We start from the raw sequence: 57,671 nt of genomic DNA, 5'->3' as shown, positions 1-57,671 counted from the left end.
TCATAGAGGCTCTTCTTGTCTCTTAAGTGTACATTAGAGATATCAGTGGCCGCTTGTTTATCTACTTTTTTAGTTGTCACACCGTTTTTTGTCTGTTCCTTGGTTCCACATGCTGTAAAACCAAATACCGTACAGAGCAACAAAACCGCTGCTAAACTCTTTTTCCTATTCATTTCCCCCACCTCTTTTGTATGTTTTCTAAACGCTCAGTCCATTTTTCAAAATAGCCCACGTCTTTCTTAGATACCATGGTTTGGCTTCCTAAGAAATGATACTGAAGATCACTTGTGTATTTATCGATTTCCTGACCACTTTCGATGAAAAGAACTAAAGAAGAAATCAGGAAGGCATAGCCTAGGAAGGCTGAGTCCAAGAACTGAGAACCAAAACTCAAAACTACTGTCAGAATGGCAAAGTGTTTGGCAAGCTTCTTGGCACCCTTATAATCTGCAAAATACATCAAAAGCAAGATATTCACATTGCCTACAGCATAGAGACCATAAGCTAGACATAGCGTTAAGAAGTAACCATGCATTTGATTGTTAAAACCAATTGGTAAGTAAGTCAAAACCACGCTTCCGAAGAACATGATGAAAATTGTCGCTAGCAATTGTTTCCAAAAAACATATTTGAGCTCATTACTCATGACATCCAACATTTGAGTTTCAGCTTCCTGAATATCCGAAAGACTTCCCTCTTCATTGTAGAGCTTAAAATAACGTCGGAAATGCGGATAGAAGGAAACCTCGACAGACATAACGAAATTAAGTGTTGATACTAAAGTCGTTAAGTAGGCTAACATGGCCGGCACATCGTAGACTGGAGCTGTACGGAAGAAGCCATCAAAACTCTTACTAATTGGTCCAAACCAGTTAATAACAATATGAGCAAAGAGGGCCACCAACATGTAAAGTCCAGTCTTGGCAAGATCAGAAAATTGATCAAACCATTTCAAAAACTCAAAGGACATTTTAAGATTAGATGGGAAATAGTCATGGATCAGACGAACCATCCAAAACATCATTCCACCATATCCCAAACAAACACTTAGGAATATACCATACTTTTGATGTAGGAAAATACTAAGTAATCCAGAGATAATCGTCACACCAATCGCTAAAAAGAAACCTTTGATAATTTCTTTATAGGATTTAATCGCTGTCAAATAGGTAATGACATTCCAAACGAGACAAAGCTCACCAAAGAGCAAAACTCCCATAGCCACTTCTGCTAAACTTCGACTAGCCAGGGCTAGATAGAGCGCATACAGTGGCGTTCCAATCATAAGCATCAAGGCACTCGACGCATAAAATGAAGGAATGATAGTCTCAAACTTCTTCTCGTAGAGCATGTCCGCAACAAAGCGGGTTACCACCAACGAGAAGAGACTGGTAATCACAAGTGAAAAAATGATAGCGTAGGTTAAGTTCGAAAGAATATAATCACGCTCATTTTCACTGATTCCCGCTACCATTGTCAGAACAACGACACCAGCTGTAAGTAAAATCCCCAAAAGCATAGGACCGGTATACACAATTCCAGCATAAGCGTAGGCCTTTTGTTTTGAAAAAAGGTTATCCTCGTTGTAAATTTTACGTAATTCAAATCCAATACCGGCCATTAAACAGCCACCTCCTCATATAAGCGTCGATACTGACCGATCATTTGCGGATATTGATATATCGCCTCAACACGCTTACGCGCAATTTCACCCATTTCAAGACGTCTAGCATCATTAATCGCCATCTTCTTCATAGCTTCTGCAAGAGGCCCTGTACAAGTAGGTGGCGCACAAAATCCTGCAATCCCTAGATTGTCATCCTCACGACCTTCTAGCAATTCTCGACAACATCCGACATCTGTCGTCACGCAAGGACGGCTAGCCGCCATTGATTCCAAAACAGAAAGTGGCAAACCTTCAGAAAGACTGGTCAAAAGCGTAAAATCAATTTTCTTCATATATTCTCGAATATTAACACGACCAGTGAATAGGAGACAATCTCCCAAGTCCATCTTATCGGCCAAGCTAAAACACTCATCCGCATATTCTTGGTCATCTATGCCACCCATGATATGCAAACGAACGTTTGGTACTTGCTGAGCTAGTTCGTAGAAAGAATACAACATGGTTTTGATGTCCTTAATTGGAGCCAAACGAACCACGGCTCCGATATCAATCCAACCATCCGGTTCTTTCAAAGGAATTTGAGAAAACGCATCGTAGTCAATCCCGTTTGAAATAACCTGACATTTCTCTGGATCACAACCCATCTCAATCTGAATTTCCTTGGCCTTAGTAAAGAGGCTGGTAATTTTTTGAGCATTTTGATAAATCGCATCAGACAACATATAGAAGAACCTTACCCACTGTTGGCGCATTGTAGGTAAAACCCACTTGGCACGAAGCAACTCTTCCTCACGTTCACGCGTATAAATCCCGTGTTCAGTTAAGAACAGAGGTTTGTCATAGGTTAAACTGCCCAAAGTTGCAAGAATACCACCATAACCTGTAGAGATTGAGTGGTAAACATCTGCTTCAGGAGGTGGACAAGATAAAATATTTAAAAGTGGAAACAGCATTGAACGAATCGTGTGAAAAACATCTGAAAAAGATAGTTGCGTGTATCGTTCACTACAGAGATCCTTCAAGACCTGAAAAAAGGCCTCACTACTCAAGAGATCGTTAGGAACGACCTTACCATCCTGTAAAAGTTTAAACAAGACTTTCCAATCAGGTTGTTGACAAAAAACCATATCTTTAAGCGCTTGTTTTTCCTCATCTGTAAACTGATGTGGCTCTATGTCTTCTTCTTTATCTAGCACAACATAGTCCAAAAAGACTTCGTGTACTTCTACGACATTTTCAGGAAGTTCATAAACAAACTTTCCCTTTTGCTCATGTGTTGCCCCCACAACCCAGAGAACAAATTCATGCTCTTTCATTTCTGTAATATATTGATGCATCCAAGTAGAGACACCACCGTGAACATACGGATAGGACCCTTCAAGAATTAAACATATCTTCATCGGCATTTTCCCCTATTTTGCCTTATTTTAATGTGATGGTGACTGACTTATTCGTAGCCTCCAATAGGTAAAGATCACCCGTTAAATGCGTAACCTTACCATTTTTTACCTTCTTAACCTCGTTTTGATTTAAACGAACCATAAGGTAAGCATGATCATGAAAATTCTCAAGATCAATTTTTAGGGCGTCTTTGGTATATTTTTGAGAAACTTTCAAAATACCGTAACGCTGAACAGCACCTGCTAATTCTGAACCTGTTAGATTCCTGAGCGAAGGTGACATATTGTGGACCCAACTAACTTCCTTGTCCAAGGCCTTATACATCTTTGCCCAACCCAATTCTGCACCACGATCGACATCAAGAACATCATCAGGGTGAAGGAAATGGTTATTGACATAGTGCATATTCATTTCAGAAAAGACCGTCATCTGTGAAAAATCATCCCAAACCGCACCAGAAACTGTACGTGGCTCTTCAATCATTCCATCAGGCGACACTTCAAACTCTTGCGAATAAGTGAAATCTCCTGGGAAATAGTTACTTGAGATAGCCTTGATTTCTGGGAAATCATTAACAATTACCTCTCGCCCTTCTTTTGAAAGGATATTTGATGGTGGAACGTAGACTGATTTTTGCGCTTTAGGAAAGAGTTGGTTGACAAAACGAATCAACTCAGACAGACTGGCCTTCATAGCAGCCTTATCCTTCCAAGTCTTGTAGCTGGCATACTTTTCACCATAATTAACAGATGAAGGACTCAAAGGTTGGTGGTTGTAACCATGATAACCAAGTTCACCGCCATTAGCCAAAAGCGAATTTCCAAAATACTTGAAACGATCTAAATCGTTTTGTTGAACAATTTTACCATCTGTCTGGGCCTCATAGTTTTCAATGACCACACCTGTATGAACGATACCATACTTTTCGTGCAGCTTAAGAAGGTCTGGCCACCAAACATTGGTATAAAATTCAGACACAGACATGTCGTAGTCACGTTTAACGAAACGACCATCTCCAGCTGGAACAGGTGATGGGAAATCATCTATATAATAGGTAGAACCATTGATTACTGGATAAACTGTCGCTTCAGTCAAAAGACTATAAGAAGCGGCATAAATACCACGGACATTACGCTCATAGATTCCAAGATTGTCAACGACAAACTTCCCTTTACCATATGATTTTTCCCAAATCAACGGTGTATGAGAATCATCTGTTGTTTTAGCATGTACCTTAACATCACTTTCAAGTGAGACTTTTCTAGCTGACTCAAAAGGTTCTTCAATTTTATAATTGCGTCCCCCACCAATCATGAAGTCAGGATCCACGTAGATTTCCTTGACCTCATCCATCTCAAAATTGGAATAACTTACGCCAAGATTATGATCAATGGCATCCAGATTACTTTCTTTCCCCATGGTTACTGCAAAAAGTGTTTGACCACCTTTTTCAGTCCAATCCATTAGTGGCTGAACCTGGTCCTCCATTCGAGAAAGGTCAGTGACAAGAAGGACTACTTTTTTATAATCTGAAAGTGAATAGGACTCGTGTTTAGCCACATCGACTAACTTAGCTCCCATACGCATATCTTTTAGAATTTGCTCAAACTGTTTCCAAGCCCTTTGACTCGTCTCGTTTTCACTATCATAAAGAACCAGTGTATCTTTATCTAAATCCTTGACAACTGAGGCCGTAGAAGGTACTTTTCCGGTAAGATAGGCTTCCTTACCTTGAGTTGGGTACCATTCCCCTTTCTTTTGAACAAAGAGTCCGATGGCCAAACACAAAATAAGTCCGACACCTAGCAAGGTTTCTTTGCGGATAACATTCTTTTTACCTAATTTCATGCCATCACCTCTTTTCCTTGCCAGAAGTTCAAGAGATCTTGTTTGTCCTTAGAAAGAACAACCTGTTTGCCTTGCATCTCACGAATCATGTTCTTAAATTCATTAAACTGACCAGTTTGATAGTAATATTCCAAATACAAATAATACACATCATCCGCATTTGATTTAATTGAAAGCTGCGTCAAATGCTTTTGAGCCAAATCATACAAACCAAGAGCTAGTTCATTATGGATAACTCTCACTAAGTCTTTAGCAGTCGTTCCGTGACTAAGTTTTTGCAAGAGACGTTCCTCGTACTCCTTACGAAGCAAACCTTCCATTTGTTTACTTAGAAGTTCTTTAGAGAGGTAATCTTCCATAAAATCACAATACTCGGTTAAGAGGTCAAAGTCTGCTTCACCCTTTTCAAAACGTTTCTCAAAGGCACTCAACTTCTCATCGTATTGACTTGAAATTTCAGAAATAAAGGTTGTCGCATAGTGAACAATTTCACTGTCCTCATTTAAGCGAGCCAAGTAGAGCAAATCCATAAAATGAGATGGATCATTATTAGCCAATTCCATCAATTGCTGACGAGCTTCCTTAGCCTTATTCAAATAGAGAGATTCTTCAAGAGGAACGATGTCTTCTTCAACCAATTTCTTAGGACGTTGAAAATCATCGATATTTCCAAAATCAATAGTCAAATCTTTAATTTTGCCACCAACTGCTGCTTCTTGACCACGACGGTGTCTACCAGGATTTGGCTTAGAAATCATATGAATCAGACCAGCACCAAAGAAAGGTAAAGCAATTGGGAAAATCAAGTAAAAAATGGTTAAATCTGATCTGCCACTAACAATGGCTTTATAGACAAGTGCTATAGATAGGAAGTAACAAACCGTTAAAATACTAGTAATTAGGACTGGAATCATTGTGCAACCCTCCCTTGATGACTAGCTTGTTCAAGAAGTTCTGCCTTTTCAATGAAAGAACGACTCATTTTTGAAAGAACCTCAAGCTCGTTTAACACTTTAGTAGACATAGCTTCAAAAGGAACAGCCTCTACCCAAATGATAAAGGTACCCTCTCCCTTGGTCTTAACTTCCATGGCATAAGCTGGACGATTCTCAAGCAATGATTTATTAGCCCAGACACGTCCATGACCGAAGGCATCTCCAACTTCTTTAAAATCTGTCAAAGATACTTGCTTCTTATCGTTATCTCCCAAAAGAAGTTCATATTGGAAAGGACCACCACCATAAAGTGAAACAGGAGCATTCAAAATCTCTGAAACCAAATCAATCGTCTGTCTGAGAACCTTCTCAACACTAGCATGATCTAAAGTCACAAAGTAAGAATAGGCTTTTCCAAGACCATCTTGACTTGCTAACAAGGCATTTTTCAGGTCTTTATTTTCATTAAGTAATGTATGGTAGGATTGATTAAGGATAAGATAGTCTTCCTTAACTGTTTCCAACTGTTTGTCTAGTTGTAGCTTGTCATCTTTTTTCTTCATTTCCACAAAACCACAAACAACAGCGATAAAGATATAGGCAATAAAGGCCACCCAACGGTCCGTATTATATAGAAGCAATTGCCAACTAGTCCCAGACAAAATTTGACTGATTGTCAAACCAATAATTGCAAGTACTGCTGAGAACAAGCCATACCCCATGCCCAAAACTGTACTAATCAAGACAACAAAGAGCAAACGTAGGTCGGTCAATTGGAACTGTAACTGACCTTGAGTCATATATCGAAAAGCTTCAAAGACTAAGAAAGTCGCGACAACAGCAGCAAGTTTCTTATTTCTCTTTTGCTTAACGATATTATCTACGATATTGCGGAACTTAGAAACACGTAAAGAACCTTTTCGCTGCTTTTGATAGTCTTCGTAAATATCTGGAAAGTCACGCACCAAGGCATAACGCATAAACCAAGCAAACCTATCACGCAAATCATGATGCTTTTCAGGATCATTATCATATTTCCTAATTCTTCTTTCCTCTAGGAAATGAACCTGCTTATTAGGGAAATATTTATCCAAAGCTTGCAAGAGCTCCCCAAAAGTCAGTTGGAAAGGATCCGGAATAATAATGCTTTCATAGGTGTCATTCCATCGCTCACATAATTTGTGAAGCAAATCTCCCAAGTCAGATAGACTGATAAAAGTCGCCTGACTTTGTGATGACTCCCTTAACTCCACCTGTTCATGGTCATCTAAACGCACAAACAGTTTATAAAGATAATCTTCTTTATTAATAACTGAATAAAGAAAGGGACTATGTAGAACTTTAAGGTTGACCCCAAATTCTCGACTCCAGGATAATAAGGTATCCTTTGTTGTCGTCTGTAAACTTCTTTTCCCATCCTCAAGGATAGGACCTGTGATATAAAGTAATCGTTTGTTTTTTCTATCTTTAAGACACTCTAACAATCTGATGAGATTTTCAATCTCCCCTGAACTTTCATGTCCGTAATTGAGATATTCCGAAAAATAGATGATTTGATCATAATCATGAAAATCAAAAACGTCTTCTAATTGGTTGTTCTCATAATGCTTGGTATAAACGGTGATTTTATTCTTACGAGAGTTCTTTACACCTGTATGACCAAAAATAAAAACCGCTTGATTAGGAAACGTTTTCAAAATGAAATCGTTTGTTAATCCAGCAGTATTACCAAGTATCAAAATATTCATAAACTTCTCCCCACTTTTAAGAGTGTCCCCTTAACTACACTCTCTACCCATTCTAATCATTAGTCTCAAGTATTTCCCAATACTCTCAAGACCACAATGTAATGCCTTTCTTAAGAAAGCTCTTTGAAAGCTATGTCTTCCTCCCCAATGAGTGATAACCTAACTCTCATCAGAATCTCTTTTGAAGATTCTTAAAGATTTCAAAAAATATAAGAAAGAACAAGATTATCCTAAATAAACATTAAGTAAAATTAATATTATTAAAGAATAGATTAAATTGACTAATTAAATATCTTGTTATGTTGATTAGCTTCCCCAAGAAATCACAAACTAACCAAATCACTTTAGATTATCTAACACCTGTTAGACCTTATTTAAAGGTATTTCTTCTTACTCTATCAATCTAAAATGACTCTAGTTTCATATTTACATCGTCACTCTTATTATAGCAATTTTTTCTTATTTTTCAACTCCTTTCAAAGTTTTTCACCTAAAGAATTTATTTTTAGCTAGTCGTTTTTACCCTTTAATTACTCAATCCTTTAGGTTTACATGTGTCTGAAGTCAGAAAATTCATATTATTCATTTTCAAAATAAAAAACAGAATTCAAAAAAATTAAATTCTGTTGTTTTGATATTATTAAATTGAAAGTTATATTAAATATTTTTAATCTTCTACAGCTGCTTTGAGGGCATCTACCTTATCCAATTTTTCCCATGGAAGATCGATGTCAGTACGTCCCATGTGACCATAGGCCGCTGTTTGACGGTAGATAGGACGTTTAAGATCAAGCATTTGAATGATACCTGCAGGACGCAAGTCAAAGAGATCACGGACAGCAGCTTCAAGTTTGCTTTCAGCAACTGTCGCCGTTCCGAAGGTATCAACACGGACAGACACAGGATTAGCAACACCAATAGCATAAGCCAATTGTACTTCTGCTTTCTTAGCAAGACCAGCAGCTACGATGTTTTTAGCAATATAGCGAGCGGCATATGAAGCTGAACGGTCAACCTTAGTGGCATCCTTACCTGAGAAGGCACCACCACCGTGTCTTGAGTAACCCCCATAAGTATCAACAATAATCTTACGACCAGTCAAACCAGAGTCCCCTTGAGGTCCTCCAATAACAAAACGACCTGTTGGGTTGATAAAGAATTTTGTCTCGTCATCCAAGTATTCGGCTGGAATAACTGCTTTAATGACTTTTTCAATGACGTCTTGACGAATTTGATCGTTAGTTGCTTCAGGATCGTGTTGCGTTGAGATAACGACTGTATCAACACGTACTGGTTGGTCATTCTCATCATACTCAACAGTAACCTGAGATTTAGCATCCGGACGAAGGTATGAAATCTCACCAGATTTACGCAAATCTGACAATTTTTTAACCAATTTATGTGAAAGGCTAACTGGAAGTGGCATAAACTCTGGAGTTTCATCAATAGCAAAACCAAACATCAAACCTTGGTCACCAGCTCCGATAAGATCAAGTGGGTCTTGGTCACCAGTTCCACGAACTTCAAGTGATTCATTGACACCTTGAGCAATATCTGGAGATTGTTCGATCAATGATGGGTGAACCCCAACAGATTCTGCTGCAAAGCCGTATTCTGCATTGTTATAACCAATTTCAGCGATAGTATCACGAACCACACGGTTAATGTCCACATAAGCTGTTGTAGAAACTTCACCGAAAACGTGGACAGAACCAGTGTAGACAGCTGTTTCTGCTGCAACGTGTGCATCTGGATCCTCTGCTAAAATCGCATCAAGAATGGCATCTGAAATTTGGTCTGCAATTTTATCTGGATGCCCCTCAGATACAGATTCAGACGTGAAAAGTTTACGTTCTGACATATAAAATGTCCCCCTTTTAATATGAAAAATAGTATTAGATAAAACAGATTTGACTGTCTCCTAATAGGTAAAACGCTATACTCCTAATAGAGCTAGACGCCGTTAAAAAGTTACAAAGAACCAACAGCCAACCCTAGGATGACTGTTGCCTTATCGGGACTTAATAACTACCTTCCATTATATCATGTTTTTTCAGTCTAGTCATATAGTTATTTATTATCAAGCCTTATCAATAATTTATAGTGAGCATTTTACCATCTTTTGTATTATACTTAGGATATGAAAACTTATGAACACGTTTATGACATCTTATCGAAGAGTCCTGACTTTGTGACGGGAGAAAGTTTGGCTAAAAGCCTTGGTGTCTCACGGACAGCTATTTGGAAGGCAATCCAAACACTACAAGAACAAGGAATTGACATTACAAGTGTACGGAAGAAAGGCTACTATTTAGAAAAGGGAGATATTCTTCTTCCTCAAGACATTTCTAAACAACTCAACATTCCAGTCTACTTTAATCCAGATTCTAACTCTACCCAACTTGATGCTAAACATGGCATGGAAAAGAATAATCCGACGCCCGCACTTTATCTGGCATCAAGTCAAAAAGCGGCCAAAGGACGATTTGATCGTCACTTCTTTGCCATTCCACAAGGTGGTATCTACATGAGTATCCACTTAAAGCCAAACTGTCATTTTGCTGACTTACCACCTTATACCATGATGGCGGCAGCAGCTATTGTCAAAGCTATCCAGCGTCTAACCGGTATCAATACAGAAATCAAATGGGTTAATGACATTTACCTCAACAACAAAAAAATGGCTGGTATCCTTACCGAAGCCATTAGTTCTATCGAATCTGGTCGCATCACAGATGTCATTATTGGGATTGGGCTTAACTTCTCAATCAGTGATTTTCCTGAAGAGTTAGCCAATAAAGCTACTAGCCTTTTTACTTCTGAAAAACCAAGTATCACTCGAAACCAGCTTATTTCAGAAATTTGGAAGCTCTTTTTAACCATTCCAACTAGTGATTTGGTAAAAGTCTATAAAGAAAAGTCCCTCGTTCTAGACAAACAAGTGACCTTTGAACAAGCTGGAAAGACTTATACTGGTGTTGCTAAAGAAATTGGCGACAAGGGCCAACTTCTCGTTCTTACTGATGATGGTCAGGAAAAATGGCTGAGTGCTGGCGAAGTGAGCCTTACTTCTTGGTAGACTTGTCGGCTGCACGCGCAATGCGTGAAACAACATAGGTTGTCCAAAGACGACGAAACAATAAATAACCAAAAAAGGCTGTAAAAAAGTAATAGCCGTGCTGTAAACTGTAATTAAAACAAACCGTTTCAAAAATAGTTTCAAGCGTAATAAACAAAATTTGTTGAATCATAAGATTATTATATCAATAGATAGAGCCTAGTACAAGCAGTCTAGGCTCTTTTCATTTTTACAAGGACAAACCTTCCAAATATCAGCTTTAGCAATCAAATAATTAATACTGGGTTGCCTCTCTATCTAATTTCTAGACTTAGACCTAAAAAGGTCCACTGGAACTTCCTCACTTTTTCATTTCTGGGCTCGGACCTAAAAAGGTCCACTGGAACTTCCTCGCTTTTTCATTTCTGGGCTCGGACCTAAAAAGGTCCACTAGAACTCCTCGCTTTTCTATTTCTGAGATCGGGCCTAAAAAGGCCACTGGACCTTCCTCGCTTTTCTATTTCTAGGCTCGGACCTAAAAAGGTCCACTGGACCTTTTTAGTCCTCTATTTCTACAACATCAGAGAGAAATTCAAGTTCTTGCGGGATATATTCTTCACGATCTTCTTTTTCTAATTCTTCCTTGGATTTGAGGCTTCGTGCAAATTCTGTTCGGAGTTTTTCAAATTCTGCTTTTGGCACAGCCATAATATTGGGTGAGAAACCGGCAGCTGAACTCATGATATTGCCAAACATATCATTGAGATCACTGCGTTTCATGACCTGTTCAGCATTAAAGGCAGCGTTAAAAGCCAGGATGGCATTTTCCTGATTGGCCAATACAGGCTCAGATCCATTCAAAAGGGCCCTATTTTGTGGGCTAATAGAATCCAAGATTTCAGGCCAAGTTGCCTTTAGGGCATCCAGACATTGGCGTGATTTCTGCGGATTTTCCATGGTTTCACGCATAATAGTGAGAATCTTTTCACGATCCACCTTATACTGATAAGCAGGTTTGGCTTTTCGAGTTGGTGCTACTTCTCCTTGGACTTTACCCTCTTTAAGAGCTTTACGTAGGCCTTCTACTTCGCGACGAAGACTATCTAACTCTTCTTGTACATTTCCTGGAATTTCTTGTGACATCTGACTATGGGTTTCTGACAATTTTATAGTCAGCATCTCCGCATAGATTTTAGGATGTGTTCCAGTTTTAATTTCTGGCAAGGCACTTGTAACCAAGTCAATCAATTGGAAAAGTCGGTCTTGCTCTAGAGAAAGATTCTCTTCAAAAAGGGGACTATGATGACTGTTCTCTCCACCCGCTTTGACAATCAAAAGATCACGGAAATACTCCAAGAGATCAGTCGCAAAACGGCTCATAGACTTACCATTATCAAAGAGGGTTTCGAGATTTGATAAAGCTTGCGTAGTATCTTGATTGCGAACGTTAGCGACGAAACTATCCAAGGCTGTCAAACCAATAGAACCAGTGATTTCTTCAGCTACGGCTTGGCTGACATGATTGTCAGGAGACAGACTCAGTGCTTGGTCTAAGATTGACAAAGCATCACGCATACCACCTTCTGCACGACGAGCAATAATAGTCAAAGCCTCATCATCAAAGGTCAGTCCTTCTTTTTCCAGAATTGAAGCTAAGTGCTCTTTAATAGCTCCCTGTTTGATTGATTTAAACTCAAAGCGTTGGACACGAGAAAGGATAGTTGCTGGAATCTTATGTAATTCAGTGGTCGCTAGGATAAAGACCACATTTTCAGTTGGTTCTTCCAAAGTCTTCAAAAGAGCATTGAAAGCACCTGTCGAGAGCATGTGAACTTCGTCAATAATATAGACCTTGTAAGTCGCACGACTTGGGGCATAGGTCGATTTGTCACGAATTTCACGAATCTCATCAACACCATTATTGGATGCCGCATCAATCTCTATAACATCTTCGAGACTACCGTTTGTAATATCGCGACAAATATCACAGTGATTACATGGCTCCCCATCAACTTGATTAGGACAGTTCATAGCCTTGGCAAAGATTTTCGCCGCACTAGTTTTACCGGTACCACGCGGCCCAGAAAAGAGATAGGCATGGCTGATTTTCCCTGACTCTACCGCCTGTCTTAGCGTGGTTGAAATCACTTTTTGACCAACCATTTCGCCAAAGGTCTGACTACGGTATTTACGATATAAGGCTTGATACATTAGTTTACCTCAAACATTCCAAATGTAAGCTCGGTTTTCTCGAGTAGAATTTTGACAAATGCTTCAAGATAATCTTGGTCTACGTCGTTATAGTCTCCTACTTGGTGAGAATCCAAATCGAGAACACCAACTAATTTGCCATCTTTAACCATTGGTACAACAATTTCACTTCGAGCAGCGGAATCACAAGCGATGTAATTAGCGTGTTTGGTAACATCTTCAACAATTAAGGTTCTATTTTCTGCTGCAGACTGGCCACAAACACCCTTACCTAGGGCAATTCGAACACAAGAAACATTGCCTTGAAAAGGGCCAAGGATTAACTCATTATTTATATTATCCATCAGGTAGAAGCCTGTGAACACAGAATTTGGTAGAGTTGTATTCAAGAGAGCCGAGGCATTAGAAAAGTTGGCCAGAGCATTGTCTTCATTAGCAAAAAGTGCCTTAGCCTGAGCTAGCATTATTTCATAGGCTGATTTTTTTTCTTCGTTAGTCATAACTACCATTATATCAAAGATAGGTCCTTAAAACTAAGATTGACCTACCTTTTCTCCTTCCCTTTCATTTAAAAATAATTCAAGATCATGAATGACATTTTCAGGATATTCTGGACTAGAAATCTGATAAAACTTAACAGTCATCCGATTTCTGAACCAGGTTAATTGACGTTTAGCAAATCGACGCGTATTTTGCTTAAGTTTTTCCAAGGCTTCATCCAAGGTCTGATTCCCAGCAAAATAAGGAAACAACTCCTTATAGCCTATTCCACGAGCTGACTGGGCGTCAGGATAATTATCATAAAGCCACTTAGCCTCTTCCAAGAGTCCAAGTTCAACCATCTTGTCCACTCGTGTATTGATACGGTCATAAATCAAGGAGCGTTCATCATCTAATCCGATAAGAAAGGGGTCATAAGTTGTCTCAGTATTTTCAAGATTCTCCGAAAAACGATGGAGTTCAAGTGCTCTAATGGCACGACGACGGTTAATCTCCTTAATCTCAATACCCAAGTCATCGATTTTGTCAAAAAGTTCCTGATCAGATAATTGCTCTAATTCTGAGCGATAGGCTAAAACCTGTTTCTGGTCTACCTGTCCCCCTAGGTGATACCCTTCTAGAAGGCTTTGTAAATAGAGACCTGTTCCTCCTACAATAATAGGCAACTTGCCACGACTAACAATATCAGTAATGGTAGCCTCAGCCTCTGTTACAAAATCATAGGCTGAATAAGACTCATTAACATCGCGAACATCAATCAGATGATGCACTGCTGCAGCCTGCTCTTCAGGAGTGGCCTTTGCGGTTCCTATATTCAATTGTCTGTAAACCTGCTGGCTATCTCCTGAAATAATTTCTCCATTAAAGCGCTGGGCCAATTTAATCCCAAGCGCCGTTTTTCCCACAGCAGTAGGTCCAGCCACTACAATAAGTTTGGTTTTCATAATGTTTTCACTTGCTATTCTAGATATTTTTTTAGATAATATAAGCATATTATAACATATACGGAGGATAGTCTCATGGCTAAAAAACATTCATTCGCTAAAGGTGTCGCTACTGGCGTTATCGGAACTGCTGCTACTGTAGCAGGTGCTGTCTTCGCAGTTAAGAAAACCATTATCGAACCAGAAGAAAAGAAATTGGCTTTCATCGAAGAAAACCGTAAAAAAGCAGCTCGCCGTCGTGTAAGCCGCTAAAACTAATGACCAGGGAAACCTGGTTTTTTACTGTAATTTTTACTCTTCATCTATGACTGAGAACGGAGCCAAATTTGAAAAGAAAAAAATATAATATCATTACCTTCTCTTTGCTAGCTTTCTTCCTTCTCTTTGGTTTTTTATCAAAACATTTAAAAGAACCTGTAAAGCCTGCAGCAAAAACACATCACATCTCTCACACCCTTTCATCAAAAAGTAGTTCATCTCATAAAAAAGAGAAGACCAAATCTTCAACTACTACTTCAAAAGAAGATGAAAAAAAAGATGCTAAAGACGAAAATAAAGATCAAGCATCCCCTTCTGTTCAAGCACCAAATAAAAAACAAAACAACCAAACATCCCACCAAGATGGAAATCAAGAAAAGTCCAAGCCTTCTGAAGGTGGACGAGGTTGGGGCGGACCAGAAGATGGCTCCTATGCCACAAACGGAGGAGGCGGTGGAGGTCACGATGCAGCCTTCGCCGCTGGTGCTGGTGGAGGAAGCAATCGCGCAAGCTCAACTGATCAGAGCAATGAGTGGGTTGACGACGTTGATAACAATCCTTACGAGTACCCACAAGCTTCATCAAGCACAGATACAACTGCCAATTCCAATTAATGAGATAACAGAATACTTAACATCACCAGTATTCTATTTTGAACCCTAGTTAGGACTAATCCTGACTAGGGTTTTTGCTTATCAAAAAAACACCTATATTGCAATAGGTGTCAAATACATTTGGTTTAAATTTGGGGCAGAATAAGTTAAAACCGCATGGTTAAAGGCTTAAAAATGTCCCCTGCCGGAATCGAACCAGCAACGACTCCTTAGGAGGGAGTTGTTATATCCATTTAACTAAGAGGACTTATGAAAAAATCTGCCACGAGGACAGATTTTTTATGTGAAATCTGTAAATTATTTACGGATTTCTTTGATACGTGCAGCTTTACCTTGCAAAGCACGCAAGTAGTAAAGTTTAGCACGGCGGACTTTACCGTAGCGTACAACTTCAATCTTTTCAACACGTGGAGTGTGGATTGGGAAAGTACGTTCTACACCGATACCGCTTGAAATTTTACGAACTGTGTACATTTCTGAGATCCCTTGACCTTTGCGTGAAATAACTACACCTTCAAAGATCTGGATACGTTCACGAGTTCCTTCGACAACTTTCGCGTGAACGCGAACAGTGTCACCAGGACGGAATGATGGGATGTCAGTACGAAGTTGACCTTCTGTCAAACTTTGGATCAATGGATTCATTTTTATATACTCCTATCTTACTAATCTTAAGAGCAACCTCTGTGTCTCAGCGGATTAGCCGTTATTTTTGTGTGTCCATTACACACTCTTAGTATTCTATCAAAAAATTATCAGGATGTCTAGTATCTTATTGCATTTCTAACATTTTTTGTTGTCCATAAATGCTCGTCTTATGATTAATGAGATAAGCAAAAGCCATGACAATCGCATAAGGGAGTGCATTAGCGGGACCAAAGACTTCAACGCCAATGAAAATAGGTGCTAAAAGGGTATTGGTACTGCTACCAAAGACAGACAGATAACCAAGACCCGCTACAAGTGGAATTGGAAGTCCTAGAACTGGTGCTAGAACAGCACCAAGACTTGCTCCGATTGCAAACAAAGGAGTTACTTCTCCTCCTTGGAAACCAAGAGATAGGGTAAAGACGGTCAAGAGCAATTTCAAGAGCCAATCCAATGGATAAATGGTCCCACCACCAACACTTAAAGCAATCAAATTCGTTCCAAGACCTGTATAGCGTCCCTTCCACAAAATCAAAAGAAGACAGGTTAAGACGACACTTCCTAAGAGAACACGATAATAAGGATTTGGGAGCAGACTTGCTACTTTCTTTTTAGCTATTGACAAGAGAAAAGCAAAGAGATTTCCTGCTAGACCAAAGGCCAGACCTAAAAGAGCTAACTTAATAAACGTCCCAAGGTCAATAGTTAAACTTTCAGATACAAAGTGGCTAAATTTTTCAAGACCTAAGAGATGGCTTGTCGTACTCGCCACAAAAGATGCAATAAGAGTCGGTACCAATATTGGCAGACTTAACTGTCCTAGGGTCAAGACCTCAAGCGCAAAGAAGGTCGCAGCAATTGGTGTTTGGAAGAGTCCTCCAAAACCAGCTGCCATACCCATGGTCAAGAAAATACGTGAAGCATTCGGGAACTTAAAATAGCGACTAAAAGCATGAGAAACTGTGGCCCCCAGTTGTACAGCAACTCCCTCACGACCTGCAGAACCCCCGAAAAGGTGGGTCAGCCATGTGGTTACAGTCACAAGTGGAATTAACCTTAGGGGGATTTGATCCTCCTCATTATGTCCAACCTTGAAAATCAAGCCCATTCCCTGTGCTGCCTTACCCGCAAACTTTTGGTAAAGGTAAACTATCAAAAGTCCAGCCAAAGGAAGTGCTGGTACCAGATAAAAGAGATGGTGGTCACGAAATTCCGAGAGTCCTATCAGCACGCGCCCAAAAATAGCATCAATCAGCCCAACAAGCACACCTAACAAGATTGCATAAAGACTTAACATTACTAAATGTAAGTAAGAAAGACCTTGACTATCACTTAATTGTTTTACTTTCATCCTAGTTACCTACTTTTCTTCTAGCTTACTTGCTTGATAAGTACGTGAATGCTTCATAATATCCGCAAAACTAGCGACGATAGCTTCTTTATATTCAGGATTAACGACACTAGCGCCTACTTTGTCTAGCAAGGTTTGCTCTCGTTCGGGATCATAAATCGCCTTTCCAGTGCGTTGTTTATAAGCACTTACTCGAGTTACCAATTTCATACGTTCTTCCAACAAAGCCACAATCTCATTATCAACGGTATCAATCTGTTGGCGAATCTCATTTAAGTTCATACTGACCTCCTTTTTTTCTCTCCATTATAACAAAAATGACCTGAGGACAAAAGAGCCTCAAGCCATTGAATTGCTTATAAAAAGAGTTTTCTTACCTGACTGATATTACTTTCATTAACAACTAGATACAGGGTTGCTCCTGCTTTTAGACGTGTGTCTCCATGAACAACTTCAGACTGGTCTTGAAAAATCTGAGTGGAAATCAAAACTCCATCAGGTAAGGTTAAATCCTTAACCAATCGACCAGCTAGACTCTCTGTAACCGGTAAGTCAATCATCGTCGGTATATTATCAACTTGCTTTGGTTCGTGAGCTATTAGATTGTGAAGCATGGCTTCATAGACAGGTTCTCCTCCCATGAAATCCATAACTAGATAGGCAATCAGGGTCACGACTCCAATTGTCATTAATTGGTGAAGGTCACCCACCATCTCAGTCACTAAAATCATAGCAGTCAGCGGTGCCTTAGATACAGCACCGAAATATCCAGCCATACCAAGAATGATAAAAATAGGGAACTGAGTTACCTGTAAGAATCCTAGATTTTCAAAAGCTGCTGCAAAAACGCTACCAGAAAGAGCACCTAGAGTCAAAATCGGCAAGAAAATCCCACCAGGAAATCCTGAACCAAAGGACAACATACTCCAAACAAAGCGAATAGCCAAATAGAGGATAGCCACAGTTAGAGCAAGGTGTAAACCATTTAGGGCAAGAATCAATTCATTCCCACCACCTAAAAGGTGTGGGAAATAGAGACCAATAGGAATGATAAACAGAACTGCCAAAAGGCCATGAAAATGAGATGGCAAGTGGAAGATTTTCCCTAACCCTTGGTAGACCTTACCAATACGTAAGACAACCCACTCATAACCGTATCCAAGCACACCTAGAAAAATCCCCAAAATAATAAGAATCCAATAATCCTTCAAAGGAAACACGGGTAATTTTTCTGTCATAGCAAGGACTGGTACCTGACCAAAGATACGTAAGGAAACAGCATTGGCCACTAAAGATGCCGTTAATGCTGTCACCCAAACATGACGAGAGAAATGATGATAGACTTCTTCGACGACAAACAAAAGACCAGCAATCGGGGCATTGAAGGCAGCTGATAACCCTGCTGCTGCTCCAGCAGCAATCAAGACACGCTTCTCACGTGCAGAGAGCTTAAGTCCCTTGGCTAATCCCTTAGCAGTCATGGCACCTAGTTGAATACTAGGTCCCTCACGTCCCAACATCAGTCCCATTGAAATCCCAAGGACACCACCTAGGAATTTACGCCATAATACTGACCACCAGGACGGATGTAAGAGCCCCATCAGTTCCCCTTCAACATGGGGAATACCTGATCCCTTGATGTCTTTTTCCTGCTTAATAAGGTAACCAATAAAAAGGGCAATCAAGAGATTAACAAGTACAATTCCCAGAATCAGAAGTGGATTATGAAGGGCGTCTTCGTAAATAGCTACAGAAAATGCGGCTCCTTTGGCAATTAACCAACGAAAAAGACTGACTACTGCTCCTGCTGTCACCCCCACTAAGAGCCCTCGCCAAACGGACCAAAGGAGATGTTGAGATTGCGTCCTAAAATCTCTTTCTATTTCATTCATAAAAACTCCATTTTTGACTACAATAAAAGCAGACTTTACTCTGCTTTTTTCTTATGCTAATGCTTCTGAAACTTTTTCAGCGAAAGCTTCGAGGTTCTCGATATCTTCATCTTCAGCAGAAAGATCAACCTTGACACTATCTGCTCCTTTAGTCGCCCCTGTGAAAGTGAATTGATTTTCAAATTCATCAACTGAGTGACAAAAATAATCGTAGAAAGTATCTCCTGAACCTACAACACCAAAGATTTTACCTGACAAATCGAGATCAGCCAAATCTTCGTAAAAGTCAACGATTTCATCTGGCAACTCACCATCACCATAAGTGTAAGTCGCTACAATACAGATGTCCGCATCTTCAAAATCAGCGGCATCAACCGTTGTACACTCGTCTACATCTACAGTGTGACCCAATTCTTCCAATTTTTTGGCAACGATATCTGCGATTTCTTCCGTGTTACCGGTCATACTGGCATAAACGATTTTTGCTAAAGCCATAATGTCCTCCAAAATAATAAATTAGCTATATTATATCATATTTCTACAGAAAATAAATGACCTAATAACTCAAAAAAACTGCCCATCAGGACAGTTTTAGATTTTGTAAGAGTTCAAAGTGTCGATAGACTAGCCATAAGCCAAGACCAACTATCAGAATGAGAATCACTGCTCTCATGAGACCTCTAAGAAAAGTCAAGAGCCAAGTAAGAAGCATAGAGGTGATTAGCCAACTCCAACCAGAGGCCCCGTATAGGGTTTGAATACTCTGTATGGAATGACTGGTCAGCGTTTTTACCCAATTGGGAATATAAATCCAAATGCCATCACCTGATAGGCCCAAACGATTGGCAATCATAGTTCCTGTTGTTTGCAACCAAGTAAAGACCCCAGCATTGAAAAGAAAAAGGAAGGTTTGCATGGGGTAACGTCTAGCAAGGCGTTTCAAATAGCGCATGACACCCCTCCTTAATTTGCATAGAGAGCATGGACCGTATCAATATCCACCTGTTGAATCCCGTAATAAGATCCTGCTGATTGCATAACAGATGTCTTAGAGTCATCATGGTCTAAGCCAATGGCATGTCCCAATTCGTGTTCAGCCGTATTCACAATACGCTTGTGAGTATAACCAAAATCACTATTCAAGAGGAAATAACGGTTCAACTTCACATCCACATGAGTAATGCGGTTGGTCAAAACATTGGTTTGAGTGTCTGCTAAACCTGCTGCCTGTGAATTCGCATCGGAATAGTCAGTCGCAACAATGTCAGCCGTTGAGGCATCATCAGTTAAAGTAAAGATGAAAGCACCCGTGTTATTCCAGTTAGTAATAGCTTCCTTATAAGCTGCTACCAAGGTTTCGTCTGTAGATTGTATATAGATGCTAGCTGTATTTTGCGCCCATCTAGCTCCATTAGACTCTGGAATGGTATCTGTTGTTGATAGGTTAGAGACAACTTTCTCAACGTCACTAGTACTGGTACCACTAAAACCTAGCTCTACTTGATGAAAGGCTTGATTAATGTTTGTGGCTAAGGTACTTGAAGAATTATTGGCATAGTAGACAAGTCCATACCCAATAAGGGCTAGCACTAGGGCAAGTTTAAATATAGCCCAAATAAGATTCCAAATAAATTGTAAAAGAAGTTTGGGAATATAGAAGATTACTCTGAATAATTTTTTCATTATTGAGCCTCCTTTTCGAAACTTCCCTTAGTATATCAAGCTCTAATAGTTCTGACAAGTGAAAAATATCACTTTAAGCTTTTATCATCTCTTTGATAAGATGTTACAAACTTGACCTATTAAGACAAACGTTCTTCTTTAACGTAATCAATAGGTAACCATTCTAAGTAGGCTTCTAGTTGTTTTTCCCAATAATACCATTCATGTCTTCCATGGTCCGTGCGGTAGTCAATGTCCAAACCAAGAGCTTTCAAATCAGCTACTGCTTTGTTTTGAGAGTCAAAAAGGAAATCCTCAAGACCACACCAGGCAAAGAATTTGGTTTTCTTGTCATGTTGTTTGGCCAGGTTAAGCAATTTGTGCTGCTCAATGTCTTTTCCTTCCAAATCGCCAAAGACACCTTGCCAGTATTCCTTAGACTCACTCGTTTCATCTGTAATCATCTCTACTGATAATCCAAGGGCACCAGAGAAGGAACCCGCACAAGCAAAGTTATTTGTCGTTAAGGCTAGTTTGAAAGAACCATAGCCACCCATAGAAAGTCCAGCGATAAAGGTCTTTTCACGCTTCTTAGTCATACTAGGGAAGAAACGTTGCATGACTTGAGGAAGCTCCTTAGCAATGGCATCGTAATACTTAACCCCGTAATTGGTATTTGTATACCAGCCATTTTCAGAATTAGGCATAATAACGATGAGATTAGTCTTACGAAGGAGACGCTGAATATTGGTACGGAAGGCCCAAGAATTATGATTGCCCCCCATGCCATGAAGGAGATAGAGAACTGGGATGTCCGTATCACTTTCCGTTTCAGCAATCTGATCGCGATCTGGATAGATGACATCCACTTGGCGGTATTGTCCTAGAACATCTGATGAGTATTCAATTTGAAAAAAAGCCATTTGTATTTTCCTTTCTTAATGTTAGAAAAGCTGGGACACCCCAGCTTTTGATTTTAAAACAAAGTCTTGTTGAGACTTTCCTCAATGTCTATGGTGCAACCATCACGCTCACACTCTTATGTTTTAGTCAGTTATTAGCGGACTTCCATGACTACTGGAAGGATAGCTGGGCGACGTTTGGTTTGGTCAAAGAGGAACTTAGCCACATCGTCGCGGACGGCACCTTTAAGTTCACCCCAATCAAAGCTGTCTCCTGCCAAGTAATTTTCAACGGTAGCATTGACAATGTCAGCAGCCTCACGGAGAATGTCACGGCTCTTCTTCACATAAACGAATCCACGTGTATTCACACGCGCTTTAGAGACAATCTTACGTTCCTTCTTGTTAACAGTGATAGCTACGATAAAGATACCATCTTCAGACAAGACCTTACGGTCACGAAGGACGATATTACCCACATCACCAATGGCATTACCGTCAATCATAACATCACCAGCTGGAACAGCTCCTTCATGAAGAAAACCTTGGTCCTCTGACAAGTGCATGATGTCACCGCGTTTAACGATATAAATATTTTCTGGAAGAATACCAACTTCCAAGGCTAACTCTGCATGTGCTTGAAGGTCACGGTACTCCCCTTGAATAGGGAAGAGATACTGTGGACGAAGGAGGTTAATCATCAACTGAAGTTCGCGAGCATTGGCATGTCCAGATACACGAAGGCTCTGCGTAATCATCTTAACAGTTCCACCAGCTTTATAGATAGCGTTGTTGACACGTGCCACTACGGCTTCCTTAGCAATGCTTGGAGTTGTTACGATATAAACCAAATCTCCATCCTTGATTTGAACGTAACGGTGACGACCAACAGCCATCTTTTGAAGGCCATCGATTGGTTCACCCATACGACCATTTTCGAGGATAATCAACTCGTGGTCTTCAAACTTGTTCATGTCTTTTGGTTTAACAATAAGTTTTTCATGCTCCACAGTCAATTTTTTAAGACGAATAGCTGTGCGGACAATATTTTCTACGTCAAAGCCAGTAAGAACAACACGACGTCCGTGATCAGCAGCTGAATCAAAGACTTGTTGAATACGTACCAAGTTTGAGGCAACTGCAGCAACAATAACACGTCCTTCTGCATCAGCAATAACTTGGTCAATTTCTTGGCCAACTTCTGCTTCAGAAGCTGTTTGTTCCGTACTTGTCGCATTTGCTGAGTCTGACAAGAGGGCCAAAACACCTTCACGTCCGATTTCAGCCAAACGACCTAAATCAGTTTTGTAGTAAGGACGGGCAGCTTGGTCAAACTTGAAGTCACCTGTATAGACAATATTGCCTTGGTCAGTGCCAAGAACAATCCCCATTGATTCTGGAATAGAGTGAGTTGTTTTGAAGAATGAAACCTCAGCATCCTCAAATTCGATTTCAGTTTCTGCGTCAATAACATGGAAATTATTGAATTTCTTAACACCAGCATTCTTGACAAAAAGTTTAGCTAACTCGATTGTGAGGGATGATCCAAAGACTGGTGCTTTGACTTCTTGCAAAATATAAGGTAGGGCACCAATGGCATCAGCGTGTCCGTGAGTTAAGAAAATCCCTTGGATACGATCTCTATTTTCAATCAAGTAATCTAAGTTAGGGATGACAAAGTCAACACCTAGTTGTTCATTTTCAGGATACTTTAGACCAGCATCCAAGATAAAGATAGAGTCGTTAATCTCAACAATATAGAGGTTCTTAGCATTTTCACGCACTCCACCTAGGGCAATAATTTTAATATCGCTCATGCTTGTTTTTCTCCTTTTTAGTTTGACTCTCTTCTAGAGCCTATTTTTACAGACGGTCCAAGGAGCTGAACGTTCGTGCGAACAGTCTCCTTGTCGATTTACAGGCCACAACAAAAAGTTGCATACTCTTTAAGTATACAACTTTTTAGCTTATTTTACAATTTAGAGTCAGACGAGAGTTACTCAAACATAGCGTAGTAGTCTGTGATATCCAATTGACCTTTTTCTTCCTTGGTAAGGTCTTTAATGATTTGACCATCCTTCATAACGATAAGACGATTTCCGTATTTAAGAGCATCTTCCATATGGTGAGTAATCATCAAGGCTGTCAAGTGGTCGCCCGTCACAAACTCATCGGTCAACTCCATGAGAGCCACACTTGTCTTAGGATCCAAGGCTGCGGTGTGTTCGTCTAAGAGCAAGAGCTCAGGACGTTTAAGTGTCGCCATCAAAAGACTGAGTGCCTGACGCTGACCCCCTGAGAGGAGACCTGCTGGTGTATCTAAGTGTTTTTCTAAACCATTACTGATACGTTCAATCAGACCTTGAAATTCCTCTGTGTAGAGATGAATTTGGCGTGATTTAAGACCTCGTTTTTCGCCACGGTATTTGGCAATCAAAAGATTTTCTGCAACCGTCATACGAGGAGCTGTTCCCATTTTAGGATCTTGGAAGACCCGTGAGAGGTACTTGGCACGTTTCTCAGCAGGCAGAGCCGTAACATCCTCACCCATGATAAAAATATGACCACTGGTCAACATGAGGGTCCCTGCAATGACATTGAAGAGGGTTGATTTTCCGGCACCATTTCCACCAAGAATGGTAATAAAATCACCTTCTCTAATGGTAAGATTGACATGGTCCAGGATGGTTTTTTCGGTATCAAAACCATTATTAACCTTAACAGTCGCATCTTTAAGTTCTACAATAGCTGTCATCGTGATAAGGTCACCCCCTTAAAGAATTTTCGGCGTAGGACAGGCGAGATCAAGCAAATGGCCAGAACAATCGCACTAAAGAGTTTGAGGTAGTTCGTGTTAAAGCCAAGAGCGATAACTGCTGTCAAAAGGAACTGATAGAGGATTGAACCAATACAGATGGCAATCAAACGTTCCAACAGAGTCAAGTTAGTCGCATAGAGGACCTCACCAATGATGATGCTGGCAAGACCAATGACGATAACACCAATACCTTTAGAAACATCGGCATAACCGTCCTGTTGGCTAATCAAGGCTCCTGAGAGGGCAATGATACCGTTTGAGATAACAAGACCCATCACTTCCATATTGTCTGTGTTGATACCAAAAGATTTGGCCATGTCTCTATTATCACCTGTGGCAATATATGCTTGTCCTAGGCGCGTGTTAAGAAAGGCAATCAAGGCAGTGATAACAATGGTTACAGCAATGAGACCAACAATCAAGAGGTTGTAGTCCTTGCTGAAAGGAAGTAAATCTTGAATAGTCTTAATATCAAGAAGTCCTAAGTTGGCCCTTCCCATAATCATAAGCATGACTGAGTTAAGAGAAGTCATGACCAAAATCCCTGCCAAAATAGTAGGAATTTCTCCCTTAGTATAGAGGAGACCAGTTACAAGTCCAGCACCACAGCCGGCCAAAACAGCAACCAAGGTCGCCAAGATTGGGTTCCAACCAAAGTTCATAAGAGTTACTGCTACTGCCCCACCAAGAGGAAAGGAACCTTCTGTTGTCAAATCAGGAAAATCCAAGATACGGAAAGTCATGTAAATCCCAAGACCTAGGATTCCGTATAGAAGCCCCTGATAAATAGATGAAATAATCATAAGTCCTCCTTATTTATCAGCTTTAACAGCGATGTCTGACTGTTTAAGCACATCGTCAGGGATGGTGATGTTGAGGTCTTGAGCAACTTTAAGGTTAAGTGTTGGTGTGCCATCATCGATAACATCTACAGGAACATCCTTAACTCTCTTACCTTTAAGAACCTTAACGGCACTACGAGCTGTAGCCTTTCCAAGTTCATATTGGCTTTGCGCCACTGAAGCCAAACCGCCTTCTTTCACCATAGTATCAACCGTCGTATAAACTGGAATCTTAGCCTGGTTGGCTGATGAGATTACTGTTGAAAAGGCTGAAGCAATAGTATTATCTTGAGGCGTCCAGATGGCATCTACCTTACCAGTCATGACTGACATGGTTGTATTGATTTCATTGGTTGATGGTACGGCGTACTCGACCACATTCAGGCCATCTTTTTCAGAGTATTTCTTAAAGCTTTCAACCTGTGATTTGGAATTATCCTCACTTGAAGCATAGAGAATACCAATCGTTTTGGCATTTGGTGTCAGTGATTTGACCAATTCTACTGTCTGCTTAATCGGCACTTGGTTAGAGGTACCAGTGACATTGCCTTCCGGATGCTTGAGATCCTTAACCAATTTTGCCCCAACAGGGTCTGAGATAGCCCCCATGATGACTGGAATATCCTTGGTAGCTGCCGCTAGCCCCTGTGCTGCTGGTGTGGCAATACCGATAACAACATCGTTCTTGTCATTAACCAATTGTTTAGACATGGTTTGAATTTTAGACTGGTCTCCTTCGGCATTTAGGAGGGTGATTTTAACCTTGTCCCCCTTATAACCAGCTTCCTTAAGGCCATCCTCAATTCCCTTCTCGATTTGATCCAGGGCGTCGTGAGTCACGAACTGGAGGATCCCTACTTTGACGACCTTATTGGTATCTTGGTGTTCTTTTTTGAACAGATCTGTACCAATAGAACCGAGCGTCAAGATAGCTAAGAAAACCAAAGTCCAAATTAAACGCTTGTTTTTCATATGTGTCTCCTTCTATAAATTCTTCCTTTCTATTGTAAGTCATTTTCAGTCAATTAGCAATATTCTTAATTTATAAAAATTACCCTGATTAAAAAAAAGAACCAGAACACGATGTCTGATTCTTTTCCCTTATTATTACTGATATTGTGCCAAGTCTAACTTCATAATATAAAAGTAAAGGTCACCATATTGTCCCTTATAGCCAATATCATGTCCGTTTATAGTCACCTTAGTGACTGGCGTTGCATCTGGCAAGGCAATCCAACAAGCTTGCTGTGCCCTAACAAATTCATTGTAATCTTCAAAGGAAGTGTGTTTTTCTTGCTTGGCGGTATTTAAATAAGTTACTTCAATCATCGAGGGACCTCCTTATAATCCTTTAACTAAGGTCTAGATTACGCTTCCTAGAGAGCAAAGTCAATCATGACGACTTAAAAAAACTCGCAGTCTGGGCCATACAAATAGACCCCATGGCAAATACCATGAGGTCTATTTTAATTGAAATCTGGATTCTTAAGGTCCTATACGACCGTTAAATCATTTTAACGTTTGCGTCGTTTTGTGCCATAAAGTCCGAATCCAGCTAGAAGACTTGCCAAACCAAAGATTGCAAGGTTTGAATCTTCACTACCAGTTTCTGGAAGTTGGGCTGTCTTATCAGTTGGATTGATAAAGTGAGCTTCTTCTTTTGTTTCTGGAAGCACTGGAGCCTTAGGCTCTTCTGTTTGTGGAGCTGGCTGTGGCTCTGGTGTCGGAGTTGTATCCGGCACTGGTGTTGGAGTCACAATTTGTTTGTAGATGTGTTGAGTATTACCATTTTCATCTACAACTGTCTTCACAAATTCATAACCAGGGATGTCTTTCTTAGGTTGTTGGCCATCTTCGGTTGGATAACCAGGGATTGGAGTACCATTTTCATCTACATATGATGTTGTTACTTGCTCATAGACATGTTCGATATCACCATTAGGTAATTTCTTAGTTTCTACGAAGCGGTAACCTGGGATCTCAACTTTTGGCTGTTCACCATCAACTGTAGGATATCCTGGGATTTCCTTACCTTCTTTATCAACAAACTTAGTGATTGGAAGGACAGTTGGTGTGTAGGTAGCTGAAGCCTTAGTTCCGTTGACATCTTCACGAACAACTGTTACTGCTGGGGCAGTTCCTGTAAATTCAGGTTCTGGTGTGAAGGTTACTGTTCCATCTGCAGCTACTGTGTAAGTACCAACACCTGAAATCGTCTTGGTAGTTGAACCATCATCAAAGGTTGCTGGAACTTGGTTATTCATTGGTACACGACTATCGCCTTCAGTGAAGCTTGGCTTACCTGTTTGCGTTTGACCCTTATTACCAATTGAAGTAACTGATTCTGCAGTTGGTGTTACTGGTGTAACGGTTGGAGTGTAGGTAGCTGTAATAGCTGTACCGTTCTTATCGACACGTTTAACCGTTACGCCTGTTCCTGTTCCTGTGAATGCTTTTTCTGGTACGAAGGTTACTGTTCCGTCTGGAGAAACGGTGTAAGTTCCTTCACCTGGAATAACTTTAGTTGTTGAACCATCTTCAAATGTAGCTGGTACATCATCATCCATTGGCACACTTGGGTTACCAGGCGTGAAGCTTGGTTTACCAGTTTGCGTTTGACCCTGGATGTCTGTAGATGTTGCTGGGTCAGCAGTTGGTGTAACTGGAGTTACTGTTGGTGTGTAAGTTGCTGAGGCTTTGGTTCCGTTCACATCTTCACGAACAACTGTCACTGCTGGAGCTTCACCAACGAATGATTTCTCAGGTACGAATGTAACTGTTCCGTCTACTGCTACTGTATAAGTACCAACGCCTTCTACTGTCTTAGTTGTTGAACCATCGTCAAATGTTGCTGGAACGTCATCGTTCATTGGCACACGGCTATCACCTTCGGTGAATACAGGTTTACCAGTTTGTGTTGCACCCTGGATGTCAGTAGATACTGCTGGAGTTGCAGTCGGTGTGACTGGTGTAACAGTTGGTGTGTATGTCGCAGAGGCTTTAGTGCCGTTCATGTCTTCACGAACGACTGTGACTGCTGGTGCAGTTCCAACAAATGATTTTTCTGGTACAAAGGTTACTGTTCCATCAGCTGCTACTGTGTAAGTACCAACACCATCTACAGTCTTCGTAGTTGAGCCATCATCGAAAGTTGCTGGAACATCATCGTTCATAGGCACACGGCTGTCACCTTCAGTAAATTCAGGCTTACCAGTTTGTGTAGCACCTTGGATATCAGTTGATTCAGCTGGTGTTGCAGTTGGAGTTACTGGTGTCACAGTTGGTGTGTACTTAGCTGTGATCTCAGTACCGTTCTTATCAACACGTTTAACCGTTACGCCTGAAGCAGTTCCAGTGAATGATTTTTCTGGAACGAAAGTTACGGTTCCATCTGGAGAAACAGTGTATGTTCCTTCACCATCTACTGTCTTAGTCGTTGAGCCATCTTCGAAAGTAGCTGGAGTATCTTCATCGATTGGAACATTTGGATTTCCTTCGGTGAAGCTTGGTTTACCTGTTTGTGTTGCACCTTGGATATCTGTTGATGTCGCATCTTCAGATGTTGGAGCGACTGGAGTAATCTTAGGTGTGTATGTTGTTTCTACTGTTGTACCGTTAGTATCCGCAGCTTGAACCTTGACTGAAATAACATCACCTGAGTAAGACTTATCCGTTGGGGTGAAGGTCACAACACCTGTTGCTTTATCAACTGTGAAAGTACCAACAATATCACCTGCTGGTGATTTAGCAAATACTGCCGCTGCTGGCTGACCATTTTCATCAAGAAGTGTAATGGTATCTTTGTCGATTGGAGCAACTGAATCTCCCTCTGTAAAGGTTACAGTTCCAGTCTGAATCACACCTTGAGGACCAGTTGATTCTGCTGGAGTTGCAGTTGGGTTAACTGGGGTTACTGTTGGTGTATAAGTCGCAGATGCTTTAGTTCCGTTTTTATCTTCACGAACAACTGTTACTGCTGGTGCCTCACCAACAAATGATTTTTCTGGGACAAATGTTACGGTTCCGTCTGGCGCTACTGTGTATGTACCAACACCTTCAACAGTCTTAGTTGTTGAACCATCATCAAATGTCGCTGGAACGTCATCATTCATTGGCACACGGCTGTTGCCTTCAGTAAATTTAGGCTTACCTGTTTGGGTTTGACCTTGTTTACCTGTAGATGTTGTAGCTTCTGCAGTAGGTGTAACTGGGGTTACTGTTGGTGTGTAAGTTGCTGTAACTGAAGTACCGTTCTTATCAACACGTTTAACCGTTACGCCTGTACCTGTACCAGTGAATGATTTTTCTGGAACAAAGGTTACAGTTCCGTCTGGAGCAACTGTGTAAGTTCCTTCTCCTGGAATTGTCTTCGTAGTTGAGCCATCGTCAAAGGTTGCAGGTGTATCATCATCCATTGGGATTGCAGGGTTACCAGGTGTGAAGCTTGGGGTACCTGTTTGAGTTTGACCTTGGATGTCTGTAGATGTTGCAGGATCAGCAGTTGGTACAACAGGAGTGATCTTAGGTGTGTAAGTTGTCTCAGCAACCGTTCCGTTCGTATCTTTACCTTGAACCTTAACTGGAACAACATCACCTGAGTAAGATTTATCCGTTGGTGTGAAGGTTACAACACCTGTTTCTTTATCAACAGTGAAGGTACCGATCACATCACCTGCTGGTGATTTCGCATCAACTGATGCTGCTGGCTGACCATTTTCGTCAAGGAGAGTAATGGTATCCTTGTCGATTGGTGCAACTGGGTCACCTTCAGTGAAGGTTACAGTTCCAGTTTGAACCACACCTTGAGGGGCTTCTGATTCAGCTGGAGTTGCTGTTGGAGTTACTGGTGTCACAGTTGGTGTGTACTTAGCAGTAACTGGAGTACCGTTCTTATCGACACGTTTAACCGTTACGCCTGAACCTTCTCCTGTGAATGATTTTTCTGGTACAAAGGTTACGGTTCCGTCTGGAGCAACAGTGTAAGTTCCTTCACCTGGAATGTTCTTGGTTGTTGAGCCATCTTCAAATGTTGCAGGTGTATCATCATCCATTGGAACATTTGGATTACCTGGTGTGAAGGTTGGTGTACCTGTTTGCGTTTGACCTTGTTTGTCAGTAGATGTTGTATCTTCTGCAGTTGGTGTTACCGGTGTTACAGTTGGTGTGTAGGTTGCAGAAGCTTTTGTTCCGTTCTTATCTTCGCGGACAACTGTCACTGCTGGTGCAGTTCCGACGAATGATTTCTCAGGAACGAAAGTAACTGTTCCGTCTGAAGCTACTGTGTAAGTACCAACTCCCTCAACTGTCTTGGTAGTTGAGCCATCATCAAATGTTGCTGGAACATCATCGTTCATTGGCACACGACTATCGCCTTCAGTAAATACAGGCTTACCTGTTTGAGTTGCACCTTGAATATCAGTTGTTTCAGCTGGTGTAGCTGTCGGTGTGACAGGAGTTACAGTTGGTGTGTAAGTTGCAGAAGCTTTGGTTCCGTTCTTATCTTCACGAACAACCGTCACTGCTGGAGCAGTTCCAGTAAATGATTTCTCAGGAACAAATGTAACAGTTCCGTCTGCAGCTACTGTATAAGTACCAACGCCATCAACTGTCTTAGTTGTTGAGCCATCGTCAAATGTGGCTGGAACATCTTCATTGATTTCTACCGTTTTCTCAACGCCATCAACTGTTACGGTTCCACCCTTGAATTCAGGTTTACCTGTTTGAGTAGCACCTTGAATATCCGTTGTTTCAGCTGGTGTAGCTGTTGGGGTTACTGGAACAATTTCAGGTGTGTAGGTTGTATCCACCTTGATGCCATTTGAGCTTTCAGCTTGAACCTTAACAGGCGTTACCTTACCTGTATAAGATTTATCAGTTGGTGTGAAGGTCACTTGTCCAGTTGCTGGATCAATTGAGTACGTACCGATTTCAGTTGTACCATCTTCAGCATAGGCTGGCGTAGTCGCCACTTCATTACCATCTTTGTCCAAAAGTGTGTAGCTATTATCTTTGATTGTAATAGCTTTATCTTGACCATTTACTTGAACAGTTGCACCTTCAAAGGTTGGTGTTCCAGTTTGTGTCGCACCTTGGATATCTTTAGATGTAGCTGGTTTAGCTGTTGGAACAGCTGCTACAACTGTTGGTGTGTAACTTGCATCTGAAGTGATGGTTGAAGTCTTACCATCTTCATTTGTAATCGTCGCTATTGCTTGAATTTTCACGCCAGTTGCAGTTCCGACAAAGTCTTTTTCAGGAGTAAAGGTTACTGCTCCGGTAGTAGGATCGATTGTGTAAGTACCTTCACCTGCTACTGTTACAGTTGTTTCATCTGTTGGTTGACCTGTTGCAGGGTCAATCAATTTCTTACTTGTAATTTGAGCAGTCTCATCATCACTCAAAGCAAATGTTGGAGTTTCAGTTTGAGGAATATTTTGAATGTCTTCAGAAACTTTATTTGTTGGAGTAAGAGTGACTGGATTAACAGTTGGTGTGTAAGTTGCAGATGCTTTAGTTCCGTTCTTATCTTCACGAACTACTGTTACAGCTGGTGCAGTACCAGTAAAGCTTGGTTCTGGAACAAATGTTACAGTTCCGTCTGCAGCTACTGTATAAGTACCAACGCCATCAACAGTCTTAGAAGTAGATCCATCATCGAAGGTTGCTGGAACGTCATCATTCATTGGTACACGGTTATTACCTTCAGTGAAGGTTGGTTTGCCAGATTGGGTTGCACCTTGAACACCTGTTGTTTCAGCTGGTGTCGCAGTTGGTGTTACCGGTGTAACTGTTGGTGTGTAAGTCGCAGAAGCTTTGGTTCCGTTCTTATCTTCACGAACAACAGTTACAGCAGGTGCAGTTCCAACAAATGATTTTTCTGGTACAAAGGTTACTGTACCGTCTGCTGCCACTGTGTAAGTACCAACACCATCTACAGTCTTCGTAGTTGATCCATCATCAAATGTTGCTGGAACAGCGTCGTTCATAGGCACACGGCTATCGCCTTCAGTGAATTCAGGTTTGCCTGTTTGGGTTGCCCCTTGGATGTCTGTTGATTCAGCTGGTGCAGCTGTTGGGGTTACTGGTGTCACAGTTGGTGTGTATTTAGCTGTGATTTCAGTACCGTTCTTATCAACACGTTTCACTGTTACGCCTGAAGCAGTTCCAGTGAATGATTTTTCTGGGACGAAAGTTACGGTTCCATCTGGAGAAACAGTGTATGTACCTTCTCCATCTACTGTCTTAGTCGTTGAACCATCTTCGAAGGTAGCTGGTGTATCCTCATCAATTGGAACATTTGGATTGCCTTCCGTGAAGGTTGGTTTACCTGTTTGAGTTTGACCTTGGATATCAGTTGATGTAGCATCTTCAGATGTTGGAACAACTGGAGTAATCTTAGGTGTGTAAGTTGTTTCTACTGTTGTACCGTTAGTATCCGCAGCTTGAACCTTAACTGGGACAACATCGCCGGAATAAGATTTATCCGTTGGTGTGAAGGTCACAACACCTGTATCTTTATCAACGGTGAAGGTACCAATTTCTTTACCTTCTGGTGACTTAGCAACTACAGATGTTGCTGGTTGACCATTTTCATCAAGAAGAGTAATGGTATCCTTGTCGATTGGTGCAACTGGGTCACCTTCAGTAAAGGTTACAGTTCCAGTTTGAACCAAACCTTGAGGTCCAGTAGATTCAGCTGGTGTTGCAGTTGGAGTTACTGGAGTTACAGTTGGTGTGTAAGCTGCAGAGGCTTTGGTTCCATTCTTATCTTCACGAACAACCGTTACGGCTGGTGCTTTACCTGTGAATGATTTCTCAGGAACAAAGGTTACTGTTCCGTCTGCGGCTACTGTGTAGGTACCAACGCCTTCTACTGTCTTAGTTGTTGAGCCATCGTCGAAAGTAGCTGGAACGTCATCATTCATTGGCACACGGCTGTCGCCTTCAGTAAATACAGGCTTACCTGTTTGGGTTTGACCTTGCTTACCTGTTGTTTCAACTGGTGTTGCAGTTGGTGTGACTGGAGTTACAGTTGGTGTGTAGGTTGCAGAAGCCTTAGTGCCATTCTTATCTTCACGGACAACTGTCACGGCTGGTGCTTCACCAGTGAATGATTTTTCAGGGACAAAAGTTACAGTTCCGTCTGCTGCTACTGTGTAAGTACCAACGCCGTCAACTGTCTTAGTAGTTGAGCCATCGTCAAATGTTGCAGCAACATCATCATTCATCGGCACACGGCTATTACCCTCAGTAAATACAGGTTTACCAGTTTGTGTAGCACCTTGGATATCTGTTGTTTCAACTGGTGTTGCAGTTGGAGTTACTGGAGTCACAGTTGGTGTATAAGTTGCGGAGGCTTTGGTTCCGTTCTTATCTTCACGAACAACCATCACTGCTGGTGCAGTTCCAACGAATGATTTTTCAGGTACGAATGTAACTGTTCCGTCTGCTGCTACTGTGTAAGTACCAACACCATCAACTGTCTTAGTCGTTGAACCATCATCGAAGGTCGCTGGAACAGCTTCATTAATCGCTACTGTTTTCTCAACGCCATCTACTGTTACAGTTCCGCCCTTAAATTCAGGTTTACCAGTTTGCGTTGCACCTTGGATATCTTCTGTTTCAGCTGGTGTTGCTGTCGGTGTTACTGGAACGATTTCAGGTGTGTATGTTGTATCCACCTTGATACCGTTTGAACTTTCCGCTTGAACCTTGGCTGGAGTTACCACACCTGTGTATGATTTATCAGTCGGTGTGAAAGTGACTTGACTAGTAGCTGAATCGATAGAGTAAGTACCGATTTCAGTTGTACCATCAGCAGCATAAGCTGGTGTACTTGTCACTTCATTGCCATCATTATCCAAAAGCGTGTAGCTATTATCTTTGATTGTAATAGCTTTATCTTCACCGTTTACTTGGACAGTAGTTCCTGCAAAGGTTGGTGTCCCTGTTTGCGTTGCACCTTGAACATCTTTAGATGTAGCTGGTTGAGCTGTTGGAACAGCAGCTACAACAGTTGGTGTGTAGGTCGCATCTGAAGTAATGGTTGCAGTCTTACCGTTAGCATTTGTAATCGTAGCAGTTGCCTGAACAGTTACTCCTTTTGCAGTACCAACAAAGTCTTTTTCTGGCGTAAATGTTACTGCTCCAGTCGTTGGGTCGATAGTATAGCTACCTTCACCTGCTACTGTCACTGTTGTTTCGTCAGTTGGTTGACCAGTTGCTGGATCCACCAATTTCTTGCTAGTGATTTCAGCAGTCTTGTCGTTACTCAAATCAAAGGTTGGTGTTTGGGTTTGAGGAACGTTTTGAATATCCGCAGAAACCTTGTCTGTAGGAGTCACTGTAATTGGTGTTACTGATGGTGTGTAAGTCGCTGAAGCTTTTGTTCCGTTCTTGTCTTCACGAACGACTGTAACCGCTGGTGCTGTTCCTGTAAAACTTGGTTCTGGAACAAATGTAACAGTACCGTCGGCTGCTACTGTGTAGGTACCAACGCCATCAACTGACTTGGTAGTTGAGCCATCATCAAATGTTGCTGGAACATCATCGTTCATTGGCACACGGCTATCGCCTTCAGTAAATACAGGTTTACCAGTTTGTGTAGCACCTTGGATATCTGTTGTTTCAACTGGTGTTGCAGTTGGAGTTACTGGAGTCACAGTTGGTGTATAAGTTGCAGAAGCTTTGGTTCCGTTCTTATCTTCACGAACAACGGTTACAGCTGGTGCAGTTCCGACGAATGACTTCTCAGGAACAAATGTAACAGTTCCGTCTGCTGCTACAGTGTAAGTACCAACTCCATCAACCGTCTTGGTTGTTGAGCCATCATCAAATGTTGCTGGAACAGATTCGTTGATTTCAACAGTCTTCTCAACGCCATCAACTGTTACAGTTCCACCCTTGAATTCAGGTTTACCTGTTTGAGTAGCACCTTGAATATCTGTTGTTTTAGCTGGTGTTGCTGTTGGAGTTACTGGAACGATCTCTGGTGTGTAAGTTGTATCAACTTTAATACCGTTTGAGCTTTCAGCTTGTACCTTAACTGGTGTAACTGCACCAGTGTATGATTTATCTGTTGGTGTGAAGGTTACTTGACCAGTTGCTGGATCGATCGTGAATGTACCGATTTCAGTTGTTCCATCTGCAGCATAAGCTGGTGTACTTGAAACCTCGTTACCATCTTTGTCCAACAATGTGTAGCTATTGGCTTTAATGGTAATAGCTTTATCTTCACCATTTACTTGGACAGTAGTTCCTGCAAAAGTTGGTGTCCCTGTTTGTGTTGCACCTTGGATATCTTTAGAAGTTGCAGGGTTTGCAGTTGGAACTGCTGGCACAACAGTTGGTGTGTAGGTCGCATCTGAAGTAATGGTTGCAGTCTTACCATTGGCATTTGTAATGGTAGCAGTTGCCTGAACAGTTACTCCTTTTGCAGTACCAACAAAGTCTTTTTCTGGCGTAAATGTTACTGCTCCAGTCTTTGGGTCGATAGTATAGCTACCTTCACCTGCTACTGTCACTGTTGTTTCATCAGTTGGTTGACCAGTTGCGGGATCCACCAATTTCTTGCTTGTGATTTCAGCAGTCTTATCATTACTCAAATCAAAGGTTGGTATTTGGGTTTGAGGAACGTTTTGAACATCCGCAGAAACCTTGTCTGTAGGAGTCACTGTGATTGGTGTGACAGTTGGAGTGTACTTAGCTGTTGCAGTCTTAATGTACTCCTCTTGAACCTTACCATTTTTATTGCGTCCAACTGGTGCTGATAATGTAACATCCACACCTTTGGCTGTTCCAACAAAGTCTGGTTCTGGAGTGAAGGTTACTTCTCCAGTTGAAGGATTAATGGTGTAAGTTCCTTCCCCTTCAACTGTTACAGATGGCTCATCAATCGTGCGACCTGTAGCTGGATCTACCAACTTAGCAGGATATTCTGCACTTGGAGTGATTGCAATCTTGTCACCATTTGAGTTAGTCGCAGTTGTGTTAAAGGTCGGTGTTTCTTTTTGAGTTGCTCCTTGAACATCAGTCGATGTCTTGTCAACCCCTTCGATTTCAATAGGAGTGACTGTTGGAACATATTGACCATCCATGGTATTTAACTGACCATTAATGTTTGCTTCTTGGTCTGGGAATTTTGTTGACCAACCAGTATCATAACCATTATTATCTGAACGACGGATAGAGATACCATCAGCTGTTCCAAGGAAGTTATCTTCTGGGATAAACTCAACGTCTACATCTTTACCGTTGGCAGTAATCTTGTACTTCCCTTGACCTGGTACGACATAGTAACCTTCTGCATCAAGAGTTGCACGGTTACCATCTTTATCAACGATGTATGGTTCTACCGTTTCGTCAATAACGGCACTAGAATTAAGCTCATACTTGTGTTCACCACGAGCTGTAAAGGTTACAGTTGCAGTTTGCTTCGCCCCTTGAGGACCACTTGTTTCCTTGAATTCCCCTTTTGGTGGGTGCGTAATTTGAGTTCTGAAGTCTTCCACTTCCCCTGAGAAAGCCATACCAGTTGGGCTCTCAATCTCGGTAGCTTTCTTAGCGATACGAACACGAGCACCTAGTTCTTTAACGCTTGGATCGACGTAAGTCTTGCTGTTTGCAAAGGTCAACTCAACAGTGCCATCTTGTGTGATTGTAGCGAGATTTGAGCGTTCATCCTCATCGAATTTACCATTTTGGTTAAAGTCTACCCAACCATAGATATGTGCTTCTGAAGCTCCATCTGTATGAGCTTCTACTGACAGCTTGTAGTTACCTGGGCGTGTACGGTCCATCTTGATCATCTCATTGGTTGTCCCTTTGAGATCGCTTGGAAGCAATTGGTTAATTCCTTCATCGGCCGTAGTTGCCTTATCATCACCGAACCAGTCGAGAGTTGTATTCTCATCCATATCTGGGCTTACGCTACCAATGTACGGTTGATTTACTTTAGCTCCAGTGACGCCATCTACAGTTGCAATGGTATGAACTGCCTTACCATATGACTCAGGAGCATCCCCTTCATCAAGTGGGAAGAATCCTAGCATGGCAGACTGTTTACCAGCTGAAGCGATATAAAGTCCCACTTCAGATGCTCCACGTGTCATCACGAGTGGAACTGTTCTATTTCCTTCAGAAATGTTTGGTCCAAAGATACCGGTTCCTAGACCACTCGTAACTTGGTCAGGATTTCCAAAATACTTCCATGCTACTGGTTTCTTATCTGGTCCAGCTTGAGGAGAATTATCACGAAGTTGTCTTAGGTTAATGTTATTATATTTAGGTTTAGAACCAAAAAGATTCTCTGTATCTTGTGGTTCATAAGGAACAGAGGTAGCTGGTCTAGTAGTTTTCTTCCATTCCCCAATGTGCTGCCAACCTTGTCCGTTGGTAGTGAACATAACAAATTCACCAGGGTTAGCAGACTCTCCATCAGCCATGACAACAGCCGGTTTAACAGATTTACCACGGAAGGTTGCAGAAATTTCAAACTGAACTCCAATATTCCCACCATTATATGCAGAACTCATGGTAGTCTTTTTGGATTTCGTATCAATGTTTTCAAATTTGATTTCAGTCCAACGGTTTTGGGCATCAGCGATAACGTCGGCTTCTTTGCCATCAGCAAAATATTGCCTAGCAATTGGTGAAGTAACACCCTTTACATATCCATTTTTTGCATTTGGATCATAGGTCGCTTTTTCAGCTTCTGTAGCCCCTTGTTCTTCCATCCGTTTTTTATAGATTTCAGTCGCTTGGAATGGTTTCAAGGATTTGACTTTTACAGTGACTACATAACCTGGCATTATTTCCTTAGTATAGGTAGCCCCAACTTGAAGTGCTAAGCTCTCTTCTAACTCATTTGGTTTAAGTTCATTTTTAGCGACCTGGATTATTTTTGCTCCTGTCCAGTTAGCTACATCTCCAAAGTCCAACCAAGCGATTTGGCTCGCTAAAGATTTGGCATCAACATTTGTAGTAAAGCCTGGTTTTTCAACTTTTGGAGTTGAGGTTGCATCTTCAACATCATCCCCAATCAAGCTTTCGTCATTAGGGTCACCGATTGCACGACGTGAACGACGTCGACCAGAAGTTTCTGCTGTTACAACAGGTTGCTCTATAGCAGACGCTTCGGCACCACTTGAAAGAGCATTCGTTGTAGAAGCTTCTGCTTGAACGTCCACACCTTGTGCTTCAGATGCTGTTTCTGAAGCAGGTGTCTCAGATGATGCTGATGTAACAGAGGCTGTCGTTGAAACTCCCGTAGTATTGCCTACACTTGTAGAGCCAGCAACACTAGTGGTAGATGCTGCAGTAGTTGCTGACGTTGACGAAGCTGCTTGAGATGTTGTCTCACTAGAAGCTCGTGTTGTAGACGTTTCAGAAGTAGCTGCGCTAGCATTTGAAACGGTTTGAGACTGACTATTAGTCTCAGAACTTGATAAGAAATTTGCGACTTCCGTCGAAGCTTGAGCAGCAACAGCATTCTGAGAAGATGTCTCATCACTCACTGTAGCAGTAGTGCTAGCTACATCTCCTGCTTGGACTTGGTTAGCTGTTTCATCGGCAGATACTTGACTAGCAGTACCAACCATAACCAGAGTTCCAAGAAGAACGGAGCAAACCCCTACATTCAGCTTACGAATCGAAAATCGACTTATACGATCATTAAATAAATCTTTACCCACTTTGGTAATCCTCCACACTTATACTATTAAGTATCTCACCCCTCAATGAGATTAAAAGTATTTAAAAATACTAATCGTTAAATATTTTAACAAAATTCCTAATATTTGTGAAAAGAAATGCTCTTATTTTCAATTTCTTTATAAGGTTCACTTAAAAATAATCATGTAAACAGTAGAATGATTATAGATATCACTATTTTTATAAACATTTCAATTAATAATTTTATAATTATTTACTTTTAGAATTGTCAGTAAAAAGAAACTTATGATTTCATTTTTTTCAAAAATCGATTTTCAGAATTAATAATTCATTAGAACTTTTAAATTAGTAAGTCATTATTTAAATAAAAATGGTTGGTTATCTACCCAGTACTTCTAAAAAATATAGCTTTTAACCATCTTAACTATAGTTTATAAGTCTATTTAACGACATTTTTTATCCTGTTGTTTTCAAGAAAAGCAAAATTTCTTTGAAAAGATAATTTCCCTCTTCTCTAAATATCTTCTAGGCCATATGACACTTAGAACTAAATCTGTTTAAAATACAAACTAAATCAGCTATCTTGCTTTAAACCATTTGGAATAAATATGATATTCTTCACTTGTTATTATTATCCAATTGATTTACCTACCTACGAAAAAAGCTCTATAATCTCTTCAATAGTTTAACCTACTAAATCGATTATAGAGCCAAAAAAGAAGATCCTAAAGACCTTCTTTCAATTTAAGTTCTACTTAAATTATTTTACTGTGCGGATACGCATAGTGTTTGTACCACCTGTACCTACTGGAACACCAGCAACGATAACAATGTTATCACCAGATTCTACAAGACCTGATTCCAATGCAACTTTTTCAGCAACATCAAACATATCATCAGTTGAGCTTGGTTTTTCAGTAACTACTGGAATAACACCCCAGTTAAGCATCAATGATTTTTGAGTAATTTCATCGAATGTTACAGCCAAAATATCAGCTTCTGGACGGTATTTAGAAATCAAACGAGCAGTGTTACCTGATTCAGTAAGAGCAACAACAAGTTTGATATCCATTGAGTTAGTAGCATCTTTAACTGCAGACGCAACTACTTCAGTCTTAGTTGAACGGTCAAATGTTGATGAATCAAGACGACCATACTCTTTAAGAAGAGTTTGAGCGTTTTTATCAATTGTAGCCATTGTACGAACTGATTCAACTGGGTATTTACCATTTGCAGATTCACCAGAAAGCATTGTAGCATCTGTACCATCGATAACTGCGTTGAATACATCAGATACTTCAGAACGAGTTGCACGTGGTTTATCTGTCATTGTTTCAAGCATGTTAGTAGCTGTAACAACAACTTTACCAGCAGCGTTTACTTTTGTGATGATCATTTTTTGGTAAACTGGAACCATTTCGAATGGTACTTCGATACCCATGTCACCACGAGCGATCATGATACCGTCAGCAGCTTCGATGATTTCATCGATGTTATCGATACCTTGTTGGTTTTCGATTTTGGCCAACAATTGAACGTGACCATTACCAGTTTCTTCACAGATAGCACGAACTTCTTGTACATCTTTTGCAGTACGTACGAATGAGATAGCGATAAAGTTAAGACCTTGTTCAAGACCAAAACGGATATCAGCGTTATCACGTTCAGCAAGTGCTGGGAAAGGAATTTTAGTGTAAGGGATGTTTACACCTTTTTGTTTAGCGATGATACCATCATTTTCAACATCAACGATGAATTCACGTTTTTCAGCATCTTTGTCTACAACACGAAGACCAAGTTTACCATCATCGACAAGAACTTGTTTACCAACTTCTACATCGTCAAAAACGTCAAGTGCACCTGCAACGTTCAAAGCGATAACGTCGCGAGTTGATTTGATACCTTGTTTAGTAGCAACACGAATTTGTTCACCAGTTTTGTATGAATACTCTTTAGCATCACCTTCGAACAATTCAGTACGGATTTCAGGTCCTTTTGTATCAAGAAGGAAACCTACTTTTTGACCAGCAAGGTCTTCTGCCATACGAACGACATCCATACGTTCACCTTGTTCAGCGTGGTCACCATGTGAGAAGTTGAAACGGAAAACGTTGGCACCTTCCTTGATCAATTGAGCAATGTTTTTAGCAGATGCTTCACGGTCAAGTTTTTCACCCCAGTAACCATCTTCACCAAATTTTTTGCCGCCACGGATTTCAACCGCAGGACCAAGTGTTGCAACGATTTTTACACGTTTATTCATGATAAATAAAACTCCCTTATATTTTTTGTCGCATTAGCGACGGTTTAACAATAATTTAAGTAACTGAGATTAGCTCAAGTTAGACAATGAACGGTTAAGGTCTGCAAAGTCAAGACGTGCTTTGTGAGGATTATTGACGATAATTTTACCGTCTTCAGTAAGACTGAACAAAGCTCCTTCTTCTGCTGTACCAAGGATTGGGCTTTCAACAAGCTCTTCATTGTGGATACCAACAGCTACACCACCAATACCTTGTTTAAGGAGGTCAACCGCATGTGCACCCATCCATGAAGCAAGAACACGGTCACGCGCAGTTGGTGAACCACCACGAACCACGTGTCCAATGTTTGTTGCACGAAGATCTGAAGTATCTCCAGCTTCTTTCATTTTAGCTGCAAATTCTTCAGCACCCATGACACCTTCAGCAACTACGATTACATGGTGAGTTTTAGCACCTGATTCGTAACCTTCTTTAACTTTACGTACAACTTCATTAATATCATACTCTTCTTCAGGTACGATAATTTGGTCTGCACCAGAAGCAATGCCAGCCCAAAGAGCGATATCACCGGCGTTACGTCCCATAACTTCAACGACGAAAGTACGTCCGTGACTGAAAGCAGTGTCTTGAATCTTATCGATAGCTTCTGTTGCTGTTGCAACAGCAGTATCAAAACCAATTGTATAGTCTGTACCAACGATATCGTTATCGATAGTTCCTGGAAGACCAACAGCTGGGAAACCATGTTCAGTCAAACGCATAGCACCATGGTAAGAACCATCTCCACCAATAACTACTACACCTTCGATTCCATGTTTTTTAAGTTGCTCAATACCTTTAAGTTGACCCTCAAGTTGGGCAAACTCAGGATAGCGAGCAGACTGAAGGAAAGTTCCACCACGGCTGAGGATGTTGTCTACGCCTTTGGCATCAAGTTGGAAGATATCTCCTTCAACCATACCAGCGTATCCACGGTTAATGCCGAAGACTTCAATTCCTTCAGAAATTGCTTTGAGAACAACTGCACGAGCGGCAGCATTCATACCAGGGGCATCTCCACCACTAGTCAAAACAGCAATACGTTTCATTATTCCTGATACTCCTTTTATATATTTAACATTTTCATTATAACACAAAGAATTCTAAATGGCTTTAAATTTGAAAATATTTATTGTTTTTTTTACCGTAAAACCGTTTTCAGCACATAAGGTGCTAATTCCCGATTAAGTTCCTCGTTCTTAGTTACTCTGTATCTTTGACTAACGATAGTTTCCTTACTTCCTTGATAACGGATAATGACAGGAATGTGTCCAGGATACTTAGCTAATATTTGAGAAACTTCTATGTCTTTATCATGATTCTCAAGTAAAATCCAAAAACGCTCCGTGCTAGCTTCCTCCATGTTTGACAAGATTAACTGAATGCGTCCATCACGCTCCTGGGTCCGTCCATCAAGATAAAAGAGACCACCTTCACTTAATTTATCCTTATGATAGAAATAAGTTTCTGGAAATAGGGTAACATCAAGTTTATTGATCCCATCAGTGACGTTCAGAAAGGCCATCTGATCACCTTTTTTAGTTCTGATAATTCGAACGGATTCTATCTGAACCAAAACCATTGCCTTAGTATTAACAGCCAAATCAGAAATGGCTTGATAGGGACGAGAGGCCATTTTTTGAGCCAAGTGTAAAGGATGGGGGCTAAGCCCAACTCCTAGTAACTCCTGTTCTAAATTATAACGATCCTTCTGGCTATAGTCTTCATAATCAACCCAAGAGTAGGATGACTCTGCAAACAAACTTCCTAACTCATTGACAAAAGTAAAGAGGTTGCTTAAATTACCAATGATTTTCTGACGATTTGGTTCAAAAATATCAAACAAACCAATCTGGATAAGAGGTGTCAGACTATCAACTTTCTGATATTTGCTAGGAATACGTGTCAAAAAGTCTTCTATAGAAATGTATTTACCATTTTGTTTGCGATCCTCAATAATCCAAAGGGCAAAATCTCTTGGCAAGCCTTTGATAGTCTTAAGACCTAATACAATCTTTCCATCTGAAATCTTGTCCAGATAGGGAATTCTATTAATATCAAGGCTGGCTAGAGAAAAGCCATTTTCAATTGCATCCTTAATGTAATCACTAGACGAATAGTTTAACATGACGTCATAGAAAATCTGAGGGTAATGCGTTTTGAAATAGGCTAATTGAAAGGCTAGTGCTGAATAAGCATAGGCATGACTTCTATTAAAGCCATAACCTGCAAACTTAGCCATCATACTAAAGAGTCGTTCAGCAATCTGTGGGTTACGTCCCAACCGACGACTTCCTTCCATGAACTCTTCGGACATCTTGGACATTTCATTGGCATCTTTTTTCGACATTGCCCGACGAAGCAAATCGGCTTTTCCGAGTGTAAAGCCTGCAAATACTTGGGCAATCTGCATAACCTGCTCCTGATAAAGCATGATACCATACGTAGGCTCAAGGATTGGTGCAACTACTGGATCAATCAAATCTACTTTTTCCTTACCATACTTACGAGCGATGAAATTATCTGTATAATCGCTAGCTCCAGGTCGGTTAAGAGAGGTTGTCGCTACCACTTCTTCGAACTTAGCGGGTTTAATCCGTTTAAGAAGGTTAATAGCACCCGCCTGCTCAAACTGAAATATTCCCTTAGTTTTACCCTTGGCAAAAAGAGCTAGGGTCTGAGGATCTTCCAAATCAATTGATTTGATATCTATAGCGACTCCCTGCTCTTCTTCAAGTTTCTCCTTCATTTTTTGAACAAAGGTCAAATTACGGAGGCCCAAGAAATCCATCTTAAGCAAGCCGTTGGCTTCGACCGCGGAGGCATCGTACTGAGTAACCATCATATCCTCACCAGCTTTTAGAGGAATATGGTTGGTTAGGTCATCGTCACTCATCACTATACCAGCAGCATGGATTGAGGTCTGTCTTGGCTGGCCTTCAATAGCCTTAGCAATCTCAAAAGCCCTCTGAAATTCTTGTCTTTGATTAATCAACTGTCTAAATGACATATTCTTCTCATAGACAGAGGTCAAGGTGTCACGAAAAGAAATCTTTTTACTAAGTTGTGACAGTTCAAATTCCTTGGCTCCGAAACGTTTAAAAACATCTCGGATAGCCTGTTTGGCCCCAAAAGTTGAAAAAGTAACAATCTGAGCAGAGTGCTTACTACCATAACGGTCCCTAACATAATGAAGAAACTCGCTTCGATAGATATCAGGCAAGTCGATATCTATATCAGGCATGCTATAACGTTCTTCATTTAGAAAACGCTCAAAAAGCAAGTCATTTTTAACGGGATCAATTCCAGTAATATCAAGGACATAAGCCACCAAGCTTCCTGCAGCAGACCCACGTCCCATTCCCATATAATAACCACGGCTACGCCCAAAGCGTAATAAGTCCCAGACAATCAAGAAATAATCATCAAATCCCATCTGATGAATGATAGACAATTCTTTGTCTAAACGTTCCTGATAAACTGCTTCGCTTAACTTTTTTGTTTCTAATCCAGATTGGGCTAATTGACGTAATTGGTCAACTGCTGGCATATCACGATTAAAACGGGGAAGCTTCAAATCCGTATCAAATTGATAAGTAATGTCTGAAACAAGTTGCTCCAAATTGTTCAAAGCCTCTGGAATATCACTATATGCACTTTCCATTTCTTGAGGCGAGAAAAGAAGCTGATTCATAGGACAAATAGAGGCCTCTGACAAGGAAACGTTTTGTGAGATGGCATGCAACATCTGAATCGTCGAGCGGTCTGCATTCTCAAAATAACGCACTGTATGTAAAGGAATTACAGGATAATCAAACTCTTTGCCAGCATCTTCTGGCCTTATCCCAATAAAAACCTCTGAACCAAGAGTCATCCCTGGCTCCCAGTCTTCACTCGGAAGGATGAGGGCAATAGCATTTAGATAGTCCGAAAAAGCTGTAAACTCGCGTTGCCCTGAGGAGAGCTCTGTTGCCAACTTCATCAAATTTTTATAGCCCTGATTATTTTTTGCTAATAGACGAAAAGGAATTTTTCTTCCCTCGTAAAATAGATTAGCTTCCATACCAATCAAAGGACGTAAACCCTTGCTACTTGCAAACTGAGCAAAATGATAAGCAGCATAGAGATTGTCACGATCCATCAAACCAAGGGCTTGATAGCCAAGCTCTTTGGCACGCTTAATGTAGGTGGTCAAATCTACAACACTATCCATGAAACTATAGACAGATTTTGTATCCAATTGTGCAAACATGAAGGCCTCCTTTCTATCCTTCTATTATAGCATACGCTCCTTGTAAAAACGCCTCTACCATGTTAACTGTTTCAAACAAAAAGAATGAGATAGAACAACACCTTAAACATTGTCCTTATCCCATTCTTTTAAGTCCTCATTATTATTTTACAAACACATCATTGTTTCTTATTGCCAATATGATGGGCGTTGTTTTTCATAGGCAGCAATCAAATCTTCATATTGAAGAGTGATTCCAATATCGTCAAGCCCTTCAACCAATTTACGTTTCCACTCATGATCGATATCAAATGGAAACTCTCCTGCTGAAGATTTAATCACTTGGTTTGGAAGGTCAATCGTAATTTCCTCACCTGCAGGAAGAGCAGCCAATTTTTGACGGACTTCCAAAGGTTGAACGATTGGCAACATACCATTCTTCAATTCATTGTTATAGTGAATATCTGAAAATGATCCAGCAATAACACAACGGAAACCGTAATCTTCCAATGCCCATGCAGCGTGTTCACGAGATGACCCCGAACCAAAGTTATCACCAGTAACCAAAATGGTCGCATCGCGATACTCAGGTTTATTGAAGACGAAATCAGGATTTTCATCGTAATCATCATTAAGGTAACGCCATTCAAACATCAAATTCTTACCGAAACCTTTTTTATCAACAGCTTTCAAGAATTGTTTGGGAATGAGTTGGTCCGTATCGATATTATCATTCATCAAAGGTACTGATTTCCCTGTATAGACGGTAAATTTTTCCATTATCTTCTCCCTTATGCTTGAACTTCTGGCATATCGCGGACATCTACAAATTTACCAGCGATTGCTGCAGCTGCTGCCATTGCTGGACTACAAAGGTGAGTACGAGCACCATATCCTTGACGTCCCTCGAAGTTACGGTTACTTGTAGATGCACAGTGCACACCTTCTGGAACATGGTCTGGGTTCATACCAAGACACATTGAACAACCTGGATCGCGCCATTCAAATCCTGCATCCATGAAAATTTTATCCAAACCAAGACGTTCAGCTTCTTTCTTAACTGGACGCGAACCTGGAACAACAATAGCTGTCAATGTCGGTGCGATATGTTTTCCTTTAACGAATTTAGCAGCTAACTCAAGGTCGCTAAGACGTGCGTTAGTACAAGAACCAATGAAGACATAGCCAAGATCGATATCTTTAGCATATTCACCAGGCTTAACGTCCATATACTCGTAGGCACGTTCATCATTAAAGTCCTTGATTTCTGGGAATGGTTGATCAAACTCAACACCCATTTCAGGGTTAGTTCCCCATGTAACCATAGGTGCCAATTCTGAAACATCAATAGTAATCACTTTATCATATTCAGCATCTGGATCTGAAACCAAAGTTTTCCAGTCGGCTACTGCTTCTTCGAATTTCTCACCCTTAGGTGCGCATGGACGCCCCTCAACATAATCATAAGTTTTTTGGTCTGGATTCATAAGACCCATCTTAGCACCAAATTCAATAGACATGTTACAGATGGTCATGCGTTCATCCATTGAAAGAGCATCGATAGCTTCACCACAATATTCAACTGCGTATCCTACACCAGCATCAACGCCATAGCGTGCAATGAGTGCAAGAATAAAGTCTTTTGAATAAACACCTGGCTGTGGTTTACCAACAAATTCAACCTTCATTTTCTTCGGTTTCACTTGCCACAAACATTGTGTCGCAAAGACATGTTCTACCTCAGATGTACCAATACCAAAGGCAATAGCACCAAAGGCACCATGAGTAGCCGTATGACTATCTCCACAAACGACAAATTTTCCTGGTTGACTACGACCTGTTTCAGGACCAACCATGTGGACAATCCCCTGACGAGCAGTACCGTGGGTAGCCGCATCAATACCAAATTCCTCAACGTTTTTCGCCAAAGTATCAATTTGGTTTTTAGAAATAAGGTCACGAATGTTAAAAATATCAACCGTAGGGACGTTGTGGTCTGTCGTACCAAAAGTTAAATCTGGGCGACGAACTTTACGTCCAGCATCACGAAGTCCTTGAAAGGCCTGTGGACTTGTAACCTCGTGAATATAATGCTGATCCACATACATTAATTGTGGTTCGCCCTCGTTTCCAGTAACGACGTGGCGTTCCCAAAGTTTATCAAAAATTGATTTTCCGCTCATAAAATACTCCAATTATTATCTAAGGATTGGTTAATCCGAAAGTTTCGTTAGGATAAGGTATAAAAGAAGAACATCCATAACAATTCCTATAAGCCAGCAAAGCTTAAAGTACCATTTGTTAATTTTGTGTCTAAAAAGTCTTCCACCTATAAAGGCACCGATACCACCAAAAATAAGGGTCTGCAATAATAATACCTTCTCAGAAATCCGTCTCTTATGTCGAATAGCCTTTCTTTTATCAAGTCCATAAACACATAAAACAAGGAGATTCCATACCAACAAAACACTTAGTAACACTAGTTTTAGTGTCATGAGTTTAGAGATTGCTAATAATAGCTGCTGTCATTTCAGCAGTCGAAGCCTGACCACCCAAATCACGTGTCAAGATACCTTGATTCAAGGTCTTATCAACAGCATTTTCAATCAATTCTGCCCCTTCAGTTTCATTGAAACTTTCACGCAACATCATAGCTACTGATAAAATCATTGAAATTGGGTTGGCGATACCTTGACCAGCGATGTCTGGTGCTGAACCATGGATTGGTTCATAAAGACTCGGACCATTTTCAGAATGACTAGCAGATGGCATAACACCTAAAGTTCCTGGAAGGACACTTGATTCATCAGACAAGATATCTCCAAAAAGGTTTTCTGTCACAACCACGTCAAAACGAGCTGGGTTGGTAATCATGATCATTGCCGCACTATCGACGAGTTGGTGTTCAAGAGTTACATCTGGAAACTCCAAAGAAACTTCATCAGCAATCTTACGCCACAATTTAGAAGTTGCCAATACATTTTGTTTATCAATACTAGTGACCTTTTTGCCACGACCTTGGGCAATCTTGAAAGCACGACGCATGATACGACGAATCTCATCTGCTGAATAATCATTGATATCACGAGCCTTATCTTCTTCGAGAATATGTTCACCAAAGTAAATACCACCTGTAAGCTCACGAACAACGACGAAGTCTACTCCTTCGATACGCTCAGGTTTAAGAGGTGACAAGTGTTTCAAAGCATCAAAGATGCGGACAGGACGGATATTAGCAAAGAGATTCAACTCTTTACGAATGGCCAAGAGTCCTTGCTCAGGACGAACTGGCGCATTGTCATATTTAGGTCCACCAATTGCAGCCAAGAGGATAGCATCTGCTGATTTAGCAGCATCCAAAGTTGACTTAGGAAGTGGATGACCTTCGGCATCAATACCAGCACCACCAAATGGTTTAGCATCAATGTCATAATCAAATCCAATTTTTGAAGCTACTTTTTCAAGAACTTCAAGACCCGCTGCCATAATCTCAGGTCCAATTCCATCACCTGAAAGTGTTACAATTTTCTTTGTCATGTTTAAATCCTCTTTGGCTTATGGAAGGTCACGATAAGAAACTTTACGTGCCATCTCACCAGCATTTTCTTTTTGAACCAATGTATTAGCATTGATATAGGCAATTGCTGATGCTTTCAAGACATCAAAGTCCAAACCAGATGCATTGAAAATAGTATCTGTATCTACATTTTCAACAGTTACAAGTACACGCGCTTGCGCATCAATACCATCAGTTACAGCGTCAATATTATAAGAAGTCAAGCGAACTGTTTGGTTGAAGAATTTGTCAATAGCATTGAAGATAGCTTCAACTGACCCTTGACCATTGGCCAAAAATTCTACAGATTCACCGTCTTCATTAGCCAAGCTTACTGTAGCAGTGATTGTTTCATCAGCATTAGTAGTCAAGCGAAGATCTTCGAAGTGGAAACCTTCTGGATTATCTACACTAGTACCAGCAACAAGTGCACGAATGTCTGCATCTGTGATATCATGTTTTTTCCCAGCCAAGACTTTAAATTTGGCAAAGAGTGGTTTGATATCTTCTTCAACAAAGTCAAGCTCAAGTTCTTTCAATTTTTCAACAAAGGCATGACGTCCTGACAATTTACCAAGAGGAAGACTGTTACTCTTCACACCTACCAATTCTGGTGTGAAGATTTCATAAGTTTGTGGGTTCTTAAGAACACCATCTTGGTGGATACCTGATTCATGAGAGAAGGCATTTCCACCAACAACAGCTTTATTTTTAGGAACAGGAATTCCAGAGAAGCGAGAAACAAGCTCTGAAGTATTCATTGTTTCATTAAGAACAATATCACTTGTTGCTTGGAAGAAGTCTTCACGAATTTTCAAAGCAACAGCTACTTCTTCAAGAGCAACATTACCCGCACGCTCACCAATACCATTGACTGTTCCCTGAACACGTCCAGCACCATGTTTAATTGCTGTCAAAGTATTTGCAGTTGCCATACCAAGGTCATCGTGGCAGTGAACACCAAAGACAACTTTATGATCTGATTTAATATTTTCAGTCAAGTGATCAAAAATACGTGCAAACTCTTCTGGAGTCGTAAAGCCAACTGTATCAGGAATATTAATATATGAGGCACCAGCATCAACTGCTGTTTGAACAACTTCAGTCAAGAAATCAAGCTCAGTACGAGTAGCATCTTCAGGAGAAAACTCAACAACTTCAAATTTTGAACGTGCATATGACACATGTTCTTTTACAGCTTCAAGAATTTCTTCTTTTGATTTCTTCAATTTAAACTCACGATGAATCGGACTTGTTGCGATAAAGACATGAATTTGTGGATACTTAGCATCTTTCAAAGCTTCATAACAAGCATCAATATCAGATTTTACTGAACGAGCCAAACCAGTAACAGAAGTTGTTGTCATAGCTTCTGCAATTTGTTTTACTGCCTCAAATGAATCTGGACTAGCTGCAGGGAAACCTGCTTCGATTACAGAAATTCCCCATTTTTCAAGTTGCTTAGCAATGGCAACTTTTTCTTTGATTGAGAAGTTAACTCCAGGTGTTTGTTCCCCATCACGAAGACTTGTATCAAAAAATTCAACTTTACGCATAGACAATCCTCTTTCTAAAAGTAAAAACGATAGTAGTAAAAAAACATCTCACTCGGAAACCCAAGCGAGATGTTTTTACCTCCCGCTTGGTAAGCCAAACAGGACTAATGCTTTTGCACTAGCCCTCATTACGCAATAGCAAAACAGTTGTAGTTGCGAATGTCATTTGACTCATTTCCTTTCGATGTATCTTGGTTAATATGATACATCTTTCCAACTTGAAAGTCAAGGAAAAATTACTGAATTGACTGACTTTTCTGACCACTATTTACATTTATTTTCAGTAAAAGAAAAAAGCTGACCGAAGTCAACTTTTTAATTGTTAATGATAACTACTTATCTCAGCTTATTTTCCGAGGTAGTATTCGTTAACAACGTTCAATTTTTCGTCAAATTCGAATACCAATGGTGGGAAGTTTGGAATTTCAACATCCATGATTTCGTCGTCTGACAATTGTTTGATGTGTTTAACAAGGGCACGGATTGAGTTACCGTGTGCACCTACGAATACGTTTTTACCATCTTTAAGAGCTGGAGCGATTTTATCTTCCCAAAATGGAAGGGCACGTTCCAAAGTAACTTTCAAGTTTTCAGCATCTGGAATTACTGAATCGTCAAGTGAAGCGTAACGACGGTCAGTGTGTGCTGAGTGCTCATCATCACGATCCATTGCTGGAGGCAATACATCGTATGAACGACGCCAAATGTGAACTTGCTCATCACCAAATTGTTCAGCAGCTTCTGCTTTGTTTTTACCAGTCAAACCACCGTAGTGACGTTCGTTCAAGCGCCATGATTTTTCAACTGGAACCCAAAGTTGGTCAGATGCTTCAAGAGCCAAGTTAGTTGTTTTGATCGCACGTTTCAATACTGAAGTGTATGCTTGATCAAATTCGATACCAGCTTCTTTGATCAATTTACCAGCGTCGATAGCTTGTTGAGTACCTTTTTCAGAAAGATCTACGTCAGCCCAACCTGTGAAAAGGTTAGCTTTGTTCCATTCAGACTCACCGTGGCGAGCGAAAACCAATTTTACCATTAGTTATGTCTCCTTTTTATTTTGGGTTAAACCCATTTACTCCCTCTATTCTACCCAAAAAACCTTGAAAAAGCTAGCATAATCCAAAAAATTCTGTAAAATTCTATTACATCCTGTCAGTCTCAAAAGCGAAGGTATTAGAAATTCACTTTAGATGCTTTTGCATATCCATTATTTCCTTGTTTTAGGCCTTCATTCATGCTAAAATGAGATGAATTAGTAACATTTTACATTGTTATCTTTAAAGGAGGATCTTATGGTTTCTACTGCTACAAAAGTTGGTCAGTTTACATTTTCTAACTGTCTTATGAATGCTGCGGGTGTTCATTGTATGACTAAGGGAGAATTGGCAGAGGTCGAGGCTTCAGCTGCAGGTTCATTCGTCACAAAAACAGGGACACTTGAAGCCCGCCCTGGTAATCCTGAACCACGTTATGTTAATGTCCCTCTTGGGTCAATCAACTCAATGGGCTTGCCAAATAACGGTTTTGAATACTACCTTGACTATGTCATTGAATTGCAAAAGCAACCCAATACAAAAAATCATTTTCTTTCACTTGTTGGTCTCTCACCTGAGGAAACGCATACTATTCTTAAAAAAGTTCAAGAAAGTGACTACGAGGGGCTTGTAGAACTCAACCTTTCATGTCCTAACGTTCCAGGTAAACCTCAAATTGCTTACGATTTTGAAACAACAACCGAGATCCTAACTGAGGTCTTCTCTTACTTTACGAAACCTCTTGGTGTGAAATTACCACCATATTTTGATATTGTGCACTTTGACCAAGCTGCTGCAGTGTTCAACCAATTCCCACTTGTCTTTGTTAACTGTGTGAACTCAATTGGTAATGGGCTTTACATTGAAGATGAATCTGTTGTCATCAAACCCAAGAATGGTTTTGGTGGTATCGGGGGTGACTACATCAAACCTACTGCCTTAGCAAACGTTCACGCTTTCTACCAACGTCTGAAACCTGAAATCCAAATTATTGGTACTGGTGGTGTCAAATCTGGTCGTGATGCCTTTGAACACATCCTCTGTGGTGCAAGTATGGTACAAGTGGGTACTGCCCTTCAAAAAGAAGGTGTCGCTGTTTTTGACCGTATTACTAAAGAACTTAAAGAAATCATGGAAGAAAAAGGTTACGAAACTCTTGAAGACTTCCGAGGAAAACTTCACTACATTGACTAGTCTACAAAAAAAGTTTGGAAGGTCTTCCAAACTTTTTTATTATTTGATGAGGATTCTCTTATTAGACAAGACCATCATCGTCACGTTCATCCCAGTCTTCAAAAGGATCCTTGCCCTCTTTCTCAGCTTGAAGACGTTTCTGACGAGCTTCTTCGATTTGTTTTTCACTTGGCTTCATCAGTTTGCTAATAGCAACAATACCTGATAGTTTAATAACAGTAAAAACCAAAAGAAAAATCAATACCACTGTTATGGTTTTCATAGATTTCCTTAACTTATTTCGTATAAATCAAAACCCCTAAAAACTTAGGGGTTTTTACATTATTTAACTGCGTCTTTAAGAGCTTTACCAGCTTTAAATGCAGGAACTTTAGAAGCTGCGATTGAGATAGCTTCACCAGTTTGTGGGTTACGACCTTGACGAGCAGCGCGTTCGCGTACTTCAAAGTTACCGAAACCGATCAATTGTACTTTTTCACCTGCAGCAAGGAATTCTTCGATAGAAGCGAAAACTGCATCTACAGCTGCTGCTGAATCTTTTTTAGTAAGCTCAGTTGCTTCTGCAACTTTAGCGATCAAATCTTGTTTGTTAGCCATTGTAACAATCCTCCAATTTATTTCTAAGCGAATAGTTTTTTTAGCGCTTGAACAAGTATTATCTTATCCTAAAAGGCCTATGAGGTCAAGTAATAAACGCTAATTTAATCGCTTTTTTGCAAAAAGTAAAGGCTTTTTAATTTATTGTCTTATAGATGTCAAATTCGATACGGTCATTAACCAAATCAAGGCTTTGAGCACGTGCTGTTATCCCCTTCTCATTCTTCATAGACTGAATATTTAGGGTAACCTTTCCCTTCTTACTATCGATGGCGATGTAATCAGGAAGGTTGGTTGAACGTTTAATCATCTTAAGGACATCCGAAACAGGCAGTTTCAAGGTTCCAGCTGAAAGCTCAGAAACATGAAGTACAATTGCTCCTGATTCACTAACAACCGGCGTAAAGTAGACATAAAGAGGAACAGGATGACCTAAAACCTTATAGCTACTTTCGAAAACAATTTTAGAATTGGTAACCTTGACCTTGAAAAGCATCTTATCGGTCGAATAATCTTGGGCAAAGCCTGTAAGAGCAGCGTCAAGCTCCTCCCTAGTCATACTATACTTACCAATTTTAGTTGCTCCCTTAGGTAGGGATACAGAACTCGTCGTCTCCACTGGAGTCATGATTCTATAGGCCACAACACTAACTAAGGCTAGATTTAAGGCCAAGAGTCCTAAAAATAACCACTTCCATATCTTACTCACCTGACCACTCCTTCTTTGTTTGGTTAATACGTTTCAAAATGGCATCTGACATAATTTGATAACCTGTATTATTTGGATGAAAATGATCATCCTCAAAAAGAGCATCATTCAGGCTATCTTGAGAAGATTTACTAGACTGAGACGAATCATCAGAGCTTGTAACACCGCCCTTACCGTCAATTCCCTTATAAAGCAAATCATTTACAGGAACAAAATAGACATTATCGTACTTCTTGCACACTTCTTCAGTAGATTGGTTCCAATTATCCACGATAGTTTGCATTTCTGTCATCTCTGGAAAATTAAGATAAAAAGGATTGTAAATACCAACAATATAAATTGGCAATGTTTTATTATTCTTACGAGCAAGCTCAATAATCTGTCCTAATCTCTTTTGATAGGCCTGAGCTGGCTTAGTGAAGGTGTCTACATTAAGATTAGTGATATTGTCCTTAATGACATGGATTACATCATTACCTCCAACTGTAAGAGTCATCACTTTAGCCTTCTTGAGATCTCTTTGAATATCCTTCTTTTCTTGCATTCTCTTGAGAATTTGATTGCTCGTATTCCCTGCGATACCATAGTTGCGAGAGGTCACTTGCCAGTCAAAATCTGACTCTAAGGCCTGAGACAAAACAGGAACAAAGCCCCCTTGATTACTACTATCACCTACACCTTGCGTAAGGGAATCACCGATAGCAACATAGGTGACCTTTTCATTTTTAATAGATTTTATCTTTTCTGCAATTTTTGATGACTGATGCGCACTAGGAACTACAAAAATGAAGAAGCCGACAAATAAGAGAAAAAGCAAGAAGAAGCCTACAAGGCTTCTAACTAATTCTGATTCTTTCCACTTATTCATAACGAACCGTTACGGCAAAGGCGCCTTCACCAGTGTGCGTTTGAATGATGGAACCAGTCTCAAGGATTGAAATTGGAGCACCCAAAACCTCAAGTTTTTCAGCCATTTCATGTGCAAAATCAGGTGTCCCTGCATAAGAAATACCAATCTCTGCCACTTTGCGATCCTTGATACTATCAATATAAGAATCCAACCATTTCGTGAATGTCTTAGCACCACGACCCTTCGCAATGGTATTTAACTGATAGTCTTTCAACTCCATAATGACACGGATATTGAGCAATGAAGATAATAGACCTGTTACACGTCCGATACGGCCACCTTTGACAAGATTCTCAAGGGTAGACACACCGATATGAAGTTCAGATTTACTTTTTACTTCTTCCACATGTGCTACAATCTCATCAAGACTTGCTCCTGCTTCAGCTAGTTTAGCTGCTTCAACAACCTGAAACTTGAGACACTGATCTGTAAAGCCTGAATCGATAACGGTTACATCTGCTCCTGACAGGCTAGCTCCTTGACGTGAGGCTTCACATGTTCCAGAGAGTGTATGCATGATGTGGATAGCCACAATCTGTTCCGCACCTTCTTTGACAAGCTTTTCATATGTCTCAGCAAACAAACCTACTGGTGGTTGGCTAGTCTTTGGTAACTCTTTACTATGCTTCATCATATCCAAGAAACGGCCTTCTTCTCGAAGATCACTATCTGAATAGATGACACCGTCCACCATAACCGACAATGGAACAACAGTGATATTATATTTTTCAACCAATTCTGGTTCAATCGTAATTGACGAATCGGTTACAATTCTGATTTTACTCATATTTTTCTCGCTTAACACAAATTTTTATTCTATTATAGCATGACTGGAAAACTTTTCCCAAGTCTTTTTCTAAAGAGAGTCATCCACCTTTAACAAGGCTCTTGCTTGGCTCAAGGCAGCCTCTGTCACATTATCTCCTGCTAACATCTTAGCAATTTCTTGCACCCTTTCCTCAGGTGTCAAGAGACGAACACGAGAGACAGTCGTCTCATTATCGCTTTCCTTAGAAATAAAGAACTGATAATCAGCAATGGCAATAACTTGTGGAAGGTGACTGATGGCCAAGACCTGACCATGACTCCCAATCTTATGAATTTTCTGAGCGATGGCTTGGGCAACACGACCTGAAACGCCAGTATCAACCTCATCAAAGACAATACTTGTTTTGTCTTCTTTGCGGGCAAAGGCTGACTTAATCGCTAACATGAGTCGAGATAATTCTCCTCCTGAAGCAACCTTAACAAGCGGTTTAAAGCCTTCACCTGGATTGGTTGAGATGTAAAACTCAACCTGCTCATTGCCATCACGGTTAAATTTCCCTTTAGTAAAGGTAACTTTAAAATCAGCCTTATCCATGTAAAGGTCGCATAACTCGTTCTTAATTTCAGCTTCAAGAGCCTTAGCTATTTGATGGCGTGCCGTTTGTAGTGTCTCTGCAGACGCTAGCAGATCTTTTTCAAGTTGCTTAAGCTCTTGTTCCATGGCATCTGACGAACTGGAATTGCCAGTCAGAAGATTGTACTCTTTACTTGAATTTTCCAGATAATCCAAGACGTCATCAACAGTTCCACCATATTTACGAGTAATTGCATTAATCGTATCTAAGCGGTGTTCAATCTCTTGCAAACGCCCAGCATCAAAGTCCAAATTATCCAAAAGGTCACCAAGTTGCTTAGTGACATCTTCAAGAACATAATAGGCTTCTGATAGATTTCCAGAGAGTTCTTTGTAATCAGAGTCATACTCTTCAAGAGACTGGAGGTCGTTCATAGCAGAACGGACATTTGAAAGGCTTGAAAAATCTTCATTATCCAGCATGACATAGGTATTAGTTAAGGTATCAGCAATCTGCTTATGGTTAAGAAGCTTATCTCGCTCCTTCATCAATGCCAAATCTTCTCCTGATTTTAGAGAGACTGCTTCAATTTCTGCAATCTGAAAAGCTAGCATTTCAATTCGAGCCTTATGCTCCTGCTCATTTTTCTGCTTTTCAAGAACAGCTTTTCTTAACTCACGATAGCGGTCAAAATACTCTTGGTATTCTTTCTTTGTTTGGAAAAATTCCTTATCCCCAAAGGCATCAAGCATGGTAATATGCAGAGCAGGTTTCATAAGTTCTTCCTGGTCATGCTGTCCATGGATATCTACCAAGAAGTGCCCAACAGCTTTAAGCGTCGTTAAATTGACCATCTGTCCATTGATGCGACTAACACTTCTACCATTTTGGAAGATTTCACGACGGATAATCAATTCATCCTCGACAGGAATCCCATTATCTTCCAAGATACTAACCAAGGCAGGATTTTGTTCGATTGAAAAGAAGCCCTGAATTTCAGCCTTAGATGCTGAATGACGGACGACTTCGCTTGAGGCACGTGCGCCCAACATAAGATTCATGGCATCTATAATAATGGACTTACCAGCACCTGTTTCACCAGTAAGGACGGTCATACCATTCTCAAAGTTTAGAGAAATCTCTTCAATAATTGCGAAATTCTTTATCGTAATTTCGAGAAGCATAGGCCCTCCTATTCTTCAACCCACTTAATGATTTGCCCCTGTAGTTCGATAGCTGCTAACTCTGACTGAGCCACTAAAAAGAGGGTATCATCGTCAGCAATGACACTAAAAATCAAATGC

Annotated in this window: 45 protein-coding genes and 1 tRNA gene (2 of these 46 running past the window's edge); 4 read left to right on the top strand and 42 right to left on the bottom strand. The window is 40.6% G+C overall.

Features of this window, described 5'->3' with window-relative positions:
• The 7 genes from ADH51_RS04255 to metK all read right to left on the bottom strand — a co-directional run.
• Nucleotides 1-173 carry the 5' end (the start) of a CotH kinase family protein gene (locus tag ADH51_RS04255; protein WP_048674656.1) on the bottom strand. Its footprint begins 1,594 nt before the window's first position, so 173 of the gene's 1,767 nt are visible here — the first part of the coding sequence; the start codon lies at nucleotides 171-173; the stop codon falls past the left edge of the window.
• Nucleotides 170-1,621, bottom strand: a complete 1,452-nt coding sequence (gene pelG, locus ADH51_RS04250; protein ID WP_048674653.1) for an exopolysaccharide Pel transporter PelG — start codon at nucleotides 1,619-1,621, stop codon at nucleotides 170-172. The genes ADH51_RS04255 and pelG overlap by 4 nt, the downstream gene beginning before the upstream one ends.
• The gene (pelF, locus tag ADH51_RS04245; protein WP_048674651.1) at nucleotides 1,621-3,027 is read right to left on the bottom strand and encodes a GT4 family glycosyltransferase PelF; all 1,407 of its coding nucleotides are present in this window, start codon (nucleotides 3,025-3,027) and stop codon (nucleotides 1,621-1,623) included. The genes pelG and pelF overlap by 1 nt, the downstream gene beginning before the upstream one ends.
• Before the next feature lie 22 nt (nucleotides 3,028-3,049).
• A complete protein-coding gene (locus ADH51_RS04240) occupies nucleotides 3,050-4,876 on the bottom strand; it encodes a DUF2194 domain-containing protein (RefSeq protein ID WP_002883492.1) in 1,827 nt (608 codons plus the stop codon).
• Entirely contained in the window at nucleotides 4,873-5,790 is a 918-nt protein-coding gene (locus ADH51_RS04235) for a hypothetical protein (RefSeq protein ID WP_048674647.1), read from the bottom strand. The genes ADH51_RS04240 and ADH51_RS04235 overlap by 4 nt, the downstream gene beginning before the upstream one ends.
• The gene (locus tag ADH51_RS04230) at nucleotides 5,787-7,559 is read right to left on the bottom strand and encodes a DUF4118 domain-containing protein (protein ID WP_048674644.1); all 1,773 of its coding nucleotides are present in this window, start codon (nucleotides 7,557-7,559) and stop codon (nucleotides 5,787-5,789) included. The genes ADH51_RS04235 and ADH51_RS04230 overlap by 4 nt, the downstream gene beginning before the upstream one ends.
• Nucleotides 7,560-8,226: 667 nt before the next feature.
• Nucleotides 8,227-9,420 (bottom strand): methionine adenosyltransferase, encoded by a 1,194-nt coding sequence (metK, locus tag ADH51_RS04225; RefSeq protein WP_048674641.1) that lies wholly within the window; start codon nucleotides 9,418-9,420, stop codon nucleotides 8,227-8,229.
• A gap of 279 nt (nucleotides 9,421-9,699) precedes the next feature.
• Here metK and birA point away from each other — a divergent pair, with 279 nt between their 5' ends.
• Nucleotides 9,700-10,638: a bifunctional biotin--[acetyl-CoA-carboxylase] ligase/biotin operon repressor BirA gene (gene birA, locus ADH51_RS04220; RefSeq protein WP_048674638.1), complete on the top strand. Its 939-nt coding sequence runs from the start codon at nucleotides 9,700-9,702 to the stop codon at nucleotides 10,636-10,638.
• Here birA and ADH51_RS04215 read toward each other — a convergent pair.
• The 4 genes from ADH51_RS04215 to miaA all read right to left on the bottom strand — a co-directional run bounded on the left by ADH51_RS04215 (nucleotide 10,625) and on the right by miaA (nucleotide 14,273).
• Nucleotides 10,625-10,810: a DUF3272 family protein gene (locus ADH51_RS04215; protein WP_002883500.1), complete on the bottom strand. Its 186-nt coding sequence runs from the start codon at nucleotides 10,808-10,810 to the stop codon at nucleotides 10,625-10,627. The two genes, birA and ADH51_RS04215, sit on opposite strands and share 14 nt — an antisense overlap.
• A gap of 365 nt (nucleotides 10,811-11,175) precedes the next feature.
• A complete protein-coding gene (dnaX, locus tag ADH51_RS04210) occupies nucleotides 11,176-12,828 on the bottom strand; it encodes a DNA polymerase III subunit gamma/tau (RefSeq protein WP_048674635.1) in 1,653 nt (550 codons plus the stop codon).
• Complete coding sequence (locus ADH51_RS04205; RefSeq protein WP_317988230.1) at nucleotides 12,828-13,328, bottom strand: GAF domain-containing protein; 501 nt, start codon at nucleotides 13,326-13,328, stop codon at nucleotides 12,828-12,830. Before ADH51_RS04205 ends, dnaX begins: the two co-directional genes overlap by 1 nt.
• Nucleotides 13,329-13,361: 33 nt before the next feature.
• The gene (gene miaA / locus ADH51_RS04200) at nucleotides 13,362-14,273 is read right to left on the bottom strand and encodes a tRNA (adenosine(37)-N6)-dimethylallyltransferase MiaA (protein WP_048674632.1); all 912 of its coding nucleotides are present in this window, start codon (nucleotides 14,271-14,273) and stop codon (nucleotides 13,362-13,364) included.
• A 75-nt stretch (nucleotides 14,274-14,348) separates the two neighbouring features.
• Here miaA and ADH51_RS09695 point away from each other — a divergent pair, with 75 nt between their 5' ends.
• Both ADH51_RS09695 and ADH51_RS04195 read left to right on the top strand, forming a co-directional pair.
• Nucleotides 14,349-14,525 (top strand): DUF3042 family protein, encoded by a 177-nt coding sequence (locus ADH51_RS09695; RefSeq protein WP_002883513.1) that lies wholly within the window; start codon nucleotides 14,349-14,351, stop codon nucleotides 14,523-14,525.
• A 74-nt stretch (nucleotides 14,526-14,599) separates the two neighbouring features.
• Nucleotides 14,600-15,145 (top strand): hypothetical protein, encoded by a 546-nt coding sequence (locus ADH51_RS04195; RefSeq protein ID WP_048674629.1) that lies wholly within the window; start codon nucleotides 14,600-14,602, stop codon nucleotides 15,143-15,145.
• A 175-nt stretch (nucleotides 15,146-15,320) separates the two neighbouring features.
• On the opposite strand, the gene ADH51_RS04190 is transcribed toward ADH51_RS04195, so the two are convergent.
• The 24 genes from ADH51_RS04190 to ADH51_RS04075 all read right to left on the bottom strand — a co-directional run bounded on the left by ADH51_RS04190 (nucleotide 15,321) and on the right by ADH51_RS04075 (nucleotide 51,616).
• Nucleotides 15,321-15,392 (bottom strand) — tRNA-Arg (locus tag ADH51_RS04190).
• Between the two features lie 50 nt (nucleotides 15,393-15,442).
• Nucleotides 15,443-15,790, bottom strand: coding sequence for a 50S ribosomal protein L19 (rplS, locus tag ADH51_RS04185; protein ID WP_002883489.1), 348 nt, complete (start codon nucleotides 15,788-15,790; stop codon nucleotides 15,443-15,445).
• Between the two features lie 127 nt (nucleotides 15,791-15,917).
• Complete coding sequence (locus tag ADH51_RS04180; protein WP_048674626.1) at nucleotides 15,918-17,144, bottom strand: voltage-gated chloride channel family protein; 1,227 nt, start codon at nucleotides 17,142-17,144, stop codon at nucleotides 15,918-15,920.
• A 9-nt stretch (nucleotides 17,145-17,153) separates the two neighbouring features.
• Nucleotides 17,154-17,426 carry a chorismate mutase gene (locus ADH51_RS04175; protein WP_048674623.1) on the bottom strand — a complete coding sequence of 91 codons (273 nt, stop codon included), beginning with the start codon at nucleotides 17,424-17,426 and terminating at the stop codon, nucleotides 17,154-17,156.
• A 74-nt stretch (nucleotides 17,427-17,500) separates the two neighbouring features.
• On the bottom strand, nucleotides 17,501-19,036 hold the full coding sequence (locus tag ADH51_RS04170; RefSeq protein WP_048674620.1) for a ClC family H(+)/Cl(-) exchange transporter: 1,536 nt from the start codon (nucleotides 19,034-19,036) through the stop codon (nucleotides 17,501-17,503).
• A gap of 51 nt (nucleotides 19,037-19,087) precedes the next feature.
• Entirely contained in the window at nucleotides 19,088-19,531 is a 444-nt protein-coding gene (locus ADH51_RS04165) for a flavodoxin (protein ID WP_002883520.1), read from the bottom strand.
• 85 nt (nucleotides 19,532-19,616) lie between these two features.
• On the bottom strand, nucleotides 19,617-19,988 hold the full coding sequence (locus ADH51_RS04160) for a hypothetical protein (RefSeq protein WP_037611697.1): 372 nt from the start codon (nucleotides 19,986-19,988) through the stop codon (nucleotides 19,617-19,619).
• Between the two features lie 11 nt (nucleotides 19,989-19,999).
• Nucleotides 20,000-20,719 (bottom strand): matrixin family metalloprotease, encoded by a 720-nt coding sequence (locus ADH51_RS04155; RefSeq protein WP_004182633.1) that lies wholly within the window; start codon nucleotides 20,717-20,719, stop codon nucleotides 20,000-20,002.
• A 119-nt stretch (nucleotides 20,720-20,838) separates the two neighbouring features.
• Nucleotides 20,839-21,621, bottom strand: a complete 783-nt coding sequence (locus ADH51_RS04150) for an alpha/beta hydrolase (protein WP_048674617.1) — start codon at nucleotides 21,619-21,621, stop codon at nucleotides 20,839-20,841.
• A gap of 134 nt (nucleotides 21,622-21,755) precedes the next feature.
• Entirely contained in the window at nucleotides 21,756-23,417 is a 1,662-nt protein-coding gene (locus ADH51_RS04145; protein ID WP_045768839.1) for a ribonuclease J, read from the bottom strand.
• Between the two features lie 179 nt (nucleotides 23,418-23,596).
• The gene (locus ADH51_RS04140) at nucleotides 23,597-24,355 is read right to left on the bottom strand and encodes an ABC transporter ATP-binding protein (RefSeq protein WP_037600160.1); all 759 of its coding nucleotides are present in this window, start codon (nucleotides 24,353-24,355) and stop codon (nucleotides 23,597-23,599) included.
• Nucleotides 24,352-25,221, bottom strand: coding sequence for an ABC transporter permease (locus ADH51_RS04135; protein ID WP_002883493.1), 870 nt, complete (start codon nucleotides 25,219-25,221; stop codon nucleotides 24,352-24,354). Before ADH51_RS04135 ends, ADH51_RS04140 begins: the two co-directional genes overlap by 4 nt.
• Before the next feature lie 9 nt (nucleotides 25,222-25,230).
• Nucleotides 25,231-26,232 (bottom strand): tryptophan ABC transporter substrate-binding protein, encoded by a 1,002-nt coding sequence (gene trpX / locus ADH51_RS04130; RefSeq protein ID WP_022496442.1) that lies wholly within the window; start codon nucleotides 26,230-26,232, stop codon nucleotides 25,231-25,233.
• Between the two features lie 135 nt (nucleotides 26,233-26,367).
• Complete coding sequence (locus ADH51_RS04125; RefSeq protein ID WP_048674614.1) at nucleotides 26,368-26,589, bottom strand: DUF4649 family protein; 222 nt, start codon at nucleotides 26,587-26,589, stop codon at nucleotides 26,368-26,370.
• Between the two features lie 185 nt (nucleotides 26,590-26,774).
• Nucleotides 26,775-38,951 carry a GEVED domain-containing protein gene (locus ADH51_RS04120; RefSeq protein WP_048674611.1) on the bottom strand — a complete coding sequence of 4,059 codons (12,177 nt, stop codon included), beginning with the start codon at nucleotides 38,949-38,951 and terminating at the stop codon, nucleotides 26,775-26,777.
• A 740-nt stretch (nucleotides 38,952-39,691) separates the two neighbouring features.
• A complete protein-coding gene (gene pyk, locus ADH51_RS04115; RefSeq protein ID WP_048674608.1) occupies nucleotides 39,692-41,194 on the bottom strand; it encodes a pyruvate kinase in 1,503 nt (500 codons plus the stop codon).
• Between the two features lie 69 nt (nucleotides 41,195-41,263).
• Nucleotides 41,264-42,283, bottom strand: a complete 1,020-nt coding sequence (gene pfkA / locus ADH51_RS04110) for a 6-phosphofructokinase (RefSeq protein WP_013990713.1) — start codon at nucleotides 42,281-42,283, stop codon at nucleotides 41,264-41,266.
• A 92-nt stretch (nucleotides 42,284-42,375) separates the two neighbouring features.
• The gene (locus tag ADH51_RS04105) at nucleotides 42,376-45,486 is read right to left on the bottom strand and encodes a DNA polymerase III subunit alpha (RefSeq protein WP_048674605.1); all 3,111 of its coding nucleotides are present in this window, start codon (nucleotides 45,484-45,486) and stop codon (nucleotides 42,376-42,378) included.
• Nucleotides 45,487-45,654: 168 nt separating this feature from the next.
• Entirely contained in the window at nucleotides 45,655-46,245 is a 591-nt protein-coding gene (leuD, locus tag ADH51_RS04100; protein WP_002890790.1) for a 3-isopropylmalate dehydratase small subunit, read from the bottom strand.
• 11 nt (nucleotides 46,246-46,256) lie between these two features.
• Complete coding sequence (gene leuC, locus ADH51_RS04095; protein WP_048674602.1) at nucleotides 46,257-47,648, bottom strand: 3-isopropylmalate dehydratase large subunit; 1,392 nt, start codon at nucleotides 47,646-47,648, stop codon at nucleotides 46,257-46,259.
• Nucleotides 47,649-47,678: 30 nt separating this feature from the next.
• Nucleotides 47,679-47,960, bottom strand: coding sequence for a DUF1294 domain-containing protein (locus ADH51_RS04090; RefSeq protein ID WP_037604432.1), 282 nt, complete (start codon nucleotides 47,958-47,960; stop codon nucleotides 47,679-47,681).
• Between the two features lie 4 nt (nucleotides 47,961-47,964).
• Complete coding sequence (leuB, locus tag ADH51_RS04085; RefSeq protein WP_002884071.1) at nucleotides 47,965-49,002, bottom strand: 3-isopropylmalate dehydrogenase; 1,038 nt, start codon at nucleotides 49,000-49,002, stop codon at nucleotides 47,965-47,967.
• Nucleotides 49,003-49,020: 18 nt separating this feature from the next.
• Nucleotides 49,021-50,577, bottom strand: coding sequence for a 2-isopropylmalate synthase (locus ADH51_RS04080; RefSeq protein WP_004182645.1), 1,557 nt, complete (start codon nucleotides 50,575-50,577; stop codon nucleotides 49,021-49,023).
• 346 nt (nucleotides 50,578-50,923) lie between these two features.
• Nucleotides 50,924-51,616, bottom strand: coding sequence for a phosphoglycerate mutase (locus ADH51_RS04075; protein WP_002884137.1), 693 nt, complete (start codon nucleotides 51,614-51,616; stop codon nucleotides 50,924-50,926).
• 256 nt (nucleotides 51,617-51,872) lie between these two features.
• Between ADH51_RS04075 and ADH51_RS04070 the strand changes: the two genes are divergently transcribed.
• Entirely contained in the window at nucleotides 51,873-52,808 is a 936-nt protein-coding gene (locus ADH51_RS04070; RefSeq protein WP_048674600.1) for a dihydroorotate oxidase, read from the top strand.
• A 61-nt stretch (nucleotides 52,809-52,869) separates the two neighbouring features.
• Here the strand turns inward: ADH51_RS04070 and ADH51_RS04065 are convergent, their stop codons facing one another.
• From ADH51_RS04065 to ADH51_RS04035, 7 genes are all read right to left on the bottom strand, one after another.
• Nucleotides 52,870-53,070, bottom strand: a complete 201-nt coding sequence (locus ADH51_RS04065; protein ID WP_002883994.1) for a hypothetical protein — start codon at nucleotides 53,068-53,070, stop codon at nucleotides 52,870-52,872.
• 59 nt (nucleotides 53,071-53,129) lie between these two features.
• Complete coding sequence (locus ADH51_RS04060; RefSeq protein WP_002884048.1) at nucleotides 53,130-53,405, bottom strand: HU family DNA-binding protein; 276 nt, start codon at nucleotides 53,403-53,405, stop codon at nucleotides 53,130-53,132.
• A 136-nt stretch (nucleotides 53,406-53,541) separates the two neighbouring features.
• Nucleotides 53,542-54,114: a YpmS family protein gene (locus ADH51_RS04055; RefSeq protein ID WP_048674598.1), complete on the bottom strand. Its 573-nt coding sequence runs from the start codon at nucleotides 54,112-54,114 to the stop codon at nucleotides 53,542-53,544.
• Nucleotides 54,107-54,982 carry an SGNH/GDSL hydrolase family protein gene (locus tag ADH51_RS04050; protein WP_048674595.1) on the bottom strand — a complete coding sequence of 292 codons (876 nt, stop codon included), beginning with the start codon at nucleotides 54,980-54,982 and terminating at the stop codon, nucleotides 54,107-54,109. Before ADH51_RS04050 ends, ADH51_RS04055 begins: the two co-directional genes overlap by 8 nt.
• Nucleotides 54,975-55,811: a DegV family protein gene (locus tag ADH51_RS04045; protein ID WP_048674592.1), complete on the bottom strand. Its 837-nt coding sequence runs from the start codon at nucleotides 55,809-55,811 to the stop codon at nucleotides 54,975-54,977. Before ADH51_RS04045 ends, ADH51_RS04050 begins: the two co-directional genes overlap by 8 nt.
• A 69-nt stretch (nucleotides 55,812-55,880) precedes the next feature.
• On the bottom strand, nucleotides 55,881-57,551 hold the full coding sequence (gene recN, locus ADH51_RS04040) for a DNA repair protein RecN (protein WP_048674589.1): 1,671 nt from the start codon (nucleotides 57,549-57,551) through the stop codon (nucleotides 55,881-55,883).
• An 8-nt stretch (nucleotides 57,552-57,559) separates the two neighbouring features.
• Nucleotides 57,560-57,671, bottom strand: partial view of an arginine repressor gene (locus tag ADH51_RS04035; RefSeq protein WP_048674586.1) — the 3' portion only. The gene runs 335 nt beyond the window's last position; 112 of the gene's 447 nt are visible here — the last part of the coding sequence; its start codon lies beyond the right edge, outside the window; the stop codon is at nucleotides 57,560-57,562.

It is taken from the genome of Streptococcus sp. 449_SSPC, from assembly GCF_001073005.1.
Classification (GTDB): Bacteria; Bacillota; Bacilli; order Lactobacillales; family Streptococcaceae; genus Streptococcus; species Streptococcus salivarius_F.
The sequence above is the reverse complement of the archived record's forward strand: the minus strand, read 5'-3'. Positions and strand labels throughout refer to the sequence as shown.

Excerpts from the sequence above, each read along its gene's own strand:
- ADH51_RS04160 (WP_037611697.1), bottom strand. The coding sequence starts at position 19,988 with ATGCGCTATTTGAAACGCCTTGCTAGACGTTACCCCATGCAAACCTTC.
- ADH51_RS09695 (WP_002883513.1), top strand. The coding sequence starts at position 14,349 with ATGGCTAAAAAACATTCATTCGCTAAAGGTGTCGCTACTGGCGTTATC.
- ADH51_RS04215 (WP_002883500.1), bottom strand. The coding sequence starts at position 10,810 with ATGATTCAACAAATTTTGTTTATTACGCTTGAAACTATTTTTGAAACG.
- ADH51_RS04125 (WP_048674614.1), bottom strand. The coding sequence starts at position 26,589 with ATGATTGAAGTAACTTATTTAAATACCGCCAAGCAAGAAAAACACACT.
- ADH51_RS04145 (WP_045768839.1), bottom strand. The coding sequence starts at position 23,417 with ATGAGCGATATTAAAATTATTGCCCTAGGTGGAGTGCGTGAAAATGCT.
- ADH51_RS04065 (WP_002883994.1), bottom strand. The coding sequence starts at position 53,070 with ATGAAAACCATAACAGTGGTATTGATTTTTCTTTTGGTTTTTACTGTT.
- pfkA (WP_013990713.1), bottom strand. The coding sequence starts at position 42,283 with ATGAAACGTATTGCTGTTTTGACTAGTGGTGGAGATGCCCCTGGTATG.
- ADH51_RS04050 (WP_048674595.1), bottom strand. The coding sequence starts at position 54,982 with ATGAATAAGTGGAAAGAATCAGAATTAGTTAGAAGCCTTGTAGGCTTC.
- ADH51_RS04175 (WP_048674623.1), bottom strand. The coding sequence starts at position 17,426 with ATGAACTTAAATGAGATTCGCCAACAGATTGATACCGTTGATAATGAG.
- ADH51_RS04180 (WP_048674626.1), bottom strand. The coding sequence starts at position 17,144 with ATGAAAGTAAAACAATTAAGTGATAGTCAAGGTCTTTCTTACTTACAT.
- ADH51_RS04135 (WP_002883493.1), bottom strand. The coding sequence starts at position 25,221 with ATGATTATTTCATCTATTTATCAGGGGCTTCTATACGGAATCCTAGGT.
- ADH51_RS04045 (WP_048674592.1), bottom strand. The coding sequence starts at position 55,811 with ATGAGTAAAATCAGAATTGTAACCGATTCGTCAATTACGATTGAACCA.
- ADH51_RS04105 (WP_048674605.1), bottom strand. The coding sequence starts at position 45,486 with ATGTTTGCACAATTGGATACAAAATCTGTCTATAGTTTCATGGATAGT.
- pelF (WP_048674651.1), bottom strand. The coding sequence starts at position 3,027 with ATGAAGATATGTTTAATTCTTGAAGGGTCCTATCCGTATGTTCACGGT.
- ADH51_RS04240 (WP_002883492.1), bottom strand. The coding sequence starts at position 4,876 with ATGAAATTAGGTAAAAAGAATGTTATCCGCAAAGAAACCTTGCTAGGT.
- pyk (WP_048674608.1), bottom strand. The coding sequence starts at position 41,194 with ATGAATAAACGTGTAAAAATCGTTGCAACACTTGGTCCTGCGGTTGAA.
- leuC (WP_048674602.1), bottom strand. The coding sequence starts at position 47,648 with ATGAGCGGAAAATCAATTTTTGATAAACTTTGGGAACGCCACGTCGTT.
- recN (WP_048674589.1), bottom strand. The coding sequence starts at position 57,551 with ATGCTTCTCGAAATTACGATAAAGAATTTCGCAATTATTGAAGAGATT.
- ADH51_RS04235 (WP_048674647.1), bottom strand. The coding sequence starts at position 5,790 with ATGATTCCAGTCCTAATTACTAGTATTTTAACGGTTTGTTACTTCCTA.
- trpX (WP_022496442.1), bottom strand. The coding sequence starts at position 26,232 with ATGAAAAACAAGCGTTTAATTTGGACTTTGGTTTTCTTAGCTATCTTG.
- dnaX (WP_048674635.1), bottom strand. The coding sequence starts at position 12,828 with ATGTATCAAGCCTTATATCGTAAATACCGTAGTCAGACCTTTGGCGAA.
- ADH51_RS04140 (WP_037600160.1), bottom strand. The coding sequence starts at position 24,355 with ATGACAGCTATTGTAGAACTTAAAGATGCGACTGTTAAGGTTAATAAT.
- ADH51_RS04090 (WP_037604432.1), bottom strand. The coding sequence starts at position 47,960 with ATGACACTAAAACTAGTGTTACTAAGTGTTTTGTTGGTATGGAATCTC.
- miaA (WP_048674632.1), bottom strand. The coding sequence starts at position 14,273 with ATGAAAACCAAACTTATTGTAGTGGCTGGACCTACTGCTGTGGGAAAA.
- ADH51_RS04080 (WP_004182645.1), bottom strand. The coding sequence starts at position 50,577 with ATGCGTAAAGTTGAATTTTTTGATACAAGTCTTCGTGATGGGGAACAA.
- ADH51_RS04075 (WP_002884137.1), bottom strand. The coding sequence starts at position 51,616 with ATGGTAAAATTGGTTTTCGCTCGCCACGGTGAGTCTGAATGGAACAAA.
- leuD (WP_002890790.1), bottom strand. The coding sequence starts at position 46,245 with ATGGAAAAATTTACCGTCTATACAGGGAAATCAGTACCTTTGATGAAT.
- ADH51_RS04205 (WP_317988230.1), bottom strand. The coding sequence starts at position 13,328 with ATGACTAACGAAGAAAAAAAATCAGCCTATGAAATAATGCTAGCTCAG.
- leuB (WP_002884071.1), bottom strand. The coding sequence starts at position 49,002 with ATGACAAAGAAAATTGTAACACTTTCAGGTGATGGAATTGGACCTGAG.
- metK (WP_048674641.1), bottom strand. The coding sequence starts at position 9,420 with ATGTCAGAACGTAAACTTTTCACGTCTGAATCTGTATCTGAGGGGCAT.
- ADH51_RS04060 (WP_002884048.1), bottom strand. The coding sequence starts at position 53,405 with ATGGCTAACAAACAAGATTTGATCGCTAAAGTTGCAGAAGCAACTGAG.
- ADH51_RS04230 (WP_048674644.1), bottom strand. The coding sequence starts at position 7,559 with ATGAATATTTTGATACTTGGTAATACTGCTGGATTAACAAACGATTTC.
- rplS (WP_002883489.1), bottom strand. The coding sequence starts at position 15,790 with ATGAATCCATTGATCCAAAGTTTGACAGAAGGTCAACTTCGTACTGAC.
- pelG (WP_048674653.1), bottom strand. The coding sequence starts at position 1,621 with ATGGCCGGTATTGGATTTGAATTACGTAAAATTTACAACGAGGATAAC.
- ADH51_RS04165 (WP_002883520.1), bottom strand. The coding sequence starts at position 19,531 with ATGGCTTTAGCAAAAATCGTTTATGCCAGTATGACCGGTAACACGGAA.
- ADH51_RS04155 (WP_004182633.1), bottom strand. The coding sequence starts at position 20,719 with ATGAAAAAATTATTCAGAGTAATCTTCTATATTCCCAAACTTCTTTTA.
- ADH51_RS04070 (WP_048674600.1), top strand. The coding sequence starts at position 51,873 with ATGGTTTCTACTGCTACAAAAGTTGGTCAGTTTACATTTTCTAACTGT.
- ADH51_RS04170 (WP_048674620.1), bottom strand. The coding sequence starts at position 19,036 with ATGAATGAAATAGAAAGAGATTTTAGGACGCAATCTCAACATCTCCTT.
- ADH51_RS04150 (WP_048674617.1), bottom strand. The coding sequence starts at position 21,621 with ATGGCTTTTTTTCAAATTGAATACTCATCAGATGTTCTAGGACAATAC.
- birA (WP_048674638.1), top strand. The coding sequence starts at position 9,700 with ATGAAAACTTATGAACACGTTTATGACATCTTATCGAAGAGTCCTGAC.